At 45.0% G+C, this 57,671-nt stretch carries 42 protein-coding genes, 4 tRNA genes and 3 rRNA genes (1 of these 49 running past the window's edge); 33 read left to right on the top strand and 16 right to left on the bottom strand.

Features of this window, described 5'->3' with window-relative positions; all coding sequences use genetic code 11:
• Both JMY03_RS00245 and JMY03_RS00240 read right to left on the bottom strand, forming a co-directional pair.
• Positions 1–629: the start of a DUF2254 domain-containing protein gene (locus JMY03_RS00245; protein ID WP_201599915.1), read on the bottom strand. It extends 994 nt beyond the left edge of the window; only the first 629 of its 1,623 coding nucleotides appear in the window; its start codon is at positions 627–629; the stop codon falls past the left edge of the window.
• 127 nt (positions 630–756) lie between these two features.
• Positions 757–2,262, bottom strand: a complete 1,506-nt coding sequence (locus JMY03_RS00240) for a YihY/virulence factor BrkB family protein (protein WP_201599913.1) — start codon at positions 2,260–2,262, stop codon at positions 757–759.
• Between the two features lie 184 nt (positions 2,263–2,446).
• Between JMY03_RS00240 and wrbA the strand changes: the two genes are divergently transcribed.
• A complete protein-coding gene (wrbA, locus tag JMY03_RS00235; RefSeq protein ID WP_084212595.1) occupies positions 2,447–3,064 on the top strand; it encodes an NAD(P)H:quinone oxidoreductase in 618 nt (205 codons plus the stop codon).
• A 160-nt stretch (positions 3,065–3,224) separates the two neighbouring features.
• The gene (locus JMY03_RS00230) at positions 3,225–3,605 is read left to right on the top strand and encodes a hypothetical protein (RefSeq protein WP_299069150.1); all 381 of its coding nucleotides are present in this window, start codon (positions 3,225–3,227) and stop codon (positions 3,603–3,605) included.
• A 141-nt stretch (positions 3,606–3,746) separates the two neighbouring features.
• Here JMY03_RS00230 and JMY03_RS00225 read toward each other — a convergent pair whose 3' ends face one another.
• Positions 3,747–4,496 carry a DUF3108 domain-containing protein gene (locus JMY03_RS00225; RefSeq protein WP_201599901.1) on the bottom strand — a complete coding sequence of 250 codons (750 nt, stop codon included), beginning with the start codon at positions 4,494–4,496 and terminating at the stop codon, positions 3,747–3,749.
• Positions 4,497–5,198: 702 nt separating this feature from the next.
• Between JMY03_RS00225 and JMY03_RS00220 the strand changes: the two genes are divergently transcribed.
• A complete protein-coding gene (locus tag JMY03_RS00220; protein WP_025644085.1) occupies positions 5,199–5,489 on the top strand; it encodes a co-chaperone GroES in 291 nt (96 codons plus the stop codon).
• A gap of 79 nt (positions 5,490–5,568) precedes the next feature.
• Positions 5,569–7,224 carry a chaperonin GroEL gene (gene groL, locus JMY03_RS00215; RefSeq protein ID WP_201599899.1) on the top strand — a complete coding sequence of 552 codons (1,656 nt, stop codon included), beginning with the start codon at positions 5,569–5,571 and terminating at the stop codon, positions 7,222–7,224.
• A 119-nt stretch (positions 7,225–7,343) separates the two neighbouring features.
• Here groL and yaaA read toward each other — a convergent pair whose 3' ends face one another.
• A complete protein-coding gene (gene yaaA, locus JMY03_RS00210; protein WP_201599897.1) occupies positions 7,344–8,132 on the bottom strand; it encodes a peroxide stress protein YaaA in 789 nt (262 codons plus the stop codon).
• Between the two features lie 488 nt (positions 8,133–8,620).
• Here yaaA and JMY03_RS00205 point away from each other — a divergent pair, with 488 nt between their 5' ends.
• The 6 genes from JMY03_RS00205 to JMY03_RS00180 all read left to right on the top strand — a co-directional run bounded on the left by JMY03_RS00205 (position 8,621) and on the right by JMY03_RS00180 (position 13,475).
• Entirely contained in the window at positions 8,621–9,781 is a 1,161-nt protein-coding gene (locus JMY03_RS00205; protein WP_201558486.1) for an NAD(P) transhydrogenase subunit alpha, read from the top strand.
• Positions 9,782–9,910: 129 nt separating this feature from the next.
• Positions 9,911–10,249 (top strand): proton-translocating transhydrogenase family protein, encoded by a 339-nt coding sequence (locus tag JMY03_RS00200; protein ID WP_051397413.1) that lies wholly within the window; start codon positions 9,911–9,913, stop codon positions 10,247–10,249.
• Positions 10,246–11,646, top strand: coding sequence for an NAD(P)(+) transhydrogenase (Re/Si-specific) subunit beta (locus tag JMY03_RS00195; protein WP_201599895.1), 1,401 nt, complete (start codon positions 10,246–10,248; stop codon positions 11,644–11,646). The genes JMY03_RS00200 and JMY03_RS00195 overlap by 4 nt, the downstream gene beginning before the upstream one ends.
• Positions 11,647–11,929: 283 nt before the next feature.
• Positions 11,930–12,475, top strand: a complete 546-nt coding sequence (locus tag JMY03_RS00190; protein ID WP_201599892.1) for an acyl-CoA thioesterase — start codon at positions 11,930–11,932, stop codon at positions 12,473–12,475.
• Between the two features lie 158 nt (positions 12,476–12,633).
• Entirely contained in the window at positions 12,634–12,843 is a 210-nt protein-coding gene (iscX, locus tag JMY03_RS00185; RefSeq protein WP_011279849.1) for a Fe-S cluster assembly protein IscX, read from the top strand.
• A 68-nt stretch (positions 12,844–12,911) separates the two neighbouring features.
• The gene (locus JMY03_RS00180; RefSeq protein WP_201599890.1) at positions 12,912–13,475 is read left to right on the top strand and encodes a GyrI-like domain-containing protein; all 564 of its coding nucleotides are present in this window, start codon (positions 12,912–12,914) and stop codon (positions 13,473–13,475) included.
• A 383-nt stretch (positions 13,476–13,858) separates the two neighbouring features.
• On the opposite strand, the gene JMY03_RS00175 is transcribed toward JMY03_RS00180, so the two are convergent.
• The 3 genes from JMY03_RS00175 to JMY03_RS00165 all read right to left on the bottom strand — a co-directional run bounded on the left by JMY03_RS00175 (position 13,859) and on the right by JMY03_RS00165 (position 18,325).
• Entirely contained in the window at positions 13,859–16,045 is a 2,187-nt protein-coding gene (locus tag JMY03_RS00175) for a TonB-dependent receptor family protein (RefSeq protein ID WP_201599888.1), read from the bottom strand.
• A 277-nt stretch (positions 16,046–16,322) separates the two neighbouring features.
• Positions 16,323–17,534: a succinyl-diaminopimelate desuccinylase gene (gene dapE, locus JMY03_RS00170; protein ID WP_201599886.1), complete on the bottom strand. Its 1,212-nt coding sequence runs from the start codon at positions 17,532–17,534 to the stop codon at positions 16,323–16,325.
• 53 nt (positions 17,535–17,587) lie between these two features.
• The gene (locus JMY03_RS00165; RefSeq protein ID WP_201599873.1) at positions 17,588–18,325 is read right to left on the bottom strand and encodes a 2OG-Fe(II) oxygenase; all 738 of its coding nucleotides are present in this window, start codon (positions 18,323–18,325) and stop codon (positions 17,588–17,590) included.
• Between the two features lie 137 nt (positions 18,326–18,462).
• Between JMY03_RS00165 and JMY03_RS00160 the strand changes: the two genes are divergently transcribed.
• On the top strand, positions 18,463–19,347 hold the full coding sequence (locus JMY03_RS00160; protein WP_201599870.1) for a 23S rRNA (adenine(2030)-N(6))-methyltransferase RlmJ: 885 nt from the start codon (positions 18,463–18,465) through the stop codon (positions 19,345–19,347).
• A 9-nt stretch (positions 19,348–19,356) separates the two neighbouring features.
• Positions 19,357–20,301 (top strand): CDP-diacylglycerol--serine O-phosphatidyltransferase, encoded by a 945-nt coding sequence (pssA, locus tag JMY03_RS00155; RefSeq protein ID WP_227675432.1) that lies wholly within the window; start codon positions 19,357–19,359, stop codon positions 20,299–20,301.
• Positions 20,302–20,363: 62 nt separating this feature from the next.
• Here pssA and JMY03_RS00150 read toward each other — a convergent pair whose 3' ends face one another.
• A complete protein-coding gene (locus JMY03_RS00150) occupies positions 20,364–22,481 on the bottom strand; it encodes an ATP-binding protein (RefSeq protein ID WP_201599867.1) in 2,118 nt (705 codons plus the stop codon).
• Positions 22,482–22,551: 70 nt separating this feature from the next.
• Entirely contained in the window at positions 22,552–23,181 is a 630-nt protein-coding gene (locus JMY03_RS00145) for a response regulator transcription factor (protein WP_201599864.1), read from the bottom strand.
• 210 nt (positions 23,182–23,391) lie between these two features.
• Between JMY03_RS00145 and JMY03_RS00140 the strand changes: the two genes are divergently transcribed.
• The 8 genes from JMY03_RS00140 to JMY03_RS00105 all read left to right on the top strand — a co-directional run bounded on the left by JMY03_RS00140 (position 23,392) and on the right by JMY03_RS00105 (position 35,372).
• Complete coding sequence (locus JMY03_RS00140; protein ID WP_201599861.1) at positions 23,392–26,973, top strand: ESPR-type extended signal peptide-containing protein; 3,582 nt, start codon at positions 23,392–23,394, stop codon at positions 26,971–26,973.
• Positions 26,974–27,699: 726 nt separating this feature from the next.
• A 16S ribosomal RNA gene (locus JMY03_RS00135) occupies positions 27,700–29,236 on the top strand.
• Positions 29,237–29,415: 179 nt separating this feature from the next.
• A tRNA-Ile gene (locus tag JMY03_RS00130) sits at positions 29,416–29,492 on the top strand.
• A 126-nt stretch (positions 29,493–29,618) separates the two neighbouring features.
• Positions 29,619–29,694 (top strand) — tRNA-Ala (locus tag JMY03_RS00125).
• Between the two features lie 396 nt (positions 29,695–30,090).
• A 23S ribosomal RNA gene (locus JMY03_RS00120) occupies positions 30,091–32,952 on the top strand.
• Between the two features lie 148 nt (positions 32,953–33,100).
• Positions 33,101–33,215: ribosomal RNA gene (rrf, locus tag JMY03_RS00115) — 5S ribosomal RNA — on the top strand.
• The 16S, 23S and 5S rRNA genes sit together here with 2 tRNA genes alongside, the layout of an rRNA operon.
• A gap of 108 nt (positions 33,216–33,323) precedes the next feature.
• Positions 33,324–34,148: a TIGR02391 family protein gene (locus JMY03_RS00110; protein ID WP_201599857.1), complete on the top strand. Its 825-nt coding sequence runs from the start codon at positions 33,324–33,326 to the stop codon at positions 34,146–34,148.
• Positions 34,149–34,169: 21 nt separating this feature from the next.
• Complete coding sequence (locus JMY03_RS00105) at positions 34,170–35,372, top strand: HEPN-associated N-terminal domain-containing protein (RefSeq protein ID WP_201599854.1); 1,203 nt, start codon at positions 34,170–34,172, stop codon at positions 35,370–35,372.
• Positions 35,373–35,495: 123 nt separating this feature from the next.
• Here JMY03_RS00105 and JMY03_RS00100 read toward each other — a convergent pair whose 3' ends face one another.
• Entirely contained in the window at positions 35,496–36,353 is an 858-nt protein-coding gene (locus tag JMY03_RS00100; RefSeq protein WP_201599852.1) for a pirin family protein, read from the bottom strand.
• A gap of 89 nt (positions 36,354–36,442) precedes the next feature.
• Here JMY03_RS00100 and JMY03_RS00095 point away from each other — a divergent pair, with 89 nt between their 5' ends.
• The 4 genes from JMY03_RS00095 (at position 36,443) to JMY03_RS00080 (ending at position 38,628) form a co-directional block, all read left to right on the top strand.
• Positions 36,443–36,793: an IS630 transposase-related protein gene (locus tag JMY03_RS00095; protein WP_201541006.1), complete on the top strand. Its 351-nt coding sequence runs from the start codon at positions 36,443–36,445 to the stop codon at positions 36,791–36,793.
• The gene (locus JMY03_RS00090; RefSeq protein WP_156915621.1) at positions 36,768–37,292 is read left to right on the top strand and encodes an IS630 family transposase; all 525 of its coding nucleotides are present in this window, start codon (positions 36,768–36,770) and stop codon (positions 37,290–37,292) included. The genes JMY03_RS00095 and JMY03_RS00090 overlap by 26 nt, the downstream gene beginning before the upstream one ends.
• A gap of 167 nt (positions 37,293–37,459) precedes the next feature.
• Positions 37,460–38,371 (top strand): acetylglutamate kinase, encoded by a 912-nt coding sequence (gene argB / locus JMY03_RS00085; protein ID WP_201599850.1) that lies wholly within the window; start codon positions 37,460–37,462, stop codon positions 38,369–38,371.
• Between the two features lie 23 nt (positions 38,372–38,394).
• On the top strand, positions 38,395–38,628 hold the full coding sequence (locus tag JMY03_RS00080) for a hypothetical protein (RefSeq protein ID WP_201599848.1): 234 nt from the start codon (positions 38,395–38,397) through the stop codon (positions 38,626–38,628).
• 95 nt (positions 38,629–38,723) lie between these two features.
• Here the strand turns inward: JMY03_RS00080 and JMY03_RS00075 are convergent, their stop codons facing one another.
• Positions 38,724–39,089 carry a Spx/MgsR family RNA polymerase-binding regulatory protein gene (locus JMY03_RS00075; RefSeq protein ID WP_201599846.1) on the bottom strand — a complete coding sequence of 122 codons (366 nt, stop codon included), beginning with the start codon at positions 39,087–39,089 and terminating at the stop codon, positions 38,724–38,726.
• Positions 39,090–39,277: 188 nt separating this feature from the next.
• On the opposite strand from JMY03_RS00075, the gene leuS reads away from it, so the two are divergent.
• From leuS to JMY03_RS00040, 7 genes are all read left to right on the top strand, one after another.
• Positions 39,278–41,995 carry a leucine--tRNA ligase gene (gene leuS, locus JMY03_RS00070; RefSeq protein ID WP_201599837.1) on the top strand — a complete coding sequence of 906 codons (2,718 nt, stop codon included), beginning with the start codon at positions 39,278–39,280 and terminating at the stop codon, positions 41,993–41,995.
• Between the two features lie 59 nt (positions 41,996–42,054).
• A complete protein-coding gene (locus tag JMY03_RS00065; protein WP_227675431.1) occupies positions 42,055–42,789 on the top strand; it encodes an LPS-assembly lipoprotein LptE in 735 nt (244 codons plus the stop codon).
• A 98-nt stretch (positions 42,790–42,887) separates the two neighbouring features.
• Positions 42,888–43,973 (top strand): DNA polymerase III subunit delta, encoded by a 1,086-nt coding sequence (gene holA / locus JMY03_RS00060; protein ID WP_201599833.1) that lies wholly within the window; start codon positions 42,888–42,890, stop codon positions 43,971–43,973.
• Positions 43,974–44,143: 170 nt separating this feature from the next.
• Positions 44,144–45,484: an efflux RND transporter periplasmic adaptor subunit gene (locus JMY03_RS00055; protein ID WP_201599831.1), complete on the top strand. Its 1,341-nt coding sequence runs from the start codon at positions 44,144–44,146 to the stop codon at positions 45,482–45,484.
• A gap of 148 nt (positions 45,485–45,632) precedes the next feature.
• On the top strand, positions 45,633–47,642 hold the full coding sequence (locus JMY03_RS00050) for a MacB family efflux pump subunit (RefSeq protein ID WP_201599829.1): 2,010 nt from the start codon (positions 45,633–45,635) through the stop codon (positions 47,640–47,642).
• Between the two features lie 332 nt (positions 47,643–47,974).
• Positions 47,975–48,050, top strand: a tRNA-Lys gene (locus tag JMY03_RS00045).
• A 221-nt stretch (positions 48,051–48,271) separates the two neighbouring features.
• Positions 48,272–48,347, top strand: a tRNA-Lys gene (locus JMY03_RS00040).
• A gap of 97 nt (positions 48,348–48,444) precedes the next feature.
• Here JMY03_RS00040 and JMY03_RS00035 read toward each other — a convergent pair.
• Both JMY03_RS00035 and JMY03_RS00030 read right to left on the bottom strand, forming a co-directional pair.
• Positions 48,445–49,227 carry an MBL fold metallo-hydrolase gene (locus tag JMY03_RS00035; protein WP_201599826.1) on the bottom strand — a complete coding sequence of 261 codons (783 nt, stop codon included), beginning with the start codon at positions 49,225–49,227 and terminating at the stop codon, positions 48,445–48,447.
• Between the two features lie 500 nt (positions 49,228–49,727).
• A complete protein-coding gene (locus JMY03_RS00030) occupies positions 49,728–51,815 on the bottom strand; it encodes a catalase (protein WP_201599823.1) in 2,088 nt (695 codons plus the stop codon).
• Positions 51,816–52,246: 431 nt separating this feature from the next.
• On the opposite strand from JMY03_RS00030, the gene JMY03_RS00025 reads away from it, so the two are divergent.
• Both JMY03_RS00025 and ppc read left to right on the top strand, forming a co-directional pair.
• Complete coding sequence (locus JMY03_RS00025; RefSeq protein ID WP_201599820.1) at positions 52,247–53,041, top strand: dienelactone hydrolase family protein; 795 nt, start codon at positions 52,247–52,249, stop codon at positions 53,039–53,041.
• A 73-nt stretch (positions 53,042–53,114) separates the two neighbouring features.
• Positions 53,115–55,895 (top strand): phosphoenolpyruvate carboxylase, encoded by a 2,781-nt coding sequence (gene ppc / locus JMY03_RS00020; protein WP_201599817.1) that lies wholly within the window; start codon positions 53,115–53,117, stop codon positions 55,893–55,895.
• 38 nt (positions 55,896–55,933) lie between these two features.
• Here the strand turns inward: ppc and JMY03_RS00015 are convergent, their stop codons facing one another.
• The 3 genes from JMY03_RS00015 to JMY03_RS00005 are packed head-to-tail and all read right to left on the bottom strand — an operon-like array spanning position 55,934 to position 57,540.
• Positions 55,934–56,590 carry a DUF938 domain-containing protein gene (locus JMY03_RS00015; RefSeq protein WP_201599814.1) on the bottom strand — a complete coding sequence of 219 codons (657 nt, stop codon included), beginning with the start codon at positions 56,588–56,590 and terminating at the stop codon, positions 55,934–55,936.
• Between the two features lie 54 nt (positions 56,591–56,644).
• On the bottom strand, positions 56,645–57,109 hold the full coding sequence (locus JMY03_RS00010) for a flavodoxin family protein (RefSeq protein ID WP_201599811.1): 465 nt from the start codon (positions 57,107–57,109) through the stop codon (positions 56,645–56,647).
• A gap of 23 nt (positions 57,110–57,132) precedes the next feature.
• Complete coding sequence (locus tag JMY03_RS00005; RefSeq protein WP_201599808.1) at positions 57,133–57,540, bottom strand: OsmC family protein; 408 nt, start codon at positions 57,538–57,540, stop codon at positions 57,133–57,135.
• Positions 57,541–57,671 lie beyond the last annotated feature (131 nt).

The raw sequence follows: 57,671 nt of genomic DNA, 5'->3' as shown, positions 1-57,671 counted from the left end.
ACATGCGAAGCTTGAATCGCATGGACCATATGCTGAATAAAGTACACTAATAATAAAGCGCAAATAATAGCCATAACAATGGCAAAAGTTACTGCCAGCTGCGGAACCCCGAAACTCACGTCAAACTTATGAATCGACTTTAAGACCAAAAGGCTATAACTAAAAGTGCCGATAAAGGCCCCGAGCACTAACTGATTAGAAGTGTCAGTCAAAAAGTTCCGTAGTAGTCTAGGGCCAAATTGTGAGGACGCCATGGAGAGTACAGCGATGGTGATAGAAAAGGTAGTACCCGCCACGCCAAGTACAGCGCCTGCAATCGATGTCATAATAGCGCGCGCGGCATCATCATCACCGGTAAACGCGAAGCTGATGTCTCGAACCGTCTCACGATCTAAACGCTGATCGATAGAGATGAGTAGGGGCGCTAATAGAATGCCTAGGAGTACAAAGGAGGTCGGGATAAACCAATAAGTACCTAGCAGCCGCTCCCAAATGTTTTTTAGACGATCTGGCAGGCTCGTTAGGTTCTGCTTTGATAAAAGACTCGTAAAGTGCTTAACGCTATGTAAGCTTATAGTGATAAAACGATGCAGTAAGTTTTTGTGCTTATTATTGGTATGGTCACTCACTGCCGCAGACTCCCTATTGTTTATTATTCAGTCGTTATTAACGGTCATTTAATCAAGATAACCTTTAATTAATATGGCTTTTAATCAAGGTGACCTTAAAGCAATGCTTATAAAGGTATTCATCATTCTAGTTCGGCTTATCGGCTTCAGTGATGATATTACCCTCATTAGTAGCCGGACGTCGCTGCAAGGTTTTACGTCTAGTTTTGTGGCGAGCGGTATTGGCGGGTTTTACCTCTCCCTTAGGGATAATGGCTTGTAGATCATCATCATTTTGAGAGACATCACTGTCTTTATCATAAGCTTCAGGCTCAAAAGGCGGCGTCCGCTTATCTTTGAAGGGCTCAGACTTACCGGCCTTTACTGGATGTTTTTTGCGCGGATGACTATGCGCAAATATAGCAGCTAGTGGCAGGTTTAATTGCTGCTTAGCAAAAGCCTCTGTATCCTCAAACCGATCAACTAGTAAGCTCAGCCATGGCTCTTGATCCTCTAGCGTCATCTCATCAAGCTCGTCTTTGATCGGTAGCGGATAGGGCAGCGTCCGATAAAAATCCCATAGCGTCATTCGGCTCAAATCTTTTTTAAGCACATAATCGTCGTCATCAGTCATAGTGATCAGATTGCTGTCTTTGAGGTAATTAATATAAAGATACCATTTAGGCAGCTCTTTGCGGCCCAAGACGTTACGCAGCTCTACTTCACTGACCACCTCGCCTTTAAGGTAACGGCTATAAACTAAGTTGAGCATATCGAGCAAGCTCAGTAACGGATGACGCGGATAGACCTCTTCGGTCTCAAAAATAGTCAAGGTATAGCTGATCTCAACTCCTAGCAATATCAGGTTCCAAGACAAATAAATCCATAACAGAAAAATAGGAACCGCGGCAAAAGCACCATAAATCGCCTCATAGCTGGTGAAGTTGGTCATCACCGTACCAAACACATGCTTGAGTAGCTCAAACACCACCGCGACGATAACCCCCGCGATAATAGCGCTTTTCGCTGGTACGCGCGCTTTGGGAATAAACCAATACATACCAATAAAGCCTGCAACGGTAATGCCGAGCGACACCATCTGCACCCAAAACGACCAATCGATACCATACCCAGCTATTTGACGATTTAGAAAGCTCAAGCTTTGCACCGCGCTTGAGACGATAAAAGCCGTCCCTAACACTAAGGGTCCTAAAGTGATAATCGTCCAATAGCGCAGCAGACTTTTGAGACCGCCCGAACGTTCATCGACGCGCCAAATCTGATTAAAAGCGCGCTCGATAGTGGTCAAAGTCATGATAGTCGTGACAAATAAAATCGTGACACCGATAGCGGTCAAGTTGGTCGACTTTTCGGCAAAATTATTGATGTATTCACTGACTTGCAGGCTCGATTGCGGCAGCAAGTTACTATATATCACCTCGTATATCTGCGCGCGGGCAGAAGCTAGCGCCGGCACTGAAGACAAAATCATCAGCAATACCGTTACGATAGGCACAATCGATAACATGGTTGTGTAGGTCAAAGAGGCCGCTTTTTGCTGGCAGTTATCTTCGAAGAAGTGACGAACCAAAAACTGGGTAAACTTAAACCAACGCTGCTGCAAAAAAGGGAGTTTTTGAGTTAATTTTTCCATACTGACCATGTAGAAAGATAGAGGTGAGAGTAGTGTAACAAAATGTCCTAGCGTCAGTTGCCACTTATTTGTGTCAAAATGCTAGGCAATACTCGCCAGTTTGCATGTCAGTCAACGACTCGGGCATAATGTAGCCTGCAATTCTATCGTTTCGACAAGTATCAGCCAAAAGGAAGCTTTGCCAATGAGTCAGATTGATCCCTATGTATTAGTGCTATATTACTCAAGTCATGGCACCACGAACGTTTTAGCTTATGCCATTGCTCAGGGGATAGAAGATGCCGGGATGACCGCGCGTATTCGTACGGTGCCGACGGTGGCAGCTGAGACGACTGCAAGCAAAGCGGCAATACCGGATGAGGGCGACCTGTATTGTACTATGGACGATCTCAAGAACTGCGCTGGATTGGCCTTAGGCAGTCCGACGCATTTTGGTAATATGGCTGCCCCCATGAAATACTTCTGGGATAATACAGTGACCTTATGGCTGGCAGGTAATCTACAAAACAAACCTGCATCCGTATTTACCGCAACCGGTTCTATGCATGGCGGTCAAGAGACGACACTACTGACGATGATGTTGCCACTTATGCATCATGGCATGATGATCGTAGGCTTGCCTTATGGTGAGGCGGCGCTCAATCGCACCCAGCGCGGTGGCACGCCTTATGGTGCAAGCCATGTCAGCGGCGCCGCCCATGATCAGCCTATAACCGATGATGAGCGCGAACTGGCCATTGCTCAAGGTCACAGGCTAGCCATTACTGCCCAAGCGCTGTCGCAAGCAAACTGGAAGCGTTAGAGGCTGAGAGCTTATGAGCTCACAGACAAAAAGCTAAACGAAAAACGTGCTATAAATTAGGAAACTACCGCCGCTAATGTCCACAACTTCTACGCCTTCTAAGCAAACATCTGGCCCTAAACCCGCTAAATCCGTCAAGCCAGAAAAGCCTATTGCGCCTATGCAGCAGCGCTTGCTGCTAACTTGGCTAGTGTGGCTAGTGTATCGGCTATTAGTGCTGCCGATATTTATTAGTCTGTTTAATCCGAGCAATCCCGATATTATTGGCGGCATCGCTTGGTATGGCTTATGGCTAATACCGGCCTTTATTATCACCCCTGTCATATTACGCGGGCGCTCTCCTTATATGTTATTGGTCAGCAGCATGTTGACCTTAGTGTATCTAGGCGCTAGCGGCGTCGTATTATTCACGCGCTTTTATGGGACCAGTTGGACAGAGATTTTGGTTTATGGGCTTGATTTTGCTTTATTATTTGCAATCAATGTTTGGTTGTTTATCCTGCTCAAGCGCTTACCTTCGATGAATAAAGTACAAAAATAGCGGCATGTTTTGACATAAAAAAGCGGCGCTCTATCAATAGTAGAGCGCCGCTTTTCGTTTTGTACCTTCTCGTTTTGTACTTTTTAGCTTTGGAGCTGTTAGTTTTGCAGCTTAGAGCTTAAAGCTTAAATGCATTACCATTTAACGCACTTTTTTTAACTCTAAGTCCATCTTTTTACCATCGTTAATCTGACTGACTTTTACTGGCAGATAATCTAGGCTTGGTGCAAGCCAAAAGCTGGTTGAGCGACCGCTATCATCATGGATACGATCCACTCGTACCGTATCAAACGTACCCGCTGGTACAGTGACTTTTGTATTGCCTACCTTTTTAAACGGCGTTTTTTCTACTTTGTCTTTTTTGGCCATGTAGTAGTTGCCCGAGAATTTGCCATTTAACAAGTCTTGACGAATTTGCACTTCTAAACTCAAATCATCAAACGCTTGCTGCGCCATATTTGACGTTGTGGTTTTGCCTTTATAGCTACTCGTGACCTTTTTACCTGCCGAATCAAAACTTAGATTATGCGTACGTCCAATACCTAAGAGCTTATAAGTGGTGCTCGCCTTAGAAGGTGTGACATTGTTGCCCATAATAGTAAAGGTACTACTTTGCGATGCACTTGCAACGCCGGCCACGCGAGCTTTCACATTATAGTTCCAAGTATTGCCTGATTTTTTGAGGGTACGAGTCGCGTTACCTTTGTATTTATTTTCAACAGTAAAACTATAATCAGCGGTCGAAGGCTGAATGGTTTTGGCGCTAGCCAGAGTAGGGGCGGTCATAGATAAAGCTCCGATAGCAGCGATACTAGCGCCTGTTATTAGCGTAGTACGTTTGTTGTTGCGTTGTTGCGTATTAATGGCAGTTAAAGAAGATAATACAGTCATGGATATTCCTTGATAAGTATACCGCTAATGAGTGGCAAGATTTTTATAATTTAACTTTCGATTGTTCGAGTTCTAGTTGTTTAACTTTTAATGATTCGTTTTTAACGATTCAACTTTTCATGTTTCGACTTTTAATGATTCGATGGTGGCCGCTCAGTAGCTATTAGTGTTTCTTTGTTATAGCTGATCCACTTTAAAACCGATACAGTGCTACTGGGATGAATTTTATGCAGCATCGAAAAGTGCAAAGCACACAGCAAGCAAGGAAAATTTGTACCAGTAGCACGGCAATATTAATGTATCGATTTTATTTCGAATTGACTATAGCACTAGATTGTCAGCTACTATAATGGTCATACCTTGTTACATTTTCAAGGTTTGCCCTTTGGGTAGACGTCTAGCTCTTGTAGTTGATGTTACCCAAAACAGGACAGCATTTAGGCTTAGTAACATCCTGTCAGCAAGCTTGCTGTTAACTTGGGATAAACCCTTTTTTATCTGCATTATTCTTGTAAATTTTTGGCCCACGCCCTTGAAGCGATATGCCTATGCCCCCACTTTTTGAAACAAGCTCGAAGCTTATTATTGAAGCGAGTCTATAATAGTGCGCCCATAGCGTAGTCAAAAACAAAAGCTGGACGGCGCTGCTATTATTGGACTGACATGGAACCTTTTATTCAAACAACTTTTGGAGTCCTAACGATGAATATTCGTCCTTTACATGATCGTATTGTCGTACGCCGCATAGAAGAAGAAACCAAAACGGCTGGTGGCATTTTATTACCAGGTTCAGCGCAAGAAAAACCATCACAGGGTGAGATCCTAGCGACGGGTAACGGTCAGGTTCGTGACAACGGTGAAGTCCGCACTTTGGATGTTAAAGTCGGCGATAAAGTTTTGTTCGGTCAATATGCTGGTCAAACCGTAAAAGTTGACGGCGAAGAGCTACTGATTATGAAAGAGTCTGATGTATTGGGTGTACTAGAAGGTTAAGTTTAGACTTTCATACCTTCTGCTCACTTATTTAAAACCTTTTTAAACATTAACAAAAATAATATTGGAGTAATTTGACATGGCAAAAGACGTAAAGTTTGGCATTGATGCTCGCACGCAAATGATGGACGGTGTCAACGTTCTAGCAAACGCAGTACGAGTCACTCTAGGACCTAAAGGTCGTAACGTGGTAATCGATAAGTCTTTTGGCGCACCGACCATTACTAAAGATGGTGTTTCGGTTGCCAAAGAGATCGAGCTTGAAAATAAGTTTGAAAACATGGGCGCGCAGCTCGTTCGCGAAGTCGCTAGCCGCACCAACGACGTTGCCGGTGACGGTACTACGACAGCGACAGTATTGGCTCAGTCTATCCTGCAAGAAGGCATGAAGTCAGTCGCTGCCGGCATGAACCCTATGGATCTCAAACGCGGTATCGACAAAGCGGTACGCGCGGCAGTTGAGCAGATTCATCAGTTATCAACGCCAGCGGACGACTCAAAAGCTATTGCTCAAGTAGGTTCTATCTCAGCGAACTCAGATACCAAAATCGGTGAGCTTATCGCGCAAGCGATGGAAAAAGTCGGTAAGCAAGGCGTTATCACTGTCGAGGAAGGCTCAAGCTTTGAGGACACTCTAGAAGTGGTCGAAGGTATGCAGTTTGACCGTGGTTATATCAGCCCATATTTTGCTAATAAGCAAGATAGCTTAACTGCTGAATTTGAAAACCCATATATCTTATTGGTTGACAAAAAAATCGGCAACATCCGCGAAATCGTGCCATTACTTGAGCAAGTCATGCAGCAGAGCAAGCCACTGCTTATCATCGCTGAAGATGTTGAAAACGAAGCCTTAGCGACCTTAGTTGTCAACAACATGCGCGGCGGCCTAAAAACTTGTGCCGTAAAAGCACCAGGTTTTGGCGATCGCCGTAAAGCGATGCTACAAGATATCGCTATCTTGACTGGCGGTACGGTCATCTCAGAAGAGATTGGCCTAAGCCTAGAAGAAACGACTCTTGAGCAGCTCGGTACTGCCAAAAAAGTCACTGTCGGTAAAGAAAACACCGTCATCGTTAATGGTGCAGGCGAAACCACAGCTATCAACGAGCGTGTTGACTCTATTCAGCGTCAAGTGGAAGAGTCTACCTCTGACTATGATAAAGAAAAGCTACAAGAGCGCATGGCAAAACTTGCTGGCGGCGTAGCAGTTATCAAAGTTGGCGCGGCAACTGAAACTGAGATGAAAGAGAAAAAAGATCGCGTTGATGATGCGCTACATGCCACTCGCGCGGCTGTCGAAGAAGGTGTCGTTCCTGGCGGCGGTGTTGCACTCGTTCGTGCGATGAAAGCTTTATCTGAGCTAAAAGGCGATAACGATGACCAAGACGCGGGTATCAATATCTTACGCCGCGCGATGGAAGCGCCGCTACGTCAAATCGTGACTAACTCTGGCGAAGAAGCGTCAGTCGTCGTCAACGAAGTCAAGAGCGGTAGCGGTAACTACGGTTACAACGCAGCATCTAGTGAATACGGCGATATGCTACAGATGGGTATCTTAGACCCTGCTAAAGTATCGCGCTCAGCGCTGGAAAACGCAGCTTCTGTTGCAGGTCTTATGCTGACGACCGAAGCGATGATCACTGATCTACCACAAAGCGATGACGGCATGGGTGCTATGCCTGCTGGCGCTGGTGGTGGAATGGGCGGCATGGGTGGAATGGGCGGCATGATGTAATCAGCCCTTTGACCCGTACTGCTTAGTACTGTAGCTTTTACGCTATAGTACACAGGAAATAAAACCCCGATAGGCGAGAGCTTATCGGGGTTTTTTGTCCTTATTTAATTCGCTACAAATTAAGAATTTACCTCATCTCTTCTAAATGTCCAAGTAGTATCATCAGACAGCTCATCGACATAATAATAACCTGCCAAATCAAACTTTTTGAGTTGTTCCGCTTTGGTCAGCTTATTGTCCGCGGCATATTTCACCATCAGTCCGCGCGCTTTTTTGGCATAAAAGCTAATCACTTTATATTGACCGTTCTTCTCATCTTCAAATCTAGGGGTAATAATCTGCGCGTCCAGTGCTTTCTTCTTAACCGATTTAAAGTACTCGTTAGACGCTAGGTTAATCAGTACCTTGTCATCGCTATCGGCCATCTGCTTATTAATAATATCGGTGATTTTCTCGCCCCAGAACTCATACAAATTACCACCGCGCGCGTTTTTTAGCTTAGTGCCCATCTCTAAGCGGTACGGCTGCATCAAGTCCAGCGGTTTTAACACGCCATATAGACCAGATAAGATACCCAAATGCTCGTTGAGATACAGCATGGTGTCTTTATCCATCTCATAGCTGGCAAGTCCAGTATAAACATCACCATCGAACAGATAAGCGGCAGGCTTGGCATTGTCCGAGTCATGCGGCATTTGCCATGCTTGATTACGCTCGCTATTTAGCTGCGCCAAATCATCGGAGATGCTCATAAGCTCTTGCAAATCCATCGGATCTTTGGTTTTAAGGGTTTTTATCAGTTGAGCTGAGTCGTCAATGAGGGCAGGCTGGCTATAATGATTGCCAAGGTTCAATGGTATAGCGTCCGTTTCATTTAAAGACTTGGCAGGGGAGAGTACAAAGTACATAGAGGCTCCTTTTTTAAGTATCGAGTAATTATCAATAAATAGGGCAAGCAAAAACTTAGCCAATTGTGATGTCAGTCATGGCACTACCATAGCATAAACCTATAGCGATAGAGGATAGGCATTGACTAAGTAAACCATCGGTGCGCTCAAAGCAGCAATATATGCAAAAAATAGAATGTATACACGGCTATTATTGTCAATAATTTTCTGATATAACAATAAAAGTTATAGCCCAGACGCGACCTCTAACTTTTTATTTACTTATGAGTCATCATTAAACAATGAAAGGTAGGGGATGATGTCTCTATAATAAAAACAGATGATGAAGATAGTATTATCATTTAGGGAATTGATAATCTTTGCTCAGTGCTTTACTTCACAGAGTACGAGCTGAGCAGGGTTTTTTTTGCGCCCACTATTTTATCACTCAATATAGCCATAAAGCCAAAGCTTGTGATCAGTCAAGTATTTGCATGTAAGGAGACGATATGAAAATCGGTGTTATCAGTGCAGACAGCACAACTGAGAGCCGCGTAGCACTAACCCCAGACGCGGTCAAAAAACTGCGTAGACATGGGTTTGAGGTCGTCGTTCAGTCAGGCGCAGGTCTTGCAGCCTATTATACAGACGACAGCTATCAGACGGCTGGAGCTGATATTGCTAGCAGCAGCGCTGAGGTGGTTGAGCAGTCGCAAATTATTACCACTATCAGTGACTTGCCAGCTGAGCTCACCGAGACGCTAAAGCCTAAGCAAATCGTCGTGGGTATGCTAGATCCTTACCGTAATACTCAGCTAGAGACTTATGCGACCAAAGGCGCGACTGTATTTGCGATGGAGCTATTGCCACGTACCTTGTCGCGCGCGCAAAACATGGATGTCTTATCCTCACAAGCCAACCTTGCCGGTTATAAAGCGGTACTCTTAGCAGCCAATGAGTACTCACGTCCTTTTCCTATGTTTATGACCTCAGCAGGGACAGTTAAGCCGGCCAAGGTGGTCATCTTAGGCGTTGGCGTAGCAGGCTTGCAAGCGATTGCTACGGCAAAGCGTCTAGGCGCTGTGGTTGAAGCAAGTGATTTGCGTCCTTCTGCACGCGAGCAAGTCGAGTCGCTTGGCGGTAAATGGCTAGATGTACCGATGAGTGAGGAAGAAGCGCAAAAGGCCAAAGCAACCGGCGGTTATGCATGGACGCCCTCAGAGCAGTATATGAAAGATCAAGCGGCAGTGGTGGATAAAGCGCTAAGCGGCGCTGATATCGTCATTACCACCGCGCAGATACCAGGTCGTGACGCTCCAAGATTGGTGCATAAGACCACACTCGATAAGATGAAAGCCGGCTCCGTGCTGATCGATATGGCAGCGGGCACCGGCGGCAACGTTGAAGGCGCAGTTGCTGAGCAAACCATCACTACAGATAACGGCGTGCGTATCGTTGGCGCGGCAAACATTCCGTCTATGCTCGCCGCGCAGTCCTCAGATCTTTATGCCAATAACTTAGTGAACTTTATCACAACTTTGATTGCTGAAGATGATGCGAATACTGACGCTGCACCGAACCAACTGGCACTTCATTTAGATATGGAAGATGAGATTCAAGGCGCGCTGGCAGTGACCCATGAGGGTCAAGTACGATTGGCGAAGCGCTAAGCGGCTGACTACTGAGTTACTCAGCTATGAGTCTTTGTTATATCACTAATGAATCTGTCAGTAACGAATAAATTTTAGGAGGATAAAATGATTGCCACTATTTTAGCAGCCGCGCCAGCTGGCGCCGCTATGGCTAGCACGCCATTTGTCGCAATTTTCACCGTATTTGTACTCGCGATCTTTGTGGGTTATTACGTGGTTTGGGGTGTGACCCCAGCGCTGCATACGCCTTTGATGGCGGTTACCAATGCGTTATCTAGTATTGTGATTGTCGGGGCGATTTTGCAGACCGTTGTTATCGATAACCAAGTGTTTACGGCGACGAGTTTGATCGGTGCTTTTGCGGTGTTCTTGGCCAGTATCAATATCTTTGGTGGCTTCTCAGTGACGGAGCGCATGCTGTCTATGTTCAAACCTAAACCCAAAAAAGCGCCAGTGGTAAAAACGGATAATGGAGGTGATGCATGAGTGATTTAACAAACTTTATCGCCACTAATGCGGACTGGTTTTATTTAGTTGGCGCTATTTTATTTGTCTTGACCTTACGTGGACTCTCAAGCCCAAAGACCGCTATCCGCGGTAACCGTTTGGGTATGGTCGCGATGGCTATTGCCGTTATCACCACTTTCTTCTTGGCCGAAGGTCCGATAATGTGGATGATCATTGGTGCCATGGTATTAGGCGCAGCGGTTGGTATTTGGAAGTCAAAAACGGTAGCGATGACACAAATGCCAGAAACCGTGGCTTTGATGCACTCCTTAGTTGGCCTGGCAGCAGTAGCGATTGCTTTGGCAACGGTATTACATTCTGATCAAGAGTACAATACGGTCACCCGCTTAGAGCTATTTATTGGCTGTTTCATCGGTGCGATTACCTTCTCAGCCTCGGTCTTTGCCTTTGGTAAACTTGCCGCAAAAAGCTGGGCAAAAACGGTTAATGGCGGCTGGGTTAAGCCCGTGCAAGCGCTATTATTTATCGCGATGCTAGGCTTTGGCGCAGTATACTTTGTTACTGATTCGCTCACTGCCTTCTACGTGATGACGGTATTAGCAATCGCCTTTGGTTGGATGTGGATTGCGCCAATCGGCGGCGGTGATATGCCAGTGGTTGTGTCGCTCCTTAACTCCTTCTCAGGTTGGGCTGCAGCAGGTATTGGTTTTACCTTAGGTAACTCGATGCTAATTATTGCAGGCTCACTGGTCGGTTCATCAGGGGCAATTTTATCTTATATTATGTGTAAGGCGATGAACCGCTCATTGATTAACGTTTTATTCGGCGGAATGGGCAGTGCAGCGGTGGCAGGCGGCGCTGATGACGGCGCGCCAAAGAACTATAAGTCAGGCTCAGCAGAAGATGCAGGCTTTCTTATGTCTAATGCTAGCGACGTCATTATCGTACCGGGTTATGGTATGGCGCAAGGCCGTGCACAGAATGCGGTCAAAGAGCTATACGAGCTACTAAAAGAAGAGGGCGTCAACGTGCGCTTTGCTATTCACCCGGTTGCCGGTCGTATGCCCGGTCACATGAACGTACTATTGGCAGAGGCTGACGTTCCTTATGATGATATCTTGGAGATGGATGAGATTAATTCAGACTTCCCAAGTACTGATGTGGTGCTCGTCATTGGCGCTAATGACGTGGTCAACCCATCAGCCAAAGACGATCCCACGTCACCAATCTTTGGTATGCCTATCTTAGAGGTAACCAAAGCGCAAACGGTTATGGTCATCAAGCGCTCAATGAGCACAGGCTATGCTGGTTTAGATAACAGTCTGTTCTATATGGATAAGACTATGATGATCTTTGGTGATGCCAAGAAAATGGTGGAAGAGATGGTACGCAGTATCAATGGCGGCGGTCATTAATTAGCTATTAGTACTTTTTAATAAGCATTTCCAGTAAAAAAGTCACTCCGGTGGCTTTTTTGCGTTATGGTATAGCGCCATTATTTCACTTATATAGTGAGTTCATTATAAAAACGACACAGCGGGACTGGGATGCTTTTGTTTAAATATTAGTTATGCAGCCTCTGTCTGCGTAGGCACAGCACGCCAGTAAAATTTATACCAGTTCCGCGGCTAAAAACCATATATCTATTTTATTTAGAATCGACTATAACACACAGAATAAACGCGAAAAGAGTTCCTTATGAATATGTTAATCCGTTTTTTTATTATGACAAGCTTACTCAAACAACAGCTCAAGCAGCAAGAAAAGAGTGATAATAAAACCCTAGATAGCGAGGCGTTAAGCGCGCCAATTGTTCGCCATTATCGAGTACTACCGCATGATATGGGCTTTCGCGATCACCTACCCAATTATCGGTACTTGTCCTTTATTGAGCTCAATATTACCCGTTGGCTCATGGCTTGTGTCCATCAAAAGGGTATTAAGCCTTTAAACTGGGTCATCGCTATGCAAGAGATGATCTATCTTAAAGAGATTAATTTTTTGGATAAAATGACGGTCAGTAGTGTACTTGCCGGCTGGGATAACAAGTATATCTACTTTGAAAGCCGCTTTTTTGTCAAAAGCCAACTGATGGGCGTTGGGATGACCAAGTTTGTACTAAAAGATAAGCAAGGCAATAAATGCGAGCCACGTGTGCTAGATATGAATGGTAAGAAGCTAAGCGATGTCATTGATAGTTGGAATCAGCACCAAGTCGCGGTTAAGTCGGCCAAGTCAGCATAGATAATGTCAAAAACAGCACGAAAAAAGCGTACTGACAATAACAGGGTAAAACAACTTGACTATAATCATTTGCTGAATTTTGGTAGGATAGAGCCTATCAAATCGCCAATACTAAGGCGACACTACTATTTCTAAAACGACTAAAAAAAGGTACCGTTATGACGCCACAAAAATTAAAATGGACAGACAGCTTAGATATCGCAATCGAGCTTTATGAAAAATTTCCAGAGACTGATCCGCAGTACATACGCTTTACCGATTTGCATCGCTGGGTGACGGAATTAGAAGGCTTTGATGATGATCCGCAGCGCTCAAACGAAGGTATTTTAGAAGCCATTCAGATGAATTGGATCGATGAAGCCGATTAATAAGATTTCTATCATTTAAGTCGTATTACTAATAATAACTCCAATACAAAAATAGAATAGGCAGCATTATGACATCACAAGTTAAAGAGCTATCGACAGCGATAGTTTGCAAAGGCATCAGTGCTCGTACCACTAACAACGCTGAGATTAGCCATGACACGGCTAAATTAGGTCGATTGTGGCAAAAGTTCTATCAAAACCACGTTAGTCATCTTGCTGAAGGTGAAGATATTTACGGCGTCTATTATAACTACGAGAGCGATGATTTAGTCGGTGCTTTTGATGTGGTCGCCAGCTGGAAGGTAAAGAGCGAGCCGGTAGAGGGAGAGGATGGCAATGAGAATGACAACGAAGATAATAGCAAAGACAGTAATGTTTTAAGTCCTGAGAATATTCTTAGCGCCGCTCATGGTAGCGATGTGGTCAGCGTCATAATCCCCGAAGGTAAGTATTTAGTATTCACCGAAGAGGGCAGAATGCCTAACACGGTCATGAATGCATGGGAGAAGGCTTGGGAGTACTTCCATGATCGTGATTGCGAGCATACTCGCACTTATAATGTCGATTTTGAGCATTATATTGGGGGTAATTTAGAATATGGGCAATTGGATCTTTATATTGGTATTGAGTGAGGCTATCATATCAACACTATAAGAAGTCTACTTTACTATAATAGACCTCTTGGATAAGTCATCGCTAGCCCTTGTAACTCCGTCAGTAAAAGTCAATGAACTGGTACTTTTGCAAGAGGTCTAATAATCTGCGCCGCGGCATCAATTGAGCTATCAGATGAGTGATTTTTAAGATGCTTAGGCGTGTAGCTTATGCGCGTATTGTTTAATAGGTAGCTACTCTACGATAGAAGCATTTATTCAGGTAAGTTGGATCAATGAGGCCGACGAAGCATTATTTATGCTTATTGATACAGTCATAAAAAATCCCCAGCTATATTTTTATTATAGCTGGGGATTTTTCCATTAGGAGTAATGTATCAAGGTTATCTATTCAATGCTAGTTAAAAAGCTTTAGTCACGCCAATGGTAAAGGTACGTGGTAGGTTTGGTCTAGCACCGTATGGCGTACGGCTCACAATAACTTGTTTGTCAGCGATGTTTTCAACCTTACCAAAGACCTTAGCATCATAACCGATAGGGTAGTGGGTAATAGCATCAAAAGTGAATAACGAGTCAGTCTCGCTACGCGGCTCATTAGTACGATTGCAGCCCACTGATTCACAAATGCCGCCAGCATATTTGGCAGTCAAGTAAGTATCCCAACCTGAATCCATCTCGATTCCGGCGCGTACACTGGCTTGATTTTTGGGCACTAGCGTTAAGCGATCGCCATCTAAAGTGTCTTTGTAGTCCTCGGCAAGCTCAGCTTGGGTGTAAGTATAAGTGGCATGCAGCGGAATACTGAATCCATCTCCATCAAAGCGAGTGCCAGCCATTAACTCAAGCCCTGCGATCACCGCAGAACCACTCTCTTTTTCGGTACCTGACGTTATGGCATCTGAGCCACTGCCGCAAGGCACGTTTTCTGTGCAGTTTCTGATTACAGAATCAAAGTCACTATAAAACCCAACGGCCTCAATATAATTGTTACCATCAATATAGCGCGTACCGATTTCATAGTTGATACTTTCTTCAGGATCCGTGTTGTCATCTTCGGACACTCCAGCACCTAATGGGCTGAAGCCTTTGTGGACCCCACCTATAAGCTGTACTTCATCATTGAGTTGATAGCTTGCGGATAAACCTGGCAAAAATATAGACTGAGTATTGCTCACGCGTGCTTGATTATCAGTATCAACACCGCGTGTCTCTTCAGTATCAATATACTCGTAACGCATGGCTAGGTTTAGAAGTAAGGGGTCAGTCACTTGCCACTTATCAGTTAGCCAAAGACTAGTTGCGTTGGCTCTTTCTTCGCGGTTATTACTGCCATTAGGGACTTTGGTGCTTTGATAAATTAAATTACCGTCTACCTGATTAAAAATATCGCTTGGCTGATAGCGCTCAACTTTGTCACGGTGATAGCGAGCACCTACATCAATATTGTGATCGCCATAGGCACTTAAAATGTCAGTATTGAAGTTCGTCTGAACACCGGTACTATAATAAGTGCGATCATTGGCTTTTAATTCGATACCTGCTAAATCCTCGGTACCATCTAGCTGCCCTTGGGTGATATTGCCTTCATAAAAATCATTGATTTTGTTATCATTGAGCTTATACCAGTTACGATGGGTTTTATTGTAATAAGCGGTAGTACGTAGCTCGCTATTATTATCCGTGATCCAGTTGTGCGTCAAGTTAAGTCCGGTATGTTCGTCTTGTATGTTATCAAGCGCAGACATCGGGTAGCGTCTGTTAGGATTTTTATTGAAGTCAGCATCTGTTAAACCTAAGTAAGTCTCATCACTAGATCTATCAGAATACTGTGCTTTGGCAAACAAACTATGCGCAGGATTGATCTGATAACGACCCTTTAGGACATAATCTTGATTGTCATAGTCGCCAATGTCTTTACCATCAATTTCTTTAAAGCCTTTGCCTCGTTGTTGCACAGTTTCAATTGAGCCTGCAAAGTCGCCTTCGCGTCCACCAGCATAAGCATGAACATCCACACCGCCACGGTCGTTGATTGAGGTCATCGCTTGACCGCCATTAGTGGCAGGAATAGGGGTTGATAAATAGTTAATAACGCCACCAGTCGTTTGCGGCCCATAACGTAGCAGCGGCGCGCCTTTTAGAATCTCAACACCTGACATACGCAGCGCTGTCGGATGATAGTAGGCGGCAGGGGCAGCATAAGGAGCGGGTGCGATAGGAATACCGTCCTCCATTAAATGCACTTTACTACTACGTCCACCGATACCAGCACGAATACTGATGTTAGGACGTAAGCCCAACCCATCTTCTTCAGAGACGTAAACCCCTGGCACGGTCTTTAAAACTTGGTTAATATCTGTAATGTACTCATTTTCTAACTGTTCGTTATCGACGTAATAACCAGAACCCGTCATCAAGGGCACATTGTCTTTACTACCGATAACAGTAATTTCGTCTAAGGTTACCGAGACTACTGATTCTTCGAGATTACCTTGCTGGGTATCAACGCTTTGCGCATAAACTGCCTGCATGGACAAGGCTAAAGTGGACAATAAAAATATAGTAACAGACTTATAAGGATGAGACATCGCACGGGCTCCAAAACGAAAACATAAAAATTAATGCTGCATTTTTGTAAAAACGAATATTAACAATAATGATTATCGTTTGCAAGCAGTAAGCAACATTTATATATCCTATTTTTAATGGATCTACCCAAATTTTAGTGGTTATCATCTTAAGTGACTGTTAATACAGGTTATTTATTAGGCTACAATAATACTTAAAACAAATAAAGGCAGCGCTAAACATTTAAGCGCTGCCTTTATTGTTGCTGTTTTATTAACGTCATTGATACGGTAGAGCCTAATCAAGCAACAAATTCTTCAAAATTCCCTCATAAATCTGCGCTAACCTGCCCAAATCATCAACTTCAACCTTTTCATCGACCTGGTGAATGGTGGCGTTACGTACGCCTAATTCAACAACCTGCGCACCAGTCGGGGCAATAAAGCGTCCATCGGAGGTTCCGCCAGAAGTAGATAAAGTCGTATCAGTACCTGTCACTGATTTAATCGCGTTTTGACAAGCGGAGACAAGCTTACCTTCTGGCGTTAAAAATGGATTGCCTGATAGTTTCCAACGGATATCGTAGTTGGCTTTACTACCAGCAAAATATTTGTCAAAGATAGCATGAGTTTTTTCTTTGAGTTCTTCCTCAGTCGTTTCAGTCGAAAAACGAAAGTTGAATACAGCTTCTAGCGTTTCAGGAATGACGTTGGTCGCGCCCGTACCACTATTGAGATTAGATATTTGCAAGGAAGTGGCAGGGAAGTAATCATTACCAGTATCCCATTCAGCAGCAGTCAGCTCAGCCAGTGCTGCCATTGCCGCATGAATTGGGTTACTGGCCAAATGCGGGTAGGCGACGTGACCTTGTTTGCCAGTGACCGTCAGCTCTGCGCCTAACGAGCCGCGGCGACCGTTTTTGATAATATCGCCAAGCGTATCGGTACTTGAAGGTTCGCCGACTAGGCAGTAAGTTATTTTTTCATCGCGCGCTTCCAAGGTTTCGATGACTTTCACCGTACCATTGATAGAGGGGCCTTCTTCATCAGAGGTAATCAGCATAGCAATTGATCCGTTATGTTCAGGATGATTAGCAACGAAACGCTCGCTTGCAATGGTAAAAGCCGCGATGCCTGTTTTCATATCCGCCGCACCGCGCGCCCATAGATAGCCATCCGCTATAGTTGGTGTAAAGGGTGGATAGGTCCAATTATTGACACCACCAGTCGGTACGACATCGGTGTGACCGGCGAAGCAAATCACAGGATGAGCCGCGCCGCGCCGTGCCCATAAGTTTTTGACCTCAGCATGTTCACCTGTTTTGTCTCTATCACCGAAGTACATAAACTCACAGTCAAAGCCTGCTTGCTCTAATCGCGCTGACAATATATCTTGACAGCCGTCATCATCTGGCGTAACTGAAGGACGCTCAAGCAGCTCAATGCTCAGATCTAGCGTGGCTTGTTGATGGTTTTGCGCTAAGACGTTTTTGTTATTATTTTCTGACATAAGAAACCTTGTACTAGAATTAATTTTATTAGAATAAACAATTCAACGGATAACTAACCTTCCTCAACAAAAGGCACTAAACCGTCACGGCGCATCCAAGTGGCGATAGAATAGCGCTGACGATGTGCAATTTGTACTTGATGTTGTAAGTCGCTAGCAAAGATAATCAAGCGATTGGCAACGGGCATAATGGTATGAGAGATACCGTGATTATCAACGAGCTCTACTGCGCCGCCGTCACCTGCCTCCCAATTGTCATTAAGATAAAACACCGCTGATAGCACCCGCTCATCACGCCCCGCAGGATTGTCGCTATGCCACTGATAGCCAAAGCCAACAGGGTAGCAGGCATAATGCGCCTCGCTGTGGCGAATCCCTGTAAATAGCGCACGGTTTAAAACATCAGCGAGCTTATCAATGCTTTGTAAATAATAGGATCCTGCTAAAAAGTGGTTATTAATCCAGCGGATTTTATCCCCGCGTATATGACTTAAACGCACGCCAGCTGTAAGATGAGCCTCTCGATAATCAACGAAACCGCTCTCTGCCTGCAAAGCGAGTAGAGCTTTGTCACTAAAGACATTATCGATAATGATAAAACCTTCAAAACTAAGCTTGTTTAGCTGCATATCGGTAAGCCTTTGTTCCCAATTGACAACAAAGTCAGCGGCTTGCAGAGTGGCAATATCTTGGACAAGTAGCAAGGTATTATCAGATTCTACTGGCTTATTAACAGTCAATTTATCCAAATCAGAATTCATCATCTCAGTATTACTATGAATCGTTGTCATCTTTTATCCTTATAATAAGCATAGTCAAACGACTTTTTCACCTTTCTTATTCAATGGCGAGTTACCGAAACCTCGTTATCTTTTATGCTGTCTATGCTACCATAGATGCAATTTTTCTTATTTAAACTTTTGAGACTATGAACTATAAACATGCCTACCACGCCGGTAACTTTGCTGATGTGGTCAAACACATATTGCTCGTACAACTCCTCAATCAGCTCAGCCAAAAGAACAAGCCTTTTTATGTGCTAGATGCTTATGGCGGGCGCGGACTGTATTCGCTCGCAAGCGAAGAGGCGCGCAAGACAGGCGAGGCCAAAGGCGGTATACAAGCGCTGCTTAAAAATGCCGATATCGATATGGAAAAAGCCCCAGCCGCTATTAAAGACTATATAGAAGGTATCAAGCAAGCACGCTTTACCTACGATAGCAAAGTCTATCCCGGCTCACCATGGTGGATTGCGCACCATGTCGAAAAGAACCCTGACGGCGGCGTACGCGGCGAAGCCTTTGAAGCCAAAGCGAGCGAGTATGACGCGCTTAATTATCAACTGCATAAGTTGCCCATTGGTATTCATCACCGTGATGCGTTTGAAGGTATCCGCGCGGTCATTCCACCTGCTGAGCGCCGTGGTCTAATATTCTTAGATCCTCCTTATGAGCAAGAGCACAAGGACTTTACCCGTCTGATTGACTTGCTTGTCGCCTCTTATAATAAATGGCCTCAAGGTACCTATGCGCTATGGTTCCCGATCAAAAACATCGAAGCGGTTGAGCTATTTTACAAAAAGCTAAAACGCACTGATATCAGACGTCAGCTGATCTGTGAGCTCAACATCTATCCTAACGATGTCGCGGTTGGTCTCAACGGTACGGGTATGCTTATTATCAATCCGCCTTGGCAGTTTGACAACCAAGCGCGCGAGATATTGCGATTCTTGCAGCCTGCGCTTAAAGTTGCTGATGCACCAAACATGACCCCTGATAGCGCGACCAATGTACGCTGGCTGGTCGGCGAATAAGGATAGGTTATGAGTATGGAGAACGGCATTAGTAATAAAGACGAAATTATCGATAATCAAGCTACTGGTGTTACTGAAAAATCAGCTGAGCTGCCGCTCAATGATAATTTAGGTCATATTAGTGATAGTGCCGCCACGCAGCCGCCTTATCTTGATGAGCATGAGTTTAACATTCGCTTAGCAGATAATGACGATTATGAAGGCCTCACCTTTGAAGTCATTGAGGCAGAAGGTGCCGAGGGTCAGCAAGTAGTGAGTCGCGGTGTCTATTTGGCCCCCAATTTGATTACCACCTTGTCGTTGTTGTCTGGCTTTTATTCGATTTTAGCGAGCACCAGTGGCGAGTTTTATAAAGCCGCTTTAGCGATATTTTTATCAGCTATCTTGGATGGTGCCGATGGACGAGTAGCGCGTATGCTCAACGCGCAAAGCCCGTTTGGTGAGCAGTATGACTCTTTAGCTGACCTGTTGGCTTTCGGTATCGCGCCTGCGATTTTGGTCTATAGCTTTGCCCTAGAGCCTTTAGGCCGTATTGGTTTAGGCTGTGCTTTTGTCTTTACGGCTTGCGGCGCGTTTCGTTTGGCGCGTTTTAACGTGCAAGTGGGCATCGTCGATAAAAAGTACTTTGTGGGCCTTGCTAGTCCTTTAGCGGCGATCTTAGTCACCGCAGCGGTCATGGTTGCCATTGACCACAATGAATGGGTGGGTCAATATGACACTTTAATTATGATTTTGTTCGCCGCTTGGGTGGTGATTTGTGGTTTGCTGATGGTTAGTAACGTTAAGTACTATAGCTTTAAAGAGTTCGATAAAAAGAAAGTGCCTTTTGTCGCTTTGATCGTTGCCGTTCTAGTTCTAAGTATTCTTATTTATGATATCCCTGTGGGTATCTTAGCTATCGGTATCATCTATGCTTTGTCAGGTATTGTGACAACGATAAAAGCAAAAATGTAAAACTTAGAAACAATTAAAATAAAGCCGCTTACTATTTAATGATAGTAGGCGGCTTTTTTGGTTTAGATAAGTGCGAGTACTTGTTGGAGCTGCTGGCGTAGATTCTTTGGATCTATTGGTTTATGTAGGACTAAAGGGTTTATCGCTTTAGTAGCTGTAAATAGCTGCGGCGTCGTATCGGCAGTCAAGATGACAAACGGCGTCAAATGGGCAGAGTCACTACTTTGTCTAATCGCAAAGATAATATCCTCACCAGTTATGCCATTAGCTAAGCGAAAATCGGTGATGACCATGTCAGGATGACACTTATTAAAAGCAGTTACTGCCTCCTCAAGCGTCTGTACGGCAACAGGCTGACAGCCCCAAGATCCGAGGAGTAATTGCATTGACTTTAGCACCGCATCATCATCATCAATGATTAACACAACCTTTTGTTTGAGATGATCGATAGTCGTATTATTATCTAGATTCCCATCATTAATAGGCTGGCAAGTTGGGAGCACAATCGAGAACTGCGATCCGACACCAATACTTGACTTGACGTCGAGCTCAGCTTTTAGCAGTTGCGTCATACCTTTGACGATAGCCAAACCCAGACCCAATCCTTGATCTGTCGTTTTGTTACGCTCTATCTGATAAAACGATTCAAATATCTGTTCCGTTTCATCAGCAGTCATGCCGCTTCCTGTATCCCAAACACTAACGCGACAATACGTTATCAAGATAGATTGATTTACTATTGGAGATTTGCGTACGCCAACGACTATACCGCCCTCATTGGTATAGCGTATGGCATTACTAATGAGGTTTCTGAGGATAAGCGCGATCATAGTAGGGTCAGTCATAACCCAAGTACCTTTGGGTGTATAGCGTAGGGATAAGCCTTTGTTATCAGCCTGAATCCCAAACTCATCGATCAGATTCTGAATAATACTATCAAGATTGGTAGCAGTATACTGCGCGGTCATCTGACCGGACTCAATGTGCGCGTAATCTAATATCGTATTGAGCATCTCTCGACTAGAGTGGCTGGCAGATTTTGCATAGTCGACTATCTGCGATTGATGAAGATCAAGGTCAGTATCAGCCAATGCTTCGATGAATAGACTTAGCGCGTGGACAGGCTGACGCAAATCGTGACTGGCTGATGCTAAGATTTTAGTCTTCGCTAGGCTTGCTTCTTCGACTTGGCGAGTTTTTATTTGCAGTTGAGCAATCAGACTCTCGTTTTCTATATAAACCAAAATCGCCTTCAAGGTATTAATAGAGGTATGGCGAGCAAAGAAAATATCAAAGAACAATAGCCCAATGACAGCAAAAGCTAAAATGATGAGTCCAGTATCGGTCATATAGCTCAACAAAAAAATCCATACAAAAACACTAGGTAGAGCGTAGGCAATATAAACTCGCCAAAACGTTGCCAAACATGAGATGCCACCACTTAACAGACCCAAATGCAGTCCTAGCAGGACTATTACTTGCGTTGAGTTTTGGATGTTAGTCGTAAAAGCTTTACCAATAGCCAGTGCCCATAGACAGGCAATGGCAAGTGCACAGACAAATAACACACTATAAGCGGCGTAGTTAGCTAGATAATGAGCATGACTCACAGAAGTCGCCGCACTTAGAACTGGCATTTGAGTATGGTCTGTTTCTATAGGCTTGTCAGGCGCATTAAGCTTATGAAATAAAGCTTTTATTTTTTCCCAGTGGCTCCAGCAAAAGGTAAGAATAATACTATGAAATACTATCCAAACAACGACTAAAGCATTTGTAGCAAGCAGCATCATTTCAGGCGTATGGAGCAGCATAACGGTAAAGACTATAATACCCAAGATCATAGCCGACGAAAATAATATAGCAAAACTGATGAATATATTTTTTAAAAATTTAAGACTAAGACTCTCTACCCGCTTTAGTATTAGTTGAGTGATCTGCCACAATGACCCTAAAATAATCGCCTGATAGACTATCCAGAATATATTGAGTATCTTTTGATTGTTACTGAGATCGTAGGTGATGTACATCGTTGCCACAAAACAGAGTGCTGTAAAAAGCGTGCCTAACAATGCTAAGGGTAGATATCTATGAGCCAGTTTGGTCTGCTCTGCTAGTACTAGTTTGGGATCATAGTGGTTTGGGATAAGGCTAGGTAGAGCCTCTATATCGTCTTTAAACATAATCTATGACCATACCTTTTCAAACTATAGAGGAGTATAAAAAATACTAATAAAGATGATAATGAGCCGATTAGGTAAGATACCCTGCTTGCTGCGCTGCAATGATAATTTTGGTGCGATTATTGACTTCAAAATGCTTCATTAGTGTAACGGTATAATTGCGTACCGTATGCTCACTAAGAAATAGTTTGTCAGCGATATACTTATTACTATGACCTTCAGCCATAAGCCCTAACACCTCTAATAATCGAATACTAAGCAGCGACTTGGCTTCTGTAACCGCTGGCAGGGGTATAGCGGTGACCTGACTACTCGTATTTGACACATGCAATTTTAGAAGCGATTGTACCGTAGTGCAAATAACCGCAGGATCTGTATTTTTGTTCAAAAAACAACTGGCCCCTAATGCCAGTGCCTTGTTGATATCTTGATGGTTACTAAGTGCCGATAGCAACATAATACGCGCTTGTGGCCATTTTTTTTGCAAAATACTCATGCCGTCAATGCCATTGAGTCCTGGCAGACAGATATCCAATAAGATCACATCTACTTCTACATCTAGTTCACTCACATCGCTAATTTTCTCAATTTCAGTAATATTTGCTTTTATTTTACTTTGTAAAATAAGACGTAACCCTGCGCGAAACAAAGCATGGTCATCTACTAGCAATAAACTTTTTTTGGCTACTTCTTCAGTCATATTCAATCTATTCTCTTTTCGTTTTACTCACTCATCGTGTCACAACCGATAAATCAAATGCTATGCCCTTTGACTCAAAAGAGCCTATACCGTCTGTCTTCATATTTGACCGTTCATACTTAATAGTATATTTGTACTATTACAAAAACCTTATCCATAGCTTACACTAAGATTACAAGATATAACATACAGAAATAAAAGGGAATAATCATGTTAAACCATGTCTATCGTGTCATCTTCAATCGCTCAACGGGCTGCTATATGGCAGTGAGTGAAATCACTAAATCGGGCGGCAAGTCAAGTCGCTCAACTCAAGTAGGTACTGTTGGCGCTATCCCAGCAACTACTACAGACAAGTTATGGCGTCGCCAAGCGATAGCGGTGGCGATAGGCAGTATCTTAGGACTGACAATGATGAGCGCTCAGGCAGAGGTCTGTATACTTGATTCTGGTAACTCGACTGGCAGCAGCACCGCTACTGGTGGTTTTGCTTTTGCTTGTGGTCTTGACAACGACGCCTCAGGCGGCTTTAGCTCAGCGGTGGGTGATTCTAATACAGCCTCAGGTAGCTTTAGCTCAGCGGTGGGTGATTCTAATACAGCCTCAGGTAGCTTTAGCTCAGCAGTAGGACGTAATAATACAGTCTCAAGTGATGCCAGCTCAGCGATGGGTCTTAATAATGAAGCCTCAGGAGTTTATAGCTCAGCGCTAGGGAACCGTAATACATCCTCAGGTAGCTTTAGCTCAGCGATGGGTAGTTTTAATTCAGCCTCAGGCATCGATAGCTCAGCGGTCGGTCGTAGTAACACAGCCTCAGGTCCTGATAGCTCAGCGATGGGTAGTGTCAACGAAGCCTCAGGCATCGATAGCTCAGCGGTCGGTCGTAGTAACACAGCCTCAGGAGGTTCCAGCTCCGCCGTAGGTTATAGCAACGAAGCTTCAGGTGGCTTTAGCTCAGCGTTGGGTTATCGCAACGACGCCTCAGGTGACTTTAGCTCAGCGATGGGTCGTTCTAACATAGCCTCAGGTACTAATAGCTCGGCGGTTGGTTTTGAAAATGAAGCTGGAGATTTTAGCTCAGCAATAGGTAGTTTTAACGAAGCCTCAGGTATATTTAGTAGCGTAATGGGCAGTAGCAGTGTTGCCTCAGCTACGGGTGCGACAGCAGTTGGTAGTGGTAGAGAAGATGGCCTAGTAGCTATCGATGGCGCGATAGTTCAAGCAGAGTTTGCAGCAGCTACAACAGATATAGAAGTTGATGACGAAGGTCGACGCTTCAAATTAGACACTAATAATGATCCCATATTTGAGTTCGCAGCAGCAGATTATGAAGACTTAGGCATAGGCGCAACCGCGAGTGGTATTCGCGCAACAGCGGTTGGCAATACCTCAGTCGCAAGCGCTCGCGATAGCATCGCGATGGGTACAGGATCAACAGCTAATATTGATAATAGTATTGCACTAGGCAGCCAAAGCGTTACTACAGTTGATGCAGGCGTACAAGGCTTTGGTGCAGACGCTAGAACCACACCAGTATGGCAATCAACGCTAGCGGCAGTGAGTGTTGGTAATATTAGTGATGCTGATCCTGCCAATTGGCAAACCCGTCAAATCACAGGCGTCGCCGCAGGGACGACTGATACTGATGCGGTCAATGTGGCACAGCTACAAAGAGTAGAGACGAACAGCTTCTCTCAAGCACAGAACCTAGCCTCTGCCTTTGGTGGTAATGCCGCGTTCAACATGAACGGCACTTTCCAAGCACCGACCTATCGTATTAATAATACTAATTATAACGACGTAGGTTCAGCATTCACAGCCGTTGATGGAAGACTGACTGACTTGCAAGGACAAATTAATAACATTGAACTTACACCAGGCCCACAGGGTGAACAAGGCATTCAGGGTGAACAAGGCGAACAAGGAATCCAAGGTGTAGCAGGTCAAGATGGCGCTAATGGTGCAATGGGTGTTCAAGGTGAACAGGGCATTCAGGGTGAACAAGGTGAACAAGGTGAGAGAGGTTTGCAGGGCGTAGCAGGTCAAGACGGTGCTGACGGTGCAACGGGTGATCAGGGCGAACGCGGCCTGCAAGGAGAGCAAGGTATCCAAGGTGAAACTGGTGCTCAAGGCGAACAGGGTATTCAAGGTGAACAAGGCGAGAGAGGTTTGCAAGGCATAGCAGGTCAAGACGGTGCGGACGGTCAGGATGGTGTAATGGGCGCTATGGGCGCTCAAGGTCTTCAAGGTGAGCGTGGTATCCAAGGTGAGACTGGTGCTCAAGGTATTCAGGGTGAACAAGGCATACAAGGCGAAACTGGTGCTCAAGGTATTCAGGGGGAGACTGGTGCTCAAGGCGAACAAGGCATTCAGGGTGAGCAGGGCGAGAGAGGTTTGCAGGGTATAGCAGGTCAAGATGGTGCTGACGGTGCAACGGGTGCTCAAGGTGCCAAGGGTGATCAGGGTGATCAGGGTGAACGAGGCTTGCAAGGCATTCAGGGTGAGCAAGGTATTCAAGGTGAACGCGGTCTGCAAGGAGAGCAAGGAGAGCAGGGTCTACAAGGTGAGCAAGGCGTAGCAGGTCAAGACGGTATCGACGGCGCTGATGGCTTAAATGGTACTAATGGCGTTGATGGTCAAGACGGCGCAATGGGTGCTCAGGGTATTCAGGGTGAACAAGGCATTCAAGGCGAAACTGGTGCTCAAGGCGAGCAAGGTTTGCAAGGCGTAGCAGGTCAAGACGGTGCTGATGGGACTGATGGCATTGATGGTCAAGACGGTGCGATGGGTGCCCAAGGTGTTAAGGGCGATAAGGGTGATAAAGGCGAATCTGGCATCAGTGAAGAAGCTAGAGCTGAACTAGTAGAGCAAATCGAAGACAGCCAAGCTCGTTTCTTTAGTGTCAACGGTTCTAGTGATAGCGAAGATGCAGGTAATTATAATGGTAACGGTGCGACAGCTGATGGTGCGATTGCTATTGGTGTTAATACCAAATCTGCAGGTACTAACAGTATCGCCGTAGGAACAGATAGCATAGTCACGGGTGATCAATCTACTAGCGTCGGCAAAGGCAACATTGTCTCAGGCGACCGATCAGGAGCGTTTGGCGATCCCAATATCGTAGGTGGCAGTGCTAATTATGCCGTCGGTAATGACAATATCATTGGTGATACGACCAGTAATTCAGTAGTCTTAGGTAGCAACGCTACCGTCGGTGCTACAGGAGCAACAGCTAACAATAATGGCACCCCAACCTTTACTGATACAACGGACGCCTCAAACTCTGTTGCTATTGGTGAGTCGGTCAACGTGCAGGCAAATAATGCAGTGGCTATCGGCTCTAATAGTAGTGTGACTAATAGCAATTCGGTAGCACTTGGTGCTAACTCACAGACTAGTGCGGATAATACCGTCTCAGTAGGTAACGCAAATAACCAGCGCCGTATCACCAACGTTGCAGCAGGTATCAATCCGAACGATGCAGTTAACGTCTCTCAGCTCAATCAAAATCGTGCTGAAGCCTTTGGTTATACAGATAGAAGAATAGATGATCTCGAAGGAGAAACTCATTCAGCCGTTGCTGGTGCTCTCGCCTTTGGCGCTCTACGCTATCCTAATGTCCCAGGCAAAGTAAGTGTTGGTCTTGGTGGCGGCACATGGGAAGGAGAGTCTGGTTACGCAGTAGGTATAGGCTATACTACATCAGATGGACAGTTCTCCATTAGCAGCGCCTTTGGAGGCAGTGGCAGTCAAAATGGTGGTAATGTCGGCGTCAGTTATACCTTTGACTAAATAACCTTTAAATTAATAAGTAGAATAAGCAAGCTTACCATCAGAAGATAGTAAGCTTGCATTAGCTTTTAATGGAGTAAAAAGTGATAAGGTAAAACATGAATATTAAATTCTTTTCACAAACCCCTTGACCCAACTTTAAACATGCGTATAATGCCACCCAGTCGAAAGGGAAGGCAGTTTGATTTATCACACAGCCATAGATTGAGAATAGAGCGTTTAAAACAATTTAAAAATAAACCCTTGACACCAAATAATAAGCGTCTATAATACGCACCTCGATAAGAGATAGGACAAGACAGAGACTCATAATTTTAGTCAAATCAAGTTCTTAACTTAGCGAAACAAATTATAAAAAGAGTTGACAAACTAATCTACTATGATAAGATAGTCGGCTCGCTAGATAGCAAAGAGCCTAAGGGTTTGAAGCAAATTTAGCAAACAAGATATTAGATTAAATCACTGACTGGACGACAGCAGTGGAACACTATTTAAAAGCGAAACTAAAGAACAACTTGTGTGGATTTTTGCTGAGATAAGAATGCTAAAAATAAAGTTGGTTTGAACTTCTTTTCGGAGTTTATACTAACTATAAAAATTATCATTTAATCAGCAGAAAAACTCAAAGTTAATTCATTACGAACATAATTTTAAGCAAATGCTAGATTAGATGAGCCAAGATTAGAAGTCGTCTTACTATTTATAGTGAAGACTTCAAGCAAGATTAAACTGAAGAGTTTGATCATGGCTCAGATTGAACGCTGGCGGCAGGCTTAACACATGCAAGTCGAGCGGAAACGATGGGAGCTTGCTCCCAGGCGTCGAGCGGCGGACGGGTGAGTAACACTTAGGAATCTACCTAGTAGTGGGGGATAGCTCGGGGAAACTCGAATTAATACCGCATACGACCTACGGGAGAAAGGGGGCAACTTGTTGCTCTCGCTATTAGATGAGCCTAAGTCGGATTAGCTAGTTGGTGGGGTAAAGGCCTACCAAGGCGACGATCTGTAGCTGGTCTGAGAGGATGATCAGCCACACCGGGACTGAGACACGGCCCGGACTCCTACGGGAGGCAGCAGTGGGGAATATTGGACAATGGGGGCAACCCTGATCCAGCCATGCCGCGTGTGTGAAGAAGGCCTTTTGGTTGTAAAGCACTTTAAGCAGTGAAGAAGACCTAACGGTTAATACCCGTTAGCGATGACATTAGCTGCAGAATAAGCACCGGCTAACTCTGTGCCAGCAGCCGCGGTAATACAGAGGGTGCAAGCGTTAATCGGAATTACTGGGCGTAAAGCGAGCGTAGGTGGCTTGATAAGTCAGATGTGAAATCCCCGGGCTTAACCTGGGAACTGCATCTGATACTGTTAGGCTAGAATAGGTGAGAGGAAGGTAGAATTCCAGGTGTAGCGGTGAAATGCGTAGAGATCTGGAGGAATACCGATGGCGAAGGCAGCCTTCTGGCATCATATTGACACTGAGGTTCGAAAGCGTGGGTAGCAAACAGGATTAGATACCCTGGTAGTCCACGCCGTAAACGATGTCTACTAGTCGTTGGGTCCCTTGAGGACTTAGTGACGCAGCTAACGCAATAAGTAGACCGCCTGGGGAGTACGGCCGCAAGGTTAAAACTCAAATGAATTGACGGGGGCCCGCACAAGCGGTGGAGCATGTGGTTTAATTCGATGCAACGCGAAGAACCTTACCTGGTCTTGACATATCTAGAATCCTGCAGAGATGCGGGAGTGCCTTCGGGAATTAGAATACAGGTGCTGCATGGCTGTCGTCAGCTCGTGTCGTGAGATGTTGGGTTAAGTCCCGCAACGAGCGCAACCCTTGTCCTTAGTTACCAGCGGGTTAAGCCGGGAACTCTAAGGATACTGCCAGTGACAAACTGGAGGAAGGCGGGGACGACGTCAAGTCATCATGGCCCTTACGACCAGGGCTACACACGTGCTACAATGGTAGGTACAGAGGGCAGCTACACAGCGATGTGATGCGAATCTTTCAAAGCCTATCGTAGTCCAGATTGGAGTCTGCAACTCGACTCCATGAAGTAGGAATCGCTAGTAATCGCGGATCAGAATGCCGCGGTGAATACGTTCCCGGGCCTTGTACACACCGCCCGTCACACCATGGGAGTTGATTGCACCAGAAGTGGTTAGCCTAACGTAAGAGGGCGATCACCACGGTGTGGTTGATGACTGGGGTGAAGTCGTAACAAGGTAGCCGTAGGGGAACCTGCGGCTGGATCACCTCCTTATAGACGGCATTCGCTCAGCAAGAATTCACAACAAGTTGTTCTTTAGTTTAGATTGTTTATAAGCCTAACAGGCGGATAGATAACAGGCGTTGTCATTGTAAGTTACGCATACTGAAAATCCTATTTAAAGGATTTTCCTTGCGAAGCTAACAAAGCAGTGCTTTGTTTAAACGCTTCTCAGGCCTGTAGCTCAGCTGGTTAGAGCACCGTGTTGATAACGCGGGGGTCGGCAGTTCAAGTCTGCCCAGGCCTACCATTATTTAGGTACAGTGCTTAAAACAGTTAGAAACGCTCAAGCGTTAGCAAGACTTATAGAAAATTGCCTTTAAGCAATTTTCTCTTGCGAGCCTAGCGAAGCAGTGCTTCGCCCGAGCGGCTCTCAGGGGCCATAGCTCAGTTGGTAGAGCGCCTGCCTTGCACGCAGGAGGTCAACGGTTCGACTCCGTTTGGCTCCACCACTCTTATAAACAAGCGAAAGCAAATAAGTATAAATAGAACTAAGTAATCGTAGATGATTATTTACTTCTGTTTTATACAGAACCTATCATCTGACGAAGAGATAGGAACTATTTAAAAACATAGATATGAGTCTGGGTTAGCAATAACATTTCACGTGTTATTGCTAACCTGAAGATTAGCCTTTTAACGACATTGTTGTTATCCCAAGGGCTAATCTTCAAAGTAAAGAGAACTGAATCAAGCGTAAACATAGGTGATATCGTTATAATTGCGACAAACAACCATGTTAAGAACTGGATTTATCCAGTAGTAAAATACCTCGAATTACTTCGAGGCTACTTTTACTACTAATAGAGATAAACTTAACAATTAACCAAGACTACTTGGGGTTGTATGGTCAAGTAATTAAGCGCACATGGTGGATGCCTTGGCAGTCAGAGGCGATGAAAGACGTGACAGCCTGCGATAAGCTTCGGGGAGGCGGCAATATCCTGTGATCCGGAGATTTCTGAATGGGGAAACCCACCTAGCATAAGCTAGGTATCTTATACTTTGTATAAGAAGCGAACGAGGGGAAGTGAAACATCTCAGTACCCTTAGGAAGAGACATCAATTGAGATTCCCCAAGTAGCGGCGAGCGAACGGGGAGAAGCCGATTATCTTTAGAATAGAAGAACAGCGTGGGAAAGCTGACCATAGTAGGTGATAGTCCTGTATTTTAAATTCTGAAGATAACATATTAAGTAGAGCGGGGCACGAGAAATCCTGTTTGAAGATGGGGGGACCATCCTCCAAGGCTAAATACTCCTGACTGACCGATAGTGAACCAGTACCGTGAGGGAAAGGCGAAAAGAACCCCTGTGAGGGGAGTGAAATAGAACCTGAAACCGTGTGCGTACAAGCAGTGGGAGCACTCTTGCAGTGTGACCGCGTACCTTTTGTATAATGGGTCAGCGACTTATATTCTGTAGCAAGGTTAACCGTTTAGGGGAGCCGTAGGGAAACCGAGTCTTAATAGGGCGTCATAGTTGCAGGGTATAGACCCGAAACCGAGTGATCTATCCATGAGCAGGTTGAAAGTGCCGTAACAGGCACCGGAGGACCGAACCCACTGTCGTTGAAAAGCCAGGGGATGACTTGTGGATAGGGGTGAAAGGCTAATCAAACTCGGTGATAGCTGGTTCTCCCCGAAAGCTATTTAGGTAGCGCCTCGGACGAACACCATTGGGGGTAGAGCACTGTTTCGGCTAGGGGGTCATACCGACTTACCAAACCGATGCAAACTCCGAATACCGATGAGTGATATCCGGGAGACACACAGTGGGTGCTAACGTCCATTGTGGAGAGGGAAACAACCCAGACCGCCAGCTAAGGCCCCAAATTCCTAGTTAAGTGGGAAACGAGGTGGGAAGGCATAGACAGCTAGGAGGTTGGCTTAGAAGCAGCCATCCTTTAAAGAAAGCGTAATAGCTCACTAGTCGAGTCGGCCCGCGCGGAAGATGTAACGGGGCTCAAACTAGGAGCCGAAGCTGCGGATTTGAAAATTGTTTTCAAGTGGTAGGGGAGCGTTGTGTAAGCCTGTGAAGGTGTGTTGTAAAGCATGCTGGAGGTATCACAAGAGCGAATGCTGACGTGAGTAACGATAATGGGTGTGAAAAGCATCCACGCCGGAAGATCAAGGGTTCCAGTCCAACGTTAATCGGGGCTGGGTGAGTCGACCCCTAAGGCGAGGCCGAAAGGCGTAGTCGATGGGAAATCGGTTAATATTCCGATACTTGTTTATGATGCGATGGAGGGACGGAGAAGGTTATGTCAGCCTAGTGATGGTTATCTAGGTGAAAGGATGTAGGCTTGCAGCTTAGGTAAATCCGGGCTGCTATATGGTCGAGATCTGATAGCAAGTCCTACTTGTAGGACGAAGTGGCAAATACCAGGCTTCCAGGAAAAGCTTCTAAGCGATAGTCATAAACGAATCGTACCCTAAACCGACACAGGTGATCAGGTAGAGAATACCAAGGCGCTTGAGAGAACTCTGCTGAAGGAACTAGGCAAAATGGTACCGTAACTTCGGGAGAAGGTACGCTATTGGTGGTGATAGGACACGCTCCTTGAGCTGCTGGTAGTCGCAGATACCAGGCTGCTGCAACTGTTTATTAAAAACACAGCACTCTGCAAACACGAAAGTGGACGTATAGGGTGTGATGTCTGCCCGGTGCTGGAAGGTTAATTGATGGGCTTAGCGTAAGCGAAGGTCTTGATCGAAGCCCCAGTAAACGGCGGCCGTAACTATAACGGTCCTAAGGTAGCGAAATTCCTTGTCGGGTAAGTTCCGACCTGCACGAATGACATAATGATGGCAGCGCTGTCTCCAGCAGAGACTCAGTGAAATCGAAATCGCAGTGAAGATGCTGTGTACCCGCGGCTAGACGGAAAGACCCCGTGAACCTTTACTACAGCTTTACATTGAACTTTGACCTGACTTGTGCAGGATAGGTGGGAGGCTTTGAAGCAGACACGCCAGTGTTTGTGGAGCCATCCTTGAAATACCACCCTGGTCATGTTGGGGTTCTAACTCAGGCATCACAATGCCGAGGACAATGTATGGTGGGTAGTTTGACTGGGGCGGTCTCCTCCTAAAGAGTAACGGAGGAGTACGAAGGTGCGCTCAGACCGGTCGGAAATCGGTCGAAGAGTATAAAGGCAAAAGCGCGCTTAACTGCGAGACCCACAAGTCGAGCAGGTACGAAAGTAGGTCTTAGTGATCCGGTGGTTCTGTATGGAAGGGCCATCGCTCAACGGATAAAAGGTACTCTGGGGATAACAGGCTGATACCGCCCAAGAGTTCATATCGACGGCGGTGTTTGGCACCTCGATGTCGGCTCATCTCATCCTAGGGCTGAAGCAGGTCCTAAGGGTATGGCTGTTCGCCATTTAAAGAGGTACGCGAGCTGGGTTTAGAACGTCGTGAGACAGTTCGGTCCCTATCTACCGTGGGCGTTGGAAATTTGAGAGGATCTGCTCCTAGTACGAGAGGACCAGAGTGGACGAACCACTGGTGTTCGGGTTGTCATGCCAATGGCATTGCCCGGTAGCTACGTTCGGATGGGATAACCGCTGAAAGCATCTAAGCGGGAAGCCCACCTCAAGATTAGATTTCCCTAAAGAGCCGTTCAAGACTAGGACGTTGATAGGCAGGGTGTGGAAGCGCAGCGATGCGTGTAGCTAACCTGTACTAATTGCTCGTTTGGCTTGACCATACAACACCCAAGTGGTTTGTAGCTATCTATCAGAACTTGGTTCTATAGTTAGACAAGCATTATATCGATATCACCTTTATCCTTGATTCAGTTAGGATAAGTGATACTTATTAAAAGTCACACAACAGACTCATATCTAACCCCCTTTGCTGACGACAATAGCACGATGGCACCACCTGATCCCTTCCCGAACTCAGAAGTGAAACATCGTTGCGCCAATGGTAGTGTGGCTCCGGCCATGTGAGAGTAGGTCATCGTCAGCTCTCTATACCCTAAAAGCCCCCGACATATAAGTGTTGGGGGTTTTTTTTTGGTATATTTCTACAAAAAATTAGTATACTCTTTCTTAGTTTGAGAACTAAGGAACAATAGTGAAGGCTAAATTAGCAGGTATTCAATACTTAGGTGAAAGTGGTATTACCCAAGAATGTAAGAAAGCAGTCATAAACCTAGTACACGCTGGTGAAAGAATAGAAGAGGTCAAAATACTCACCTTTGAAGAGCCTTATTCAAAAGCTCACGCTTTATTGCTAGCCCTTGAGTATGATATTCAGATAGTCATTAAAGGTGGTTTTGCTTCTGATTATAATGGAGAAGGGCCAAAAGGCTATGCTTTCGTTTTAAACTTGTTGGCGCAATATACGGATAATATAGATGAATATATCGTTCCACAGAGGATTTTTGAGCGCATATCTAGCTCAAGCTTAACCGTTAAAGACTTAGAATATATCAATAGTATTGGAAAAGTTCGTCCTGTTAGATGGTATGAGTTTATTCAATTCAGTAACGAAAATAGAAACAACGTTTTTAGTGAGTTTCCTCTTACTATTCCTATGGCTTTAATCGATCCACGTCTTATTGAACAAGCCTTAGAGTTTGAAACAAATCCCGACAACGCAATTATGAATGGATACCGAAAAATTGAATCTATTGTTAGAGAGCGTACTGGCTTAAATAACGAAAGCAGCACTAAGCTGTTCGCAAAAGCTTTTCAAGGTAATGACCCGGTTTTATATTGGAAGAATTTAGATTCAGGTGAGTCTAAAGGAAGAGCTTCTCTATTTACTAATGTTTTCATGGCTTATCGCAATAATCGTGCACATCAAGAACCCAAACATAATTTAAGCGATGATATTCGAGAGTTTATGCTAATAAATCAGTTATTTATTTTAGAAAGTGAAGCAGTAGAGAGATAATTGTAAGCCTAGGAGAAAAAATTGGGATATCATTCAGATTTATCGATTTCTATGCACGAGTCACCTCAGCTTAGTGGTCTTAACAAATCGATATGTGCAGATTGTGTCTTAGACAGTTCATTAGCTAATTTAGTTGCTACCAATCTTAGTTCAAATTCATGCTCCTATTGCGGCGAAAAGAATGAAGAAGGTGATTTGATAGCCGCTCCATATAATGTAGTGATGGAACGGATATATGACTCAATATTTCAGCATTATGCAGACGCGCAAGACGTAGGTATGCCATGGGTTGAAAAAGAATGGTTAATATCAGAAACTAATATATCGGAAATTATTTGGGATTTTGATCCTGGTTGGTGTGGAGAGTTTTGCGAAGATTTAATCAATAGCTCTGATGCAAGTCTGTATTTAGTAGAGCATGTCAAAAATGACTGGTCTGTTGAAAGTTCATCTTCAGCATTATCATATGGTTGGTCAGCTTTTAAGAATCAAGTTCTATACAAGACGCGCTATTTATTCTTGTCTGAACCTGAAGATGAATTTTCTTCTGGTAGACCAGATTATATTCCTGTTTCAAATATGCTCAATGCTCTTGGAGCACTTTGTAATGCAGAAAAACTAATTACTATTATTCCTGCCGGAACCGAGTTTTATCGAGTTAGAGTTAATACTCAAGAGGGAGAAGAGTTTAAGAAGTTTTCTAATGTTGGTGTCGCACCAAAAGGAATAGCTAATGCTGGTCGCATGAATCCAGCTGGTATTTCTTATTTCTATCTGGCTTATGAACAAGCTACAGCTGAAAAAGAAGTGATCACAGATGCGACAGAATGGTCAATTGCCAAGTTTAAATTGTTAAAAGATATTCAGGTTATAGATTTTGTTGATCTACCTAGAATACCGAGTATTTTCGAGCCTGAGAAGTATGACGTTAGGCAAAATATGTTGTTTCTTCATTCGTTTGTGGATGAGTTAACTTTACCTGTTTCAAAGGATGGTAGAGAGCATGTTGAATATGTACCGACCCAAATTGTATCTGAGTATTTTAGATTTAGATTCCAAACTGAAAATGCACAGCCTATTTTAGGGTTACGTTACCATAGTGTAAAAAACCCTGCTGGTGTTAACATTGCAATATTTGATTCAGAGAATGCCTCACTACAAGAACTTTTTGAATTAGTATCTATTAAAAGAACCTCTAATAAACTATTTGTGAGCGATCAGTAAAGCGGTTCATTCAGTGATTGAGGCTGTATGTAAAGGTTGCTTCATTTTATAAAAAAAGCCCATATTAGCAAACTAATACGGGCTTTAATTTTATATAAAGTATTCAACAAATTAACCTAACAGTTAAGCCCCTTCACCAAACTTACCACTTTGGAAATCAGTGACGGCTTGCATGATTTCTTGCTGACTGTTCATAACAAAGGGACCGTATTGCACAATCGGCTCGCGTAGTGGGCGGCCAGTGATTAAGATCACTTTAGTGTCTTCTTGGCTGTCGGCGGTAATGGTCACGCCATCAGTATTATCATCATTTTTCAAGATAGCCATGTTTTTACTCGGTACGATTTCGCCTTCAATGTCTACCGTACCGCGATAGACAAAGGCAAAGGCATTGTGATCGGCTGGAATCGCTTGGCTAAAGCTAGTCCCTGCGGGTAGATGAATATCCAAATACGTCGGCTCAGTAATGTCGCGGGTGACTGCACCTTCTGCGCCATGCGATCTACCTGCGATTACCGTAACGTCTACGCCATCTTCAGTTGTGTATTTAGGCAAGTCCTCACTTTGAAAATCTTTATACCAAGGGTCATTCATTTTATCTTTGGCAGGTAGATTAAGCCACAGCTGAAAGCCTTCCATCGCGCCGTCTTCTTGTTCCGGTAGCTCTGAGTGGATTACGCCGCTCGCCGCTGTCATCCACTGCACGCCGCCGTTTTGTAATAGCCCTTCGTTACCCGCGCTATCACGATGACGCATACGGCCTGTAATCATATAAGTAATGGTTTCAAAGCCGCGATGCGGGTGATTGGGGAACCCTGCGACATAATCATCTGGATTGTCACTTTTAAAGTTATCGAGCATCAAGTAAGGGTCGAGGCGCTGTTGCAGCTGCTGCGTCAGTACGCGAGTGAGTTTAACACCAGCGCCGTCTTGGGTATCGACCCCAGCAAAAAGCTGCTCGATTTGACGCGATTGGGTCACAATATCTTTTTTACTATTCGCTACAGTATAGTGTATTAAATATAAAAATGTTATAAGATAAAACATCTCAACAGATATACTCAATTATCATGACTTACTCACTAGATTATCGCAAACAAGTTCTTAAAAGCTTAGCAGATGGCATGACCTTTGCCGAGGCAGCCTCTTTTTATGACATTAGTCCAACCACTATTCAAAAGTGGAAGAAACGGCTGCATAGTAAGAGCACTCGCAATGTTACGCCATCAAAAATACCGGATGATGCACTACGCAAAGACGTTGAGCGTTACCCTGATGACTATCACTATGAGAGAGCAAGACGGTTCAACTGTACTGCCCCAGCCATTTGTGAGGCTTTAAAACGCCTAGGCATCAGTCAAAAAAAAGACCTTAGAGCATCCAAAAGCATGTCCAATAAAAAGAGCGGCGTATCAGAGTAAGCTTGATAACTTTAAACAGCAAGGTTACCCCATTGTGTATATGGACGAAAGCGGTTTTGAAAGCCAGACCATTCGTCCTCATGGTTATGCACTGATAGGCAAACCCTGTATCGACAGCTACAACTGGCAAGGTAAAAAGCGAACCAACGTCATTGGGGCTCTATATGAAAAGATGCTATTTGCACTGGATTACTTTGAACACAACATTAACAGCGGCATATTCTACGATTGGTGCAAACACACCCTAATCCCAAGCCTTAAAACCAAATGCGTGATTGTCATGGATAACGCTCGGTTTCATAAAAGTAGACGTATCCAAAAATTACTGAACAGGCATGGTCATCGTATTCTATGGCTGCCGCCGTACAGCCCAGACTTGAACCCTATTGAGAAAAAATGGGCTCAAGTGAAGTTTCTACGCCAAGGGTGGATGGAAAATGACTTATCCAAATTATTTTATGATGTTTGTCCTAGCCATAACACTTTTGTTTTGAACTGACTATAGTTATTGTTTAATAGCTATTGTTTAATAATTACTGTTCAATGATTTTGTGCCAGTCTCTGGAGATTGCCGCCTTTTTTTATATTGCGCTGACGTTTTGATTCGACCTGTTTTAAACTGGTTTTTTTAAACTGATATCTTGAGCTACCTTTTAGGAGTCCCTCATGTCCCTTAATTTTAATGACGCCAAAACCACCGCAGAGGTTTTGACCACCGCACTGCCTTACATTCAACGTTTTGTCGATAAGATCATCGTCGTCAAATACGGCGGTAATGCCATGACCGATCCTGAGCTTGAGAGCTCTTTTGCTCGTGACATTGTGCTGCTAAAGACAGTTGGGCTACATCCCGTGGTCGTACACGGCGGCGGCCCGCAAGTCGATACCTTACTCAAAGAGCTCGGACGCAAATCAGAGCGTATCGATGGTATGCGTGTCACGGACAAAAGCACCATGGATATCGTCGAGATGGTGCTTGGCGGCGGCGTTAATAAGTCGATCGTCAGCCTCATTAATAAACACGGGGGCCGCGCGATTGGCCTGACCGGTAAAGACGCCAACCTGATTCATGCTAAAAAAATGCTCATGCAAAAGGTCGATGATGATGGTGTTGAGGCACCTATCGATTTGGGCTATGTCGGTGATGTAGTCAGCGTCAACAAAGACGTGATTAACATGCTCATCTCCTCCAACTTTATTCCCGTTATTGCGCCGCTTGGTGTCGATGACAATGGCGATACTTATAACATCAATGCTGACCTGGTCGCAGGTAAAGTGGCTGAATTCTTGCAGGCCGAGAAGCTAATGCTACTTACCAATATCAAAGGCGTATTAGGCCGTGATGGTAAAGTAGTTACTGGCCTGACACCCAAAAAAGTGGATGCCATGATAGAGGATGGCACCATCTCAGGCGGCATGATTCCAAAGATCGGCTGCGCTTTAGATGCGGTGCGCAACGGCGTCAAAAGTGCGGTTATCGTTGATGGCCGTGTACCGCATGCGACGCTTCTCGAGATTTTCACTAATGAAGGCGTCGGTACACTGATTAGCCGTGAAGTCGACTCAGCCATGAGCTAGCGCTAATAAAGGATGACGCTACTATGTCACTAATCATGTGGTGTGTGCTTTTTATTTTAGAAAGTCTCTATTGTTGGTGGATCATAGGTTATGGCGGTGCCAAATGGATCGAGGGCTGGAAGTCGTTTTTTATGATTGAGTGGTTTGCCCTTGATTGGACTGCAGAGCAAATCAGACTTTATGTCCTCATCATTTGGCTGTTTAGCGTGATTTGGTTTATCGTAGGGGTAATAAAACCTGAGCTTAGATTTTATTAAACTCTCATTAAGGTCAGGTCATTAAGGTCAGGTTTTATTGTAGTCTCGTGCTACTGCGACAGTATTTATAGTGTCTACAGTGAGCGGTGAGCGCTTTAAGCAAAGGCTTTGTCAAACTCATCCGCGTCAAAACCGCAAAGTAGAATGGGCTGCTCATTATGCAGCCCTTCTACAATTGGGCGCTTAATCATACTTGTATTTTCGAGTAATAAACCGATAGCTGTGTTGACATCAGCGTCTGCGGCCTGCTTTTGCTCATCAGTTAATTTCCGCCATGTGGTTCCGCGTTTGTTTAACACCTTATCTAACCCTAATAGATCGACCCAACGTTGCACACTATCTTTATCGATGCCTTGTTTTTTATAATCGTGAAACGTGTAGTCGATGTTTAAGTCGTCTAGTTTAGTAAAGGCCTTTTTCATGGTGCTGCATGATTTGATACCATAGATAGTGATTGTCATCGTTATTCCTTATATTATGCTTGCTTAAAAATTAAAACTTTGGTCTTTTAATACTGCGCTATTATTACCCTAGCCCATCGCATTTTTTCCCAATTTGCGCTATTCTAGCGTATCTCATTTTACTAATTATTTGTTTTTAGAACTTACACTCCAAAACGTCAATAAAAATATCTAACTTCGAGCCAATTATGAACCACGCTGTGACCTCTGACCACTCTACCCCTAATAATAACGCTACTTCAGCCGCCGATAATACGCTTTATCAGCCGCAGCTGATCGAAACGCAGCAGCAAGCCAAATGGGCAACAGATAAGCGCTTTGAAGTCAGCAATGAGCCAAGCGACAAACCTAGCCGCTATATGCTATCGATGTTCCCTTATCCGAGCGGTAAGCTGCACATGGGTCATGTACGTAACTATACCATCTCAGACGTGCTGAGCCGTTATTATCGCCTTAAAGGCTTTGAAGTCATGCAGCCAATGGGCTGGGATGGGTTTGGCTTGCCAGCAGAAAACGCAGCCATTGCCAATCAGACGCCGCCTGCCAAATGGACGTTTGAGAATATTGATAATATGCGCGCGCAGCTTAAGCTGTTAGGCCTGTCGATCGATTGGTCGCGCGAGTTTGCTACTTGTAGTCCTGAGTATTATCAATGGGAGCAGTGGCTATTTTTGCAGCTGTATAAAAAAGGCTTAGTTTATAAGAAGCTTGCGACAGTGAACTGGGATCCAGTGGATAATACTGTCCTTGCCAACGAACAAGTCATCGATGGTAAAGGCTGGCGCAGTGGCGCACTCGTTGAGAAGCGCGATATTCCGATGTATTACTTCAATATCACCGAATACGCTGATGAATTACTCGATGACTTAGATCAGCTAGAAGGCCATTGGCCCTCAGAAGTACTGACCATGCAGCGCAATTGGATCGGTCGTAGTGCTGGTATGGAAGTGCATTTCCCTTACGAGCTTGAAGGCCAAGAGAGTACCTTAGATGTATTTACCACCCGTCCTGATACCTTGATGGGAGTCACTTATGTCGCTGTTGCAGCTGAGCACCCATTAGCGAAATATGCGGCTGAAAAGGATGAGGTCATCGCCCAGTTCAATGCATTGTGTAAAAAAGGCTCAGTTGCCGAAGCCGACTTGGCCAAAGCAGAGAAGATCGGTATGGATACTGGCTTAACCGTTACCCACCCACTGACTGGGGAGGCGCTGCCAGTTTGGGTCGCTAACTACGTGCTGATGAGCTATGGCTCAGGCGCGGTCATGGCAGTACCGGCACATGATGAACGCGATTATGAATTTGCGACTAAATACGACTTGCCAATCAAACAAGTCATCGACGTCCCTGCCGGTTATTTTGATGCGGCAAAAGCTGAGGCCGAAGCCGAGGGCGGTGAAGTTAACCTCGCCTATACTGAGCGCAATACTTTAGTTAACTCAGGCGAGTTTGATGGTATGGATTTTGAGCAGTCTTTTGCAGCGATGCTTGAGAAGCTCGAGCCAAAAGGCCTTGCCAATAAAAAGATTCAGTTCCGTCTGCGCGATTGGGGCGTCTCTCGCCAGCGCTATTGGGGCTGCCCGATTCCGATGGTCAACTGCGAGCACTGCGGTACGGTGCCGGTAGAAGAGCAAGATTTGCCAGTCGTACTACCGACTGAGGTCGTGCCTGATGGTCGCGGTAATCCGCTCAAAAATATGCCTGAGTTTGTCAATACCAGTTGCCCTAAATGCGGTAATCCGGCAGAGCGCGAGACCGATACCTTTGATACCTTTGTCGAATCCAGCTGGTACTACGCGCGCTTTGCTAGCCCCAACGACAACCAACACATGGTCAATAAATCAGCCGCTAACAAGTGGCTACCGGTTGATCAATACGTTGGTGGAGTTGAGCACGCAGTGATGCATCTGCTTTATGCGCGTTTCTTTCATAAGCTCATGCGAGATGAGAATTTAGTCTCAGGTGATGAGCCTTTCAAGAACTTGATGACGCAAGGTATGGTACTCGCTGGCACCTTTAATCGTATCAATAGCGATGGCAGTACGACGTATTATTTCGCTGATGATGTCGATATCGACTACAACGAGCGCGGTCAACCGATTAAAGCGACACTTAAAGCAGATGGACAGCCTGTAAATATTGGCAAAATCGAGAAGATGTCAAAGTCTAAGAATAACGGCGTCGACCCGCAAACCACTATCGATCAATACGGCGCGGATACGGTGCGTTTATATACTCTATTCACTGCGCCTGCCGATCAAACCCTTGAGTGGTCAGATGATGCGCTCAAAGGACCTTATAACTTTGTCAAAAAAGTCTGGCGTCTGGCTCATGATCATATTAACGCTGTAAGCGCGTCAAACTTAGCGCTTGCTACTTTAAATGATCAGCCGTTAACTACCGATAATCTAAGCCGCGAGGCCAAAAACCTACGCCGTAAGACTCACGAGACAGTAGGTAAAATCGATAACGACTTAGGCGAGCGCTTGGCATTGAATACGCCAGTATCGAGTCTTATGGAGCTTGCTAATGAGCTCACAAGCTTTAAAGCCAACGGCGAGCAAGACTTACAAGTGCAGCATGAAGCTTTGATAGACTTGCTCATTATGCTCTCGGTCTATGCGCCGCATGCTGGCGAGTATTTACTTGAGCAATTAGGCGTGGATACACTAACGATGAGCTACCCTGCTGTCGATGAGAGTGCCTTAGTACAAGATACGATCACTATGGTGGTGCAAGTGAATGGTAAGGTACGCGGTAAAATGGACGTCGCGCCTAATAGTGACCCTGAAGAGCTTAAAGCTCAAGCACGCAGCATCGATAGCGTCGCTAAGTTTCTTACCGGCGAGATCAAAAAAGAGATCGTTGTCCCTAATAAGTTAGTGAACATTGTCGTTGTTGGCTAGTTTATTTTTTAACTACAAGTGATGTTTTTGGCTTTTTATGGCGATGAAGGATGAAGGTTATGGCGTATCAACAGCAAAACATGCAGTCAGCACGTAAGAACAGCTTAGGTACGCCTGCTAAAGGCAAAAGCCTTGGTAAAACGCTAGCCACTTCTTTGTTAGCAGTACTACCTATGATGACGGTGGTGACGACAGCGACTAGCCTTACGGGCTGCGGCTTTCATCTGCGCGGACTGGATGCGCCTTTAAATTTTGAAGTCGAAAAAACAGCGGTAGTGATTGAAGATAATCGTCGCTCGTTCCCATTGAAGTTGCCACTAACTAGACGCTTAGAGACTTTGGGAGTAGACGTCGTTGATGGTATGACGATGATTGAAAACGCCGCCAATAGCAAAGCCAATAACACCGATGCCGAAAAAATCGCCCTTATAAAAGTAGACAATTTACGCTTTCGGCGCTATGAGCTAGTAGGCGTCTTAACAGAGATACGTTTGGTACTCTCTGCTGATGTGACCTATGACACTTATCAAAATGGGCAGCCAGTGACTTTGACTAATCCTATCCAAGTGGAGCGCAGCTATCAGTATAATGAGGCATCGGTCAGCACTGACGATCAACAAGGCGATCAGATCCGCGATTGGCTCTACGATAGTCTTGCGCGCCGTATTACCGATCAGTATGTCGCTGTCAGCTTACCCAAAGTGTCGCCCAATACTAGTAAGGCTCGCCAAACCGCACCTATATTAGAGCACTCAGCGCCCTCGACCACTGTGGTGACTACCCCGACCTCTTAACGTTTTAAATGAACGCTTTAAGTGAATACGTTGAATTGACACTTTGAACTGATACCTTTAATCCTCACTTCCAATCAGCAACTGATGGCTTATCTTTTATGCAGCAGACCTTTATCCAAGCCTATCCTAAACTGCTGCAACCTTCAGTAGCTGTAGCGGGTTTGTGGCTGGCGCACGGTGATGAGCCCTTACTGCAGCAATGGTTAATTAATGCGCTGCGGCCACATTGGCGCGAGCAAAACTACGCCATCAAACGCATTGAGCTCATATCGGTGAAGTCTTGGCAAGAGGTGTTGTCTGAATTAGGTAGCCAATCGCTCTTTGATGATGCCAGCGCGCTCATCGTGACGGGCAATCATAAGCCGGATAAAGCCACTATCGCCGAGCTTGAGCAGTTTGCTATCGATGCACAAGCCGGCGCTCATAGTCATAGCTTATTATGGCTAACGCCGAAACAAGATAAACGCAGCCAAGCCAGCAAGTGGTTTGCGCCTTTTGCCAAGTATGGCCAAGTTATCGATGGTAACTTATACGATGAGCGCGCGCGTCAGCAGTTATTGCAAGTACAAGCAGAGCAATTCGGCCTACGTCTTTCGCAAGAGGCTTGGCAATTATTGATGTCGCACACCGAGCATCACCTACTCAGCGCTTATCAAACCCTTTGGCGCTTATCCTATCTGTTCGCTCCAAAGTTATCTGAAAATAATAACGACAGTCTCAGTCCTACTACCGACAATCGTAATAGCGACGCGGCCAGTCATAAGAACCTAGCTCTAGGTATTACTGACTTGCAAGCTGCTTTAGTCAGCGATGCGCAATTCAGCGTTTTTGACTTATCCGATGCTATGCTCACAGGCAATAGCATGCAGGTAGCAAAAATCATGTTTCAGCTACAAGCTACTGATGAACCAACGACTTTGGTACTTTGGGCAATAGCCAAAGACATGCGGTTGGTCATGGCGCTAATGGATGGACAAGATCCGCAAAGCTTAGGAATCTGGCGTAGTAAGCAAGGCTTATACAGCCAAGCTTGTCGTCGTCATTCCCTTGCGCAAACCGCCGAGTGGCCGGATTTGCTATATCGCTGTGATCAGGCCATCAAAGGCCTCATTCGTCAGCCTGCTTGGGAGCTGTTATTACAAGCTGCGCTTGAGCTGTCAGGGAAAAAGCTCTTTGCTGCTTAATAGCTTACTCAAATAATGACTTACACCTTTTAATAAAGCCTTTTTTATACCCTCTTATGTTGCAGCTACCCCGCTTTTCCTTAACCTTTCGCAAACTAATAACCATTTCAATTTGCCCCTGAAGTCTTTACTATAGTCAAAATTGTTTTGATGGTAAGTGGACTTTGAGCATGGGCAAAATCACCAAAAAATCAGCTATAAAATGGGGCATTATCGCCTTAGTTGTGCTTGCACTTATTGTGCTGGCTTACAGGACTTTTCAACCCAAAGAAGAGAGTCCTAATTACATTACCGCCACCGCTGAGATAGGTGATATCGAAAACAACGTCATGGCGTCCGGTAAAGTCAAGGCGCTTAACACCGTTGACGTTGGCGCGCAGGTGTCAGGAGAAGTCAAACGGCTGTTCGTGGAAGTCGGAGACGAGGTTAAGCAAGGCGAGCTCATTGCCCAAATCGATCAAGTCACCCAAAAAAACAATCTAAGCAATGAGCAAGCCAGCCTCGAGCAAAGCGAAGCCGCCATTCAAAGTGCTGAGGCTGAGCTACTGAGTCGTCAAGCCAGCCTAAAGAGCGCTTATGCTGATCTGGCCAGCCGTCAATCTGAGTACAAGCAAGCCCAATCTGACTTTGCGCGTCTCAAGGGCTTAGTCGCTATCGATGCCATCTCGCAACAGGAATATGATACTCAGGCCACCAGTGTGGCAACCGCCAAAGCCGCGGTTGATAATGCTCGCGCCGCTATCGATACTGCCAAAGCCGCTATTACCACCACTCAAGCCAATATCAACAGCCAACGCGCCGCCTTACGTAAAGCGCAAACCAACGTCAGTACCGCTGTGGAGGATTTGAGCTACACCACCATTCGCGCGCCGATATCAGGTACAGTGGTCTCTATCACCACTGAGCAAGGCACTACCGTTAACGCCAATCAAACCGCGCCTACGATTGTGACCTTAGCCGATCTCTCAACCGTACGCATTAACGCGCAGATCTCTGAGGCCGATGTCATCAACGTGCAAGCAGGCATGCCGGTGTATTTTAATATCATTGGTAATCCTGACCAAAAGTATGACGCTACCCTAAAAGCTATTGAACCTGCGCCCGAGAATATCAGTGATACCAGCTCTACTGATGCTGCTATCTATTATATCGGTTACATCGAAGTGCCAAACACTGAGCGCCGCTTTCGTATCGACATGACCGCACAGGTTTATATCGTTATTAATGAAGCTAAAAACGCGCTGCTTGTTCCTTCTGCTGCCCTACAACCTGCTAAAAACAGTAAAAGATCTACTGGCGACTCAAGTACTGATACTGATGTTTCTACTAGCGCAGGCGTGGTTCGCGTGCTCAAAGACAACGGCGAAGTCGTTGAACAACGCGTTACCGTTGGCATTAACAACCGCGTTAACGCCCAGATTTTAAGTGGATTAAGCGCAGGCGATGAGGTGATATTGAGTGAAGAAAAAGCAGGGGGTAGTCAAGGTGGTAGAGGAGGCCCCCCTTTTTAACAGGTCATGTTAGCTAACGTACCAGTTAAGGTACTTAGATTCAGTTAGCTCCAGTGCTGTTGAACGTCTTGCAACCTTTAAGCTTAGAGCACTATAACTTTTAGACCCTTAGTGATTTTCTGATTTGATAATATAGGTCGTCGTATTCATGGATCCCCTAAAAACCAATGCCAATAGCGCAGCAACTACGCCGCTGATGCAAGTCAAAGGCTTGATTAAAGAGTTTCGTGCAGGCGAGCAGACGATACGCGTGCTGCATGATATCGACCTCACTATTCATCAAGGCGAGATGGTCGCTATCATCGGGCAATCTGGCTCTGGTAAGTCTACTCTAATGAATATCTTGGGTTGCTTAGATCAGGCGACAGCAGGTGACTATAAGATTTATGGACAGCCTGTCAGCCGGCTTGATGCCGATGAGCTGGCGAAATTACGCCGCGAGCACTTTGGTTTTATCTTCCAGCGCTATCATCTGCTTGGCGATATCAATGCTCGCGATAATGTCTCTGTGCCAGCCATTTATGCGGGTATGGATGGGCAGGCTCGCAGCGAGCGCGCTGAACAGCTACTGTCAGATTTAGGTCTTGCGGATAAGGTCAATAATCGTCCGAATCAGCTCTCAGGCGGTCAACAGCAGCGGGTATCAATCGCTCGCGCGCTAATGAATGGCGGCGATATTATCTTAGCTGATGAGCCCACAGGGGCGCTCGATAGCAAGTCAGGCGAAGATGTCATGGCCATCTTGCATGACTTAAAGTCGCAAGGTCATACCATTATCATGGTCACCCATGACCCCGGTCTTGCCGAGCAGGCTGAGCGCGTCATTGAGCTCAAAGACGGCTATGTCATCGAGGACTATCGTACCAAGCATTATCAGCAAACGGCAGTTGATAATAGAGTGCAGCCAGAGCCTATACTCAACAGGCATCGTAAAGGCAAGATAAGTAGCTTTATTGATCGTTTGTTTGAAGCTTTTAAGATGTCCCTGCTCGCCATGCGCGCGCATAAAATGCGTACGCTTTTGACGATGCTCGGTATTATTATTGGTATCGCTTCGGTAGTCTCAGTCGTAGGGTTAGGTAAAGGCTCACAAGAGCAGATACTGGCCAATATTAGCTCATTGGGAACCAACACTATTACCGTAATAGACGGTTATCCATGGGGCGATCCTAGACGTCAGTACAATGACGACAATCTCACGCCTGAGGATGCGCAGGCGGTCGCTGATCAGCCTTATGTGACCAGCGTTAGCCCGCAGCTTGATAGTAACATGAGTGTACGTTATCGCAACGTACAAGAAGCAGCTAGCGTAAGCGGCGTCGGTCAAGACTATCTTGACGTTAGTGGTGAGACGTTATCCCAAGGCCAAGGCTTCGATGAGCAAAGCATCTTAAAACGCACGCAAGATATTATTATCGATGACAATGCTAAGCAGACTTTCTTTGCTGATGTTGATAACCCTATCGGCGAAGTCGTGTTAATCGGTAGTGTACCCGGGCGAGTAATTGGCGTATTGGAACCGAACAACAGTGGTTTTGGCGGTCAAGTAGAGTCGCCTACCCTTTATATGCCTTATACGACCATGATGTCACGCTTAGTAGGTAGTCCCAATATTGAGCGTTTCGTCGCTTTAATCGACGACAGTATCTCCTCCTCCGCTGCTGAGTCTGCCATCTCCACCCTTATGGAAGGTCGTCACGGTACCGACGATTTTCGTATTCGTAACTCAGACTCTATTCGTCAAACGATTGAGTCAACGACAGGCACTATGACCTTACTTATCTCATCCATTGCTATCATCTCCTTGATCGTCGGCGGTATTGGGGTGATGAATATCATGCTAGTTTCAGTCACTGAGCGCACCAACGAGATCGGCGTGCGTATGGCAGTCGGCGCTCGTCAAAGCGACATTATGCAGCAGTTTTTGATCGAAGCTATCTTAGTCTGTATTTTAGGCGGCTTATTGGGTATCGGACTTGCCTTTGCTATCGGCGAGCTTATCAATAGTGTCGCTGGTGATAGCTTTAAAGTGATTTATTCCCCAACTTCTATCATTGCCGCCTTTGTTTGCTCAACTTTAATTGGCGTCATTTTTGGTTTTTTACCAGCGCGTAATGCGGCCAAGCTTGACCCAGTGGAAGCGCTGTCTAGAGATTAGATCTGTACTTATTGTTAAGCTCAAAAGATATAAACATTTCTAATAAAGTTGGTTAGTTTAAAAAATCTATAAAATTTACGCTCAAATCATAATTTTTGTTCCTCATGGGGTTGTAATTATCGCAGGAATATATATAATGTGCTCTCACGTTTAGGGATACAAATTATCTAGATGTGAATGAGAGAAAGCTTTGCGAATTACTTAATGTTTAAACTTAAGTTGCTAGCAAAGCTTAGTATAACCTTAGTTTGGATACGTAGCTTTTAGAATTTACGAAAATGTAAATTCTCTTGAGAATCTAAAATTGCAGTGCAATTTTTTAACGTCTCTCAGGACCGATAGCTCAGTTGGTAGAGCAGTTGACTTTTAATCAATTGGTCCCGCGTTCGAGTCGCGGTCGGTCCACCATTTTTAGTAGTACGCTTATTAAGTATTCTGCCCTATTCGGTATTAGCTTAATAAGTTTGGTTTTAAATAATTTTCCTCTTTCAGGAGATTATTCTTGCAGAGCTAAAAAAGCAGTGCTTTTTTTAGTCAGATATCGTTAAGGTATCAAGTTTTAGGAAATCCTATTTAAAGGATTTCCCTTACGAAGCTAAAATTGCAATGCAATTTTTTCACGCTTCTCAGGGCCGATAGCTCAGTTGGTAGAGCAGTTGACTTTTAATCAATTGGTCCCGCGTTCGAGTCGCGGTCGGCCCACCATATTACAAAAGCCCCACTACTTTTTGGTAGTGGGGCTTTTTTTATTTGTTTATGAGCTGCTGACTACTTAGTTAGTACTTTTTAATGCGTACTTTGATTAAGGCGTTTTGACTCTCTTACGAGCAAACCTAAGCTTAGGTATCGTGGTACTCAAAATATTCCTAAACGAGGTCTTACGGGGCTGCTTTGGTGCTCTGTCTATAAGAAGATCAAAGTCCTTATCATTGATTTTGACCCTTTTATCATGAGCCAGTAATACCACTGCTGGCTGCAATGCTTTGATCTTATTTAAAGAAGCTCGATAAGCATTAGGTAGGGTAATCAGATAAGGCGATACAAACTTATCTTTGATACTCAATATGAGATCTGCAGTGTAAGCTTGCTTGGTCTGCGCGTGCCATAATGTCAAGTCGCGATCTGTATGCCCAGGCGTCTCCAAAACCACCCAGTCTTCAAAGTTTGGTATCGGGTCACCCTCTTCAACCTCAACATCAACTTTTAAGATAGGATCATACCAAACGTTAGCGATCGACTTTCCTTGCCTATTGGCCACATAATAAGTGAGCGCTAAATCGTTCAGATGCGAAACTCTGCCTAACACTCCTTGATACCAAGCTTTATCAGCTTTTGCACTGACTACCTGGCAAGCCGTTTTTTGTTTTAACAACTCAGCCCCGCCAGCATGATCAGGGTGCATATGAGTGACTACAACCGTTTTGAGCTGATCGATAGGACGCTCCAGGGTATCTGTAATGTAGTTCAAAACGCTATCAACATCACATCGACATCCTGAGTCTAGCAATAACAACTTATCAGGATAGACGGCCATATAAGTGGTCTGAATATATCCCTCTATTGCTACAATATTTATTAAATCCATTATTAAACCTTAAGCCTGATCCAATCAGACTACTCCTATCAATAAATACAATCTTACTAGGGCGTGTTGAACATTCGACCTTGGCACTGACAGAGACTATTTTTTAGGCGATTTGCAGATAAAAATGGTAAGTTTAGTTGTTCTAAGCGTCTATTTTTATCAATAAAGCGGCAAAAAATAGTCCTGTCCCTGTTGTTGTCGTGAGGGCTGATGCTAAAATCGCCCTAGTCGTTGCGAAAATCTAGCCAATGCAATAAGCATTACCTGCAATTTTCACTTAGACTAGAACTATTTTAGCGATCAGCAGTGCGCATTTGCGAATGTTCAACACGCCCTATTATAACCTTAGCGCTTTATTAGTCAGTGATATTCAGTGAACGCTTGTGAGCAAACTTTTATTAGCGTATAAAACGACATGTTTAGATATTTATAAGCTCATAAATAAAAAAACTCAGCACTTAGGCTGAGTTTTTCTTCATCATGATTACAACTTCATAGGATTAAGCCAAGTCACGAACCTTAGGCTCACGCTCCCATAGACGAGATTTTGCATTTTCTACAAAGCTGTCAAGCTCAGCGAGCGGTGTGACAAACTCATCTTTTTCTACAGGAAGTTTACTTAAGATAAACTCATCCGTTGCACCGCAATAAGCAATGGCTTTACAGTGTACATAAGCATCAGTGAACCAATCTAGCGTTGAGCTATCCTCTGCTAGTTTCTTAGCTTGATCCGGCATAATGATACTCACTACCGCATCGAAGAATACAGAGGGTGCACCAGCGACACGCTCATCTGCTTGGATACGCGTATCGTCGTCAAGCTTAACTTCTTTGCTAGGAGCAACAATTTTGACCATACCGCCTTGAGCGTTAATAGCATCTTCAAACTTCTTAACTTGCTCATGGTTTGATCCTTCAGCCACTAAGATACCAACCAAACGGCCTTTTAGTGATTTAGGCGTACGACCAATCGTTTGCAGAGGCTTAGAGGTGTCCATATCTTGTACAGGTGCAGCGGCATCAGCAGGCTCTGGTAATTCCATACCGAGGGCTGAAGCCACACGATTAGCCAAGTCTTCATCGATATGCGGCAGATGGCTGAGCATACGAGTACGAACATGCGGCGCATCTACTTTACCCAGCTCAAACGCATAAGCAGAGGCAATGTGTGCTTTGCCTGCCTCTGTCTGGCTGCGATAGAACATGCGCGGCTGACTATAATGATCGGCAAAGCTTTCGGCACGGATGCGACCTTTAACGCCATCATCCATCCGCTCTTGGAATGAGGCAAATCCGCGTTTGGCGCTTTCGCGTGGACGCGTTGGATCAAGGCTTTGTGGCTCATAGAGCACCCGCGTTTTAGGCACCTGCATTTGCATATGGCCATCTTGCTGGTTGTTGGCAAACGGGCATTTTGGTGCATTGATTGGAATTTGCGCAAAGTTTGGTGAGCCCAAACGTGACAACTGCGTATCTAGATAACTAAATAGACGGCCTTGGAGCAATGGATCATTACTATAATCGATACCTGGTACCACATGTGATGGACAGAATGCGACTTGCTCTGTCTCTGCAAAGAAGTTATCTACATTGCGATTCAAGACCATCTTACCAACGATTTTCACGGGCACTAGCTCTTCTGGAATCAGCTTGGTCGCATCGAGGTGATCAAACGGGAACTGATCGGCTTCTTCTTCAGTGAATAACTGAACGCCAAATTCCCATTCAGGATACATGCCATTGTCAATTGACTCAAACAAATCACGGCGATGATAATCAGGATCTGCGCCAGAGATTTTTACGGCTTCGTCCCACGTGGTTGATTGTACGCCAAGTACTGGCTTCCAATGAAAACGTACAAAGGTGCTCTTACCGTCTTTATCAATCAAACGGTAGCTGTGAATACCAAAACCTTCCATCATGCGTAAGCTGCGTGGCAGGCCACGATCACTCATCAGCCAAATCAGATTGTGCATGGTTTCAGGACTCAATGAGACAAAATCCCAAAACGTATCATGGGCAGACGCCGCTTGCGGAAAACCACGATCAGGCTCCGGCTTGACTGCATGAATCAAATCTGGAAATTTAATCGCATCTTGGATAAAGAAGATGGGCATGTTGTTACCAACGATATCCCAGTTACCTTCTTCGGTATAAACTTTGACAGAAAATCCGCGCACATCACGTGGCGTGTCTTTTGAGCCTTTGTTACCAGCAACGGTCGAAAAACGGGTAAAGAGTGGTGTTTGCTTACCGGTTTCGGTCAAAATTTTGGCCGTTGTATACTCTTCTAATGATTCGGTCAGCTCAAAATAACCGTGTGCCGCACTACCGCGAGCATGGACGATACGCTCTGGGATACGCTCATGGTCAAAATGGTTGATTTTTTCGCGTAATACAAAATCTTCTAAAAGACTCGGGCCTCGGCTACCGGCTTTCAAAGAATTTTGATTATCAGAGATAACAACACCTTGCTGCGTAGTGAGCGCCTTTGTGTCGTCGTCTGCACGTTGGTGAGTCTCGCCGCCATTGCCGCGTTCAGTATTCATGTCTTTGGCTGGGTCGGTATGATCGATATTATTATTCATAAAACATCCTATCTAATGAGTAAAATAGTCTCTTCTAAGACCATTAAAAATGTGCTTACACAGGTGTTGTATCCTTTGGGATAATACTGACTTCATCTGTCGATTATCTGTCTGTGATGCTGCATGACCAATTATTAAAAAAGATAAAGGAATAAAAGGCAAAGGCATACGGCTTATCTTACCAAAAAACTAAGTCGCTTATAGTTGCGTATATAGTGAAAGTTGTTGATGTTTGGTTAAATTTTACGTGCGCAGTCACTCAACCGCTTGACGGCTTTTGAGCCAGCCTAAACGTTAACAATCCAATCTTGTAATTTAGTTATTCTTTAAGGTATGCTTTATGGCGTACTAGAGATCATCGATAAATAACATTGGCATGGTTTTTGGCCATATATTTATCTCTTTTTTATATAACTATAAGGCTGTCGACTATGTTACCAACTTCGAATTTCTCGTCCAAAAAACCTTACCGCTCATTATTGGCGGGTGCATCAATGGGGCTCCTGGCATTGACCATCAGCCAAACCGCTGCCGCTATCACGACCAAGAACGTCACTTATACAGTGGATAACCAAGCATACGAGGGCTATTACGCCAAAGCAAATAAGCCCTACGCTCCTTTTATCTTGTTGATTCATGACTGGGATGGTCTAACGGACTATGAGCGCAAACGCGCTGATATGCTAGCGCATGAAGGTTACAACGTACTGGCAGCAGACATGTTTGGGCAAGGCATTCGTCCGACCTCTGTCGAAGAAAATAAGCGTTTAACAGGCGAATTGTATGACGATCGCAACAAAATGCGCCGCATACTACAAGGTGCATTGAATGCTGGACGACTGGAGGGCAATGATGTGCGCAACGGCACGACCATGGGATATTGTTTCGGTGGTACGGTTGCATTAGAGTTAGCACGTTCAGGCTTCCCGCAAAAAGCCTTTGTCCCCTTCCATGGAGCCTTTGATACTCCGACCGGTCAAAGTTATGACAAGACCACTGGCGAGATTTTAGTCTTTCATGGCAGTGCCGACGAAGCCGTGCCGTTTGAGGATTTTACCGCCCTTGGTAAGACGTTAGAAGCCAGTGGAGTACCCCATGAGATGTTGACTTATAGCGGTGCAGTCCATGCCTTTACTGACTTCGATAATCCTGATAGATACAATGCTCGTGCCGATGAGCGCTCTTGGAGACGTTATACAGATTTTTTATCCAATGCATATAAATAACTTTAGTTTGTACCCTATAAGAAGAGCGAACCTTATTTATTAACCAGTCTGTTAGAAGACAAGGAAGACAGTTATGTTATTAGATAACGACGTATTGCGTGCGCGCATTCGTTTATTAGGATCGTTTTTAGGTGAGGCCATCTCTCGCCAATCTGGGCAACAAACCTTAGATACCATCGAGACCTTGCGCCAAGGTTTTATCCAAGAGCGCCGCGAGCATAACGACGGACAAAAACAACAACTTATCGAGCTCATCGCCTCGCTAGACAATCAAACACTAAAAAACGTCATTCGCGCGTTTTCTATTTACTTTTTTTTGGCAAACCTGACCGAAGAAAACTACTTACGTGAGCAGCGGCGAGTGATGCGCGCGGAGTCCAACCAAAGCTGGGAAGGCTCTTTTCGCCGTACTTTATCAGAATGCCGTGAGCGCCAGATCGAACCTGAACAAATCAAAGAGCTCATCGATCAGCTAAAATTTATCCCAGTCTTTACCGCGCATCCTACCGAGGCGCGTCGCCGTACGACGATGAATATCTTGCAAACGCTATACGAACATACCGATGCCATGGGTGTCTATCCTGAGGGCAGTCGCGCCTTTGAGCAGGCCAAACAAAAAACCGCAGAAACCATTGATCTACTATGGTCATCAGATGAGGTGCGGACTCGTAAACCCTTGGTCTATGATGAGATTAATAATGGCCTGCATTATTTTGATGCCAGTCTTTTTACCGCCATACCGAAAGTCTATCGCAATATCAAAGACGCAATCGTAGAGATTTATCCAGAGCTTAGTGACTATGCGCTGCCCGCTTTTGTCAATTTTGGCTCTTGGATCGGCGGCGATAGAGATGGCAACCCCTTCGTCACTCATGAGACCACAGAAATGGCCGTGTTGATGCATGCCAATACCGTGCTGCGCCATTACCAAGTATTGATCCGAAAGCTGCGCCGCGAGCTGATTCATAGCGATAGCATCGTCACCATCGCGTCCGAGATTTATGAGCGAATTAAAGACTATAGCGAGCTGGATCAGCAGGTGTTTTGTTATAACCCTGATGATTATAATCACGAGCCATACCGTAGATTGTTATCACTCATCCTTGCCAAAATAAAAGCAACCAACCAGTATATCCAAAGCCAAGGCACAGACGACAATGCAGCAAAAGACGCGTACTTATCGCCGGCCGCACTGTTAGATGACTTACGCCTTATCCGCAAGAGCGTCAACACGCATGATAGCGCCCATGCCGAAGGGCTACTGCTAGATACCATCCGCTTGGTCAAAACCTGCGGCTTCCATCTAGCCGCGCTCGATATTCGCCAAGACTCAGGCTATCATGGCGAGGTCATTGCCGATATTTTTGCCAATGCCTCCAACTTGCCCGATTACAAGGCGCTAAGCGAAGCAGAGCGCCAAGAGTGGCTGACCCGCCTACTACAAAAACCAGGCACACTGCTGATTTATACCGATAATTTAAGCGACCAAACCTGTGAGCAGCTGGCATTGATGCAGTCGGTGGCCAAACTGCGCAAACTGGTCGGCGACGATACTTTTGGCAGCTACGTCATCTCGATGACCAATAACGCCAGTCAACTACTAGAAGTGCTGCTACTGATGCGTTTTGCTGGTTTATCTGGTATCAATGACGACGGACACTTATTTGCCGCCTTGCCGGTAGCGCCACTGTTTGAAACCATCGAAGACCTCAAAAACATCGATAAAATCATGCCAACGGTACTGGACAACCCCCTGTATCGCGAGCTACTTGAGCACTCAGGCAATATTCAAGAGATTATGCTGGGCTACTCCGACTCTTCTAAAGACGGCGGCATTATCACCTCGGCTTGGCAGCTGTATAGCGCCCAGCAAACCATCACTCGTATTGCCAACCAATACGGCATCAACACCCGTCTGTTCCATGGCCGTGGCGGCTCTGTCAGTCGCGGCGGCGGCTCAACTCATCAGGCCATTGCCGCGCAGCCTGCTGGTACATTAAACGGACAAATCAAGTTTACCGAGCAAGGCGAAGTGCTCTATGCCAAATACGCCAATCCAGATACAGCAGTGTTTGAGCTGACAATGGGTATCACAGGCGCACTAAAAGCCAGCTCGTCACGCTTTGTGGCGCAGCCGGCCCAGCTCGATAGCTATGAAGCACTGTTTGCAGATTTAGCCGATGCAGGCGAGCAGCAATATCGAGCATTGACGGATAATACAGACGGGTTTTATCAGTTTTACTCCGAGGCCACGCCCGTACAAGAGATCTCTTTGCTAAATATCGGCTCGCGCCCTGCCCACCGCAAAAAAGGCTTGCCAAGCAAATCAACAATTCGGGCGATACCTTGGGTGTTTGGCTGGTCATTGGCCCGCTTTACCCTTCCTGCGTGGTATGGCGTGGGCACGGCATTAGAGAGTGTCAAACAAAACGAAGGATTGATGAAAGAGATGAATAAAAACTGGCCGTTTTTTAGCGCCTTTATCAGCAATATCGAAATGGCCTTTACCAAATCGGAGATGAATATCGCCCACGCCTACAGTCATCTGTGCAAAGATGAGCGCTTACGCACACAAGTCATGCAGGCTGTCGAGCACGAGCACGCGCTTACTCACTCTGGCCTAAACTCCCTGCTCGAGCAAACCTCATTATTGTCCACGCAGCAAGAGCTGGCAGCGTCTTTACAATGGCGCAATGCTTACTTAGACCCGATCAACTATATCCAAATCGAGCTGCTCAAACGCATGCGTCAACCTGATAATAATAATGCTAAAAGCACCGATAAACTGGCGGTAGAAGATCCACTAATTCGCAGTATCAATGCCCTTGCAGCAGGACTACGTAATACTGGTTAGAACTTGATACTGATATTAAAACGCAAATAACCGCTGACTTAGTTAGCGGTTATTTTTTGAAAAACCAAAATTTGGTTGTTCGCTGGCATCTGATATTCAGTCATTAATGTTAAATGGTGAGTGTTGGCTAAAGCAATGATATCTTCTTTATGCCGGATACCGCTACCAACATCACGCTGGCGCAAAGTGCTATCAAACTGCTGGTTACTCGCACTGGTATAGCGTCCGTTTTCATTAAATGGCCCGTAAACAATCAGCTTGCCGTCTAACGGTAGTGCTTCTCCGACCAACTCAAACAACCTCTCAACCAAAGGCCAAGCGATAATATGTAAGGTGTTAGCAGTAAATATAGCGTCATAAGGTTCGCCAGTATTAGTTTTTGGAATAGAATCTGTTAACAAATTAAAAGCCAACGGTGCATACAGGTTTGATGCGGGATAGGCATCATGCCAAGCTTGTATCACCTGATGATTATCAGTTACATCGCTGGTTTGCCATTGTAGGTGCGGCAATCTTGGTGCAAAGTAAACGCTATGCTGGCCGGTACCTGAGCCGACTTCTAAGACATGAGTATGCTCTTGTAGCTCTTTTTGTAGCACGTTTAAGATAGGTGCTTTATTATTTTCACACGCTTGTGAAAAAGGTAGTCTGTCTGTGCTACTGATATCGGTATTTCCGGGATTGTCTTTATTCATAACGTCCTTACGATTGCTTTCTTATATATAAAATATCAATCCAAAGCTAATATATTAATAAATACCTGCCTCAATACCAGCAGCTAGCGTCATCGCAAGCTCTTCCACTTGCTCCACAAACACCTCTTGCCAATCACCTTTTAAAATAAGCGTATCTTGGATTTGATTCCAGCGCAAACCAGTGATAATCGTTTTCATAGCCAGTTTAGTTCCCGTCCCATCAAACCCAGCGCGAATATATAATGAAAAAGGTAGCCCCTGTTTATGCTCTAATACCGCGTAATAACAGCGATCGAAGAAGTCTTTGGTCAGCCCCGCCATATAAGACAAATTCTCAGTCGTACCTAACAATAAGGCATCGGCTGCCATTATATCTTCAGGCTGCGTATCCTGTGGTGCTTTGAGAACCACGTTGATATCTATATCAGGGTGATTGGCACCGTCATGAGCGGCTTGCGCCAACTTTTTAGTATTCGGTGATGGTGCATGCGCGACGATAAGTAAAGTCTTGAAAGCCATATTAATCACCATTATAAAATATATCAGTTCTTAGAATGAATATTCACCTTTTGCATGATATCAGGATGGATGCTTTTCGCAACTGGACAACTCAGCGCTGCGTTATAAAATATCTTTTGCGTTTTCTCATCGAGCTGCTGATTAAAAGAGATCGCGACATGTATTTCACTGACACGTCTTGGATCAGCTGTCATCACTTTGGTCACCTCAGCGGTAGTACCAGCAATATCGATTTCCATATCACGCGCTTTAATCCCAATGATCGTTAGCATACAGCTGGCTAAGCTGGTCGCCAATAAATCAGTCGGTGAAAAAGCCTCACCCTTGCCCTGATTATCTGTTGGCGCATCCGTAATGATGTCATTGTTTGATTGCAAATGAATGGCGGTGGTGCGCAAGTCGCCTTGGTAGGTTACTTTTGAGGTTGTCATTTTCATTCCTTTTAAATAGCTTAAATGCACTTTATAAATAGTGTAATGGAATGAACGAATAATAACTAGTAGCCAATCAATACATGAGAGCACTGCTTTAAACAACCCAATAAAAAAACCCCCAACACTTA

It is taken from the genome of Psychrobacter submarinus, assembly GCF_904846685.1.
GTDB lineage: Bacteria > Pseudomonadota > Gammaproteobacteria > Pseudomonadales > Moraxellaceae > Psychrobacter > Psychrobacter submarinus.
This window is presented reverse-complemented; position numbering and strand designations above follow the sequence as displayed.

Coding starts and splice junctions, on each gene's coding strand:
- JMY03_RS00240 (WP_201599913.1), bottom strand. CDS start 2,262: ATGGAAAAATTAACTCAAAAACTCCCTTTTTTGCAGCAGCGTTGGTTT.
- wrbA (WP_084212595.1), top strand. CDS start 2,447: ATGAGTCAGATTGATCCCTATGTATTAGTGCTATATTACTCAAGTCAT.
- JMY03_RS00230 (WP_299069150.1), top strand. CDS start 3,225: ATGCAGCAGCGCTTGCTGCTAACTTGGCTAGTGTGGCTAGTGTATCGG.
- JMY03_RS00225 (WP_201599901.1), bottom strand. CDS start 4,496: ATGACTGTATTATCTTCTTTAACTGCCATTAATACGCAACAACGCAAC.
- JMY03_RS00220 (WP_025644085.1), top strand. CDS start 5,199: ATGAATATTCGTCCTTTACATGATCGTATTGTCGTACGCCGCATAGAA.
- groL (WP_201599899.1), top strand. CDS start 5,569: ATGGCAAAAGACGTAAAGTTTGGCATTGATGCTCGCACGCAAATGATG.
- yaaA (WP_201599897.1), bottom strand. CDS start 8,132: ATGTACTTTGTACTCTCCCCTGCCAAGTCTTTAAATGAAACGGACGCT.
- JMY03_RS00205 (WP_201558486.1), top strand. CDS start 8,621: ATGAAAATCGGTGTTATCAGTGCAGACAGCACAACTGAGAGCCGCGTA.
- JMY03_RS00200 (WP_051397413.1), top strand. CDS start 9,911: ATGGCTAGCACGCCATTTGTCGCAATTTTCACCGTATTTGTACTCGCG.
- JMY03_RS00195 (WP_201599895.1), top strand. CDS start 10,246: ATGAGTGATTTAACAAACTTTATCGCCACTAATGCGGACTGGTTTTAT.
- JMY03_RS00190 (WP_201599892.1), top strand. CDS start 11,930: ATGAATATGTTAATCCGTTTTTTTATTATGACAAGCTTACTCAAACAA.
- iscX (WP_011279849.1), top strand. CDS start 12,634: ATGACGCCACAAAAATTAAAATGGACAGACAGCTTAGATATCGCAATC.
- JMY03_RS00180 (WP_201599890.1), top strand. CDS start 12,912: ATGACATCACAAGTTAAAGAGCTATCGACAGCGATAGTTTGCAAAGGC.
- JMY03_RS00175 (WP_201599888.1), bottom strand. CDS start 16,045: ATGTCTCATCCTTATAAGTCTGTTACTATATTTTTATTGTCCACTTTA.
- dapE (WP_201599886.1), bottom strand. CDS start 17,534: ATGTCAGAAAATAATAACAAAAACGTCTTAGCGCAAAACCATCAACAA.
- JMY03_RS00165 (WP_201599873.1), bottom strand. CDS start 18,325: ATGACAACGATTCATAGTAATACTGAGATGATGAATTCTGATTTGGAT.
- JMY03_RS00160 (WP_201599870.1), top strand. CDS start 18,463: ATGAACTATAAACATGCCTACCACGCCGGTAACTTTGCTGATGTGGTC.
- pssA (WP_227675432.1), top strand. CDS start 19,357: ATGAGTATGGAGAACGGCATTAGTAATAAAGACGAAATTATCGATAAT.
- JMY03_RS00150 (WP_201599867.1), bottom strand. CDS start 22,481: ATGTTTAAAGACGATATAGAGGCTCTACCTAGCCTTATCCCAAACCAC.
- JMY03_RS00145 (WP_201599864.1), bottom strand. CDS start 23,181: ATGACTGAAGAAGTAGCCAAAAAAAGTTTATTGCTAGTAGATGACCAT.
- JMY03_RS00140 (WP_201599861.1), top strand. CDS start 23,392: ATGTTAAACCATGTCTATCGTGTCATCTTCAATCGCTCAACGGGCTGC.
- JMY03_RS00095 (WP_201541006.1), top strand. CDS start 36,443: ATGACTTACTCACTAGATTATCGCAAACAAGTTCTTAAAAGCTTAGCA.
- argB (WP_201599850.1), top strand. CDS start 37,460: ATGTCCCTTAATTTTAATGACGCCAAAACCACCGCAGAGGTTTTGACC.
- JMY03_RS00080 (WP_201599848.1), top strand. CDS start 38,395: ATGTCACTAATCATGTGGTGTGTGCTTTTTATTTTAGAAAGTCTCTAT.
- JMY03_RS00075 (WP_201599846.1), bottom strand. CDS start 39,089: ATGACAATCACTATCTATGGTATCAAATCATGCAGCACCATGAAAAAG.
- leuS (WP_201599837.1), top strand. CDS start 39,278: ATGAACCACGCTGTGACCTCTGACCACTCTACCCCTAATAATAACGCT.
- JMY03_RS00065 (WP_227675431.1), top strand. CDS start 42,055: ATGGCGTATCAACAGCAAAACATGCAGTCAGCACGTAAGAACAGCTTA.
- holA (WP_201599833.1), top strand. CDS start 42,888: ATGCAGCAGACCTTTATCCAAGCCTATCCTAAACTGCTGCAACCTTCA.
- JMY03_RS00055 (WP_201599831.1), top strand. CDS start 44,144: ATGGGCAAAATCACCAAAAAATCAGCTATAAAATGGGGCATTATCGCC.
- JMY03_RS00050 (WP_201599829.1), top strand. CDS start 45,633: ATGGATCCCCTAAAAACCAATGCCAATAGCGCAGCAACTACGCCGCTG.
- JMY03_RS00035 (WP_201599826.1), bottom strand. CDS start 49,227: ATGGATTTAATAAATATTGTAGCAATAGAGGGATATATTCAGACCACT.
- JMY03_RS00030 (WP_201599823.1), bottom strand. CDS start 51,815: ATGAATAATAATATCGATCATACCGACCCAGCCAAAGACATGAATACT.
- JMY03_RS00025 (WP_201599820.1), top strand. CDS start 52,247: ATGTTACCAACTTCGAATTTCTCGTCCAAAAAACCTTACCGCTCATTA.
- ppc (WP_201599817.1), top strand. CDS start 53,115: ATGTTATTAGATAACGACGTATTGCGTGCGCGCATTCGTTTATTAGGA.
- JMY03_RS00015 (WP_201599814.1), bottom strand. CDS start 56,590: ATGAATAAAGACAATCCCGGAAATACCGATATCAGTAGCACAGACAGA.
- JMY03_RS00010 (WP_201599811.1), bottom strand. CDS start 57,109: ATGGCTTTCAAGACTTTACTTATCGTCGCGCATGCACCATCACCGAAT.
- JMY03_RS00005 (WP_201599808.1), bottom strand. CDS start 57,540: ATGACAACCTCAAAAGTAACCTACCAAGGCGACTTGCGCACCACCGCC.